Origin of the sequence: Bradyrhizobium sp. 930_D9_N1_4, assembly GCF_052076015.1 — a bacterium.
Classification (GTDB): domain Bacteria; phylum Pseudomonadota; class Alphaproteobacteria; order Rhizobiales; family Xanthobacteraceae; genus Bradyrhizobium.
In genome coordinates, this window is the sequence record NZ_CP197236.1 from 1390591 (window position 1) to 1446739 (window position 56149).

Consider the following 56149-nt stretch of genomic DNA (forward strand, 5'->3'; position numbering starts at 1 on the left):
CGCCAAATATTCAGTGTCGTCCCCGCGAAGGCGGGGACCCATAACCCCAGGGAGGAATCGCGGCGCGAAGCTGCCCACCACGAGCCTTCGTCAAACTTCTCCCTGTGGCTATGGGTCCCGGCCTCCGCCGGGACGACGATGTGGGTATGCCGCGCGCCCCTAATGCTTCTGCCCGTACAGCACCGGCACCGCCGAATCCACGACGACCTCGACGAGGCTCGTGCCCTCGTGCGCCATCCCGCGCTTCAGCGCCTCGCCCAGTTCGCCCGCCTTGCTCACCCGCACCGCATGGCAGCCCATGCCTTCTGCAAGCTTGACGAAATCGATCCCGGGCAGCTCCAGCCCCGGCACGTTCCGCACCTGCATCACCTGGCTGAACGAGCGCATCGCGCCATAGCCGGAATTGTTGATGACGACGATGGTCATCGGCAGCTTGCGCTGCGCCGCGGTCCACAGCGCCTGGATCGAATACATCGCCGAGCCGTCGCCGATCAGGCACACCGTGCGGCTGTTCGGCTTGCCGAGCGCCATGCCGACGGCGGCGGGGAGCGAATAGCCGAGGCCGCCGCTCGCCATGGTGTAGAAACTGTCCTGGCCGCGCATCGGCAGAAACTTCTGCATCGCCGGGCGGTGCGAGGGCACTTCCTCGACCAGCGACGCGCCATCGGGCATCGCCTGTGACAGCGAATGCAGCAGGAATTCGACCGGCAGAGGATCGCCCGCTTGCGGCGCCGGCGGCAGCGTGCGGCCCTTTGGCGTGGCGCGCTTGCTCTCGGGGAGCATGTCGAGCAGCAGGCTCAGCGCCGGCTTCATGGTGGCGACGATGCTGGTGCCGACCGGCGTGACCGCGGCTGCGTCCGGATCGTCCGTGATCTGGAAGATCGTCGCGCCGCCGTCGAAGATCGCGGCGTGGCCCTCGACGTGGAAGGTGAACACCGGCGCGCCGATGACGACGACAACGTCGTGCTCGCGCAGCGCGTCGGAGAGCTGCGCCGGCGAGGCATGCAGGAAGCCTGCGAATTGCGGATGCCGCTCGGGGAACGAGCAGCGCGCCGAGAACGGGCTGACCCAGACGCTGGCCTTGGCCTTCTCGGCGACCCGCACCATCAAATCGACCGCGCCCGCGCGATCGATTCCGGGGCCGACGACGAGGGCAGGGTGTTTTGCAGAGCCGAGCGCGGCAACCAGCGCCTTCATCGCGTCGGCCTCGGGACCGATCTCGCGGCTGACCTTGCGCGCTTCGACCGGCGCACAGGCATGTGCCCAGTCGTCGATCGGGATCGATACGAAGGTCGGCCCGCACGGCGCCTGCATTGCGGTGTAATAGGCGCGCGCGATCGCGGCCGGCACGTCCTCGGGCCGCGCCGGCTCCACGCTGTACTTCACATAAGGCCGCGGGAATTCGGAGGCGCGCTCGGCATAGAGGAATGCCTGCAGCGGCAGGATCGAGCGCGCCTGCTGGCCCGCGGTGATCACCAGCGGCGTCTGGTTGCGATGCGCGGTGTAGATGTTGCCGAGCGCGTTGCCGACGCCGGCCGCCGAATGGAGATTGACGAAGCCCGCATTCCGCGTCGCCTGCGCGTAGCCGTCGGCCATGCCGACGGCGGAGGCTTCCTGCAACGCCAGCACGTAGTCGATGTCGTCGGGCCAGTCGCTCAGGAACGGCAGCTCGGTCGAGCCGGGATTGCCGAACACTTTTTTGATGCCGAACGAGCGCAGCAGGTCGAGCGTCGCCTGCTTCACGGTGACGGATTTGCTGCCGGTCTTGCCGTTCTTGGACATGGTTTCCGTCCCCTGTTGTTTATCGAGGGTAGCAGCCCCACCCCGTCATTGCGAGGAGCGAAGCGACGAAGCAATCCAGACTACCTCCTCGGAGGGATTCTGGATTGCTTCGCTTCGCTCGCAATGACGGTGGCGAGGCAGCGGTGCCTCACCACACCGCCGTGCCCTTCATCGTCGGCTGCCCCTCGGCATTCGCGGTCCACAGCTCCATGCCCACCTCGGTCTCGTTGGCATTGATGGAGAATTCCGTGCCCTCGAACAGCGGCTGCAATCCGCGATAGGTAAACTTCTTCGGCGCCTTGCCGCCGTGCAGCTTCGCGGCCATCTCGATGATCAGCGCGGCCTGCAACGGACCGTGGAAGATCAGGCCCGGATAGCCCTCGACCTTGGTGACGTAGTCGCGGTCGTAGTGGATGCGGTGGCCGTTGAAGGTCAGCGCGGAATAACGAAACAGCAGCACGGGATCGGACACATGGGTCTCGCGATGCTGCGCCTTCGGCGGCGGAGGCGGGGCCTTTGCGCCAGCCGGTGCGTTGCTCGTCATCTCGCGATAGACGATGTCCTGCCGCTCGCGGATGGCGATACCGCGCGGGCTGGAGATGCTGTGCTCGACCGAGACGAAGCACAGCGTGCCGGTCGAGCCGGTCTTGACCTGCACATCGGCGATGCGCGAGGTCCGCGTCGATTCATCGCCGACCTGCAGCGGCTGCAAAAACTCGATCTCGCCGCCGGCCCACATCCGGCGCGGCAGCGGCACCGGCGGCAGGAAACCGCCGCGGGTGGGGTGGCCGTCGGGCCCGAGCATCGACATCGGAAACACCGGCTGCGCCAGGCACCAATGCACCGTGAACGGTGCGGTGTCACCCTTCCTGGGGTCGCCGACCTCCTGGAATAGCGTCGCGCGCAGGCCCATGACGAGCTGCGCCGTGACGATGTCGGTCGCCTCCGTGCTGCGGCCGATCCATTGCCGCAAATGATCGATGTCGAGCTTCTCGGTCATGACGCCTCGCTCCATTACTTCTTCTGGGGCTTTTCGCCGATCGCGGGCACCGCGCCGTAGGCACGGGTTTCGCCGACGATGATCGGCGCCGGTGCGGGATAGCTGACGCGTCCCTGCGGCGTGTCGACCTCGATGCGGCGCAGATGCGGATGGTTGGTGAGGTCGGCCATGGTATTGACCTCGGCGAAGGCGATGTCGGCGTCCGACAGCCGCTTGAGCAGCTCGTCGCGCGTCATCTTGCCGAAGGCGTCCGCCACGGTCGTGTCGGTGAAGTCGCGGTTGCGCACGCGCTCGACCATGTTGGCAACGCGCGCATCGGCAGGCAGCTCGGGCTGATCGATCACTTTCGCGCACAGCGTCTTCCACTCGCGCTCGCTCTGGATCGAGATCAGGATGTCCTTGCCGTCGCTCGAGGTGAACACGCCATAGGGCGCGATCGAGGGATGGCGCAGGCCCATGCGCTTCGGCGGGTTGCCGGCTTCGGAGTTGAGCAGCGGCACGGTGCACCAGTCCGCCATCACGTCGAACATGGAGATGCGGATGTCCGCGCCCTCGCCGGTGCGACCGCGGCCGATCAATGCTTCCAGAATCGCGGCGTGTGCCGTGGCGCCGGTCGCAACGTCCACGATCGACATGCCGACGCGCGAGGCGCCATCGGGGTTGCCGGTGATGGACGCGAGCCCGCTCTCGGCCTGGATTAGCAGGTCATAGGCCTTGCGGTGCGCGTAGGGGCCGTCATCGCCATAGCCGGTGATCGTGCACGAGATTAGCTTCGGATAGTCCTTCAGCAGCCGCTCGCGCGAAAAGCCGAGCTTGTCCATTGAGCCCGGCTTCAAGTTCTGGATCAGCACGTCGGCGCTCGCGATCAGCTTCTCGAGCTCGGCGCATCCTTCCTTGGTCGCGAGATCGACCACGGCGGACTGCTTGCCGCGGTTGAGCCACACGAAATAGCTGCTCTGGCCTTTTGCTGCAGCGTCATAGCCGCGGGCGAAGTCGCCCTCGGGCCGCTCGATCTTGATCACCTCCGCGCCGGCATCCGCCAGACGCGAGGAACAGAACGGCGCCGCGACCGCCTGCTCGACCGCAATCACCCTGATCCCGTCCAATGCTCCCATGGCTGCTGCCTCAATACGAGCGGGGCATGCCGAGCACGTGCTCGGCGACAAAGGAGAGCACGAGGTTGGTCGAGATCGGCGCCACTTGATAGAGCCGCGTCTCGCGGAATTTGCGCTCGACGTCGTATTCCTCGGCGAAGCCGAAGCCGCCATGGGTCTGGATGCAGGCGTTCGCCGCTTCCCAGGACGCGTCCGCCGCCAGCATCTTGGCCATGTTGGCCTCGGCGCCGCAGTCGAGCCCGGCCTCATATTTGCGCGTGGCTTCCTTCACCATCAATTCAGCCGCGCGCATCGCGGCGTAGGCCTTTGCGATCGGGAACTGGATGCCCTGGTTCTGGCCGATCGGCCGGCCGAAAACGCTGCGCTCCTTGGCGTAGTTCGTCGCCTTCGCGATGAACCACTTGGCGTCGCCGACGCATTCGGCGGCGATCAAAATGCGCTCGGCGTTCATGCCGGAGAGGATGTAGCGAAAGCCCTTGCCTTCCTCGCCGATCAGATTCTCGGCCGGCACCTTCATGTCGGTAAAGAACACTTCGGTGGTGGCGTGGTTCATCATGGTGCGGATCGGGCGGATCTCGAGGCCGTTGTTCTTGGCCTCGCGCATGTCGACGATGAACACCGACAGGCCGTCGGTGCGCTTCTTGACCTGATCCTTCGGCGTGGTGCGCGCCAGCAGCACCATCAAATCGGAATGCTCGGCGCGGCTGGTCCAGATTTTCTGGCCGTTGACGATGTAGCTGTCGTTGCCTTCCTTGCGCGCAAAGGTCTTCAGCGAAGAGGTGTCGGTGCCGCTGGTCGGCTCGGTGACGCCGAAGGCCTGAAGCCGCAATTCGCCGCTCGCGATCTTCGGCAGGTACTTCGCCTTCTGCTCGTCATTGCCGTGCCGCAGCACGGTGCCCATCGTGTACATCTGGGCATGACAGCCGCCGCCATTGCAGCCGGCGCGCTGGATCTCTTCGAGGATGGCCGCTGCGGCCGAAAGCTTCAGGCCCGCGCCGCCATATTCCTCGGGGATCAGCACCGAGAGATAGCCGGCCTGCGTCAGTGCGTCGACGAAGGCCTTGGGGTAGGCCATCTCGCGATCGAGCTTGCGCCAGTATTCGCCGGGAAACTGCGCGCAGAGCTTTGCGACGGCTTCGCGGATGTCGGCGTAATCTTCGGTGTGGTGTTCTTCACTCATGGCGTTTCCCGTATTGAGCGTCCGTTAAGATAACGCCGGCCGACCCTCTGGCGTTGTGAAAACATCGCCAGCCCCCTATGCTCATTTGCTATAGCGTATGAAGTAGCCTTCGAGGATTGGCAAGCATGGATTTCCGGCAGCTCAGGACCTTCAGTTGCGTGGCTGAGCTCGGCAGTCTGAGCAAGGCTTCCGACACGTTGCGCGTGGCGCAGCCGGCGCTGAGCCGGCAGATCAAGCTGCTGGAACACGAACTGCGCGTCGAATTGTTCACACGCAACGGCCGCGGCATGGTGCTGACCGAGGCCGGGCACCTGCTGCTGGCGCGCACCTCCGGCATCGTGCGGCAACTCGACCAGATCCGCGACGACATCCAGTCGGCGAAAGGGCCGCCGTCCGGCCAGGTCGTGCTCGGCCTGGTTCCGACCGTGAGCTGCGTGCTGTCGGCGCGTTTCGCGCGGCGGTGCGTCGAAAAATATCCGGGCATCTCGCTGCGCATCGTCGAAAGCTACAGCGGCCATATCGTCGAATGGCTGCATCGCGGCGAGATGGATCTCGCCATCCTTTACGGCCGTTCCGCCGATCTGCATCTCAATGTGCAGAGCCTGGGACGCGACAACATTGTTGCGGTCGGCCCGCGCGGCTGCGGTCTCGCGCGCAAGAAGAACGTCGATATCGGCTGGCTGCTGCGGCAGCGGCTGGTGCTGCCCTCTCATTCCCACGGCCTCCGCGCGCTGATCGAGCATGCGGCAGCCCAACGCAAGATCAAGCTCAACGTCCAGCTCGAGGCGGATTCGTTTCGCGTGCTGACCAGCCTGGTCGAGGAAGGCCTCGGCTTTGCGCTGCTGCCGCCGTCCTCGGTCCACGGCGAGGTCGCGGACGGGCGGCTGGAAACCGCTGTCGTCTCGAAGCCGATGACGCGCGAGCTCATTTTCGCCTCTCCGATCGATCGTCCGGCCTCGACGGCGTCGCTCGCCGTCACGACACTCTTGCGCGAGGAAGTCGCCGCCTGCCGCAAGGAAGGCGTGTGGGACATCAAGTTGAGTTAGATGCAGCCGTGTCGTAGAACAGTCGCGCGCCATCGTGCCTTCGCATCTGGTGCGACCTGTCATGCCGAAATTTTATAGCTGGGGTGGATGAGGTGTGAGGGGCGTGCGCTCTTGGCCTCACGCTAGGTGTCATTGCCCGCGAAAGCGGGCAATCCAGTATTCCAGAGGCCGCAGTGCTTGAGTCGAGAAGCCGCAGCGTACTGGATGCCCCGCCTTCGCGGGGCATGACAGCGGAGCTTGAGGAGGCCGCTTGCTCGTCGCCGCGAATGTGACGCGCACCTGCCGCCAAAACCTCGTCATTGCGAGCGCAGCGAAGCAATCCAGGAATCCCTCCACGGTGACAGTCTGGATTGCTTCGTCGCAAGGGCTCCTCGCAGTGACGGAGGAGAGAGCCTGCGACGGCGGATGGAATCCTACCCCGGAATTCTCACCGGCAGCGATTCATATCCCTTGATGAAGCTCGAATAGATCCGCTTGGGTTCGCCGACCACCTCGATCCGGTCGAACCGCTTCAGCATCTCTTCCCAGACGATCTTCAGTTGCAGCTCGGCCAGGCGCATGCCGACGCAGCGGTGGATGCCGAAGCCGAAGGAGAGATGCGTGCGCGGCCGCGGGCGGTCGATGATGAAATCGTTCGGTTGCTCGAACATCTCGTCGTCGCGGTTGCCCGAGACGTACCACATCACGACGCGGTCGCCCTTCTTGATGTGCTTGCCGCCGATCTCGGTGTCGGCAAGCGCGGTGCGGCGCATATGCGCCAGCGGCGTCTGCCAGCGGATCACTTCCGGCACCATGGAATCGATCAGCTCGGGATTGGCGCGCAGTCTGTCGAACTGGTCCGGATTTTCGCTCAGCGCCAGCACGGAGCCGCTCATGGTGTTGCGCGTGGTGTCGTTGCCGCCGACGATGAGCAGGATGATGTTGCCCATGAGGTTGTCGGGGTCCATGAAGCGCGTGGCGTCGTTGTGCGCCATCAGCGACAACAGATCGTTGCGCGGCGCGGAGTTGACGCGCTCGTTCCACAGCTTCGACATGTAGGCGTAGCACTCGTCCATCTCGCGGCGGCGCTCTTCGGCGGAGGCGACGATGCCGCTCTTGGGCAGCGCGGTCGCGACATCCGACCAGCGCGTCAGCTTGCGCCGCTCCTCCCAGGGGAAATCGAACAGGGTCGCCAGCATCTGCGTCGTCAGCTCGATCGAGACGCGCTCGACGAAATTGAAGGTCTCGTTGCGCGGCAGATTGTCGAGCACGGTCTGCGAGCGCTGGCGGATCAGTTTTGCGAGCTCGTCCAGATGCGCCGGCGTGAACATCGGCGACACCGTCTTGCGCTGCGTGGAGTGCTTGGGCTGGTCCATCGCGATGAAGCTCGGCCAGTCATAGCCCTGCGGCACGTCGCGGATGCCGATGCCGCCGAGCGTCGAGTCCGACGAAAAGACGCCGTGACTGGTGTCGACATGCATGATGTCGTTGTATTTCACCACCGACCAATATGGCTCGATCGGCGCGTTGGTGCAGTAGTGCACCGGCTCTTCCTTGCGCAGCCGCTCGAACCACGGCCACAGCGTGTCGTCCTGGAACAACCGGGGCGCACCGGGGTGGAATTGCGAAAGCGGCGTCGCATAGGCCTCCTCGCGGGCCCTGCGCATGCGTTCGGCCTTGTCCACTTTAACCGGCGCTTGGATGTTCATGGTAATAGCTCCAGTGTTTCTCTATCTTCACCTCGCCCCGCTTGCGGGGAGAGGTCGGAATTCAAGCTTTGCTTGAATTCCGGGTGTGGGGCACTCTCCGCGATTCGGCACTCACCGTGTTCGCGGATAGAGCCCCTCACCCCAACCCTCTCCCCGTAAGAACGGGGCGAGGGAGTTAACTCAGGCCGTGATCTTCACCGGCAAGGTTTCAAGACCCTTTACGAAACTCGAATAGACCCGCTTCGGTTCGCCGACCACCTCAATATGGTCGAAACGCTTGAGAATCTCCTCCCAAATTATCTTGAGCTGGAGTTCAGCAAGCCGCAGGCCGACGCAGCGGTGGATGCCGAAGCCGAACGAGATATGCGTGCGCGGGCGGGCGCGGTCGATGATGAATTCGTAGGGCTTTTCGATCGCGTCTTCGTCGCGGTTGCCCGAGACGTACCACATCACGACTTTGTCACCTTTCTTGATCTGCTTGCCGCGGAACTCGAGATCGGCAAGCGCGGTGCGCCGCATATGCGCGAGCGGCGTCTGCCAGCGGATCACCTCCGGCACGAAGCTGTCGATCAGGGCGGGATTTTCGCGCAGCTTGCGATATTGCTCCGGATGCTGGCTCAGCGCATGGATCGCGCCCGACATGGTGTTGCGGGTGGTGTCGTTGCCGCCGACGATCAAAAGGATGAGATTGCCGAGGAAGTTCCTGGCGTCCATGTCGCGTGTGGCAGGGCCGTGCGCCATCATCGAAAGCAGGTCGCTCTTCGGCGGCTGTTCGATACGTTCCTTCCACAACCGCGCGAAATAGCCGGCGCATTCGGCAAGTTCGGCCTGGCGCTCGTCTTCGGTTGCGACCACGCCGTCAGGACCGGGAATGGTGGTGGCGATATCCGACCAGCGCGTCAGCTTGCGGCGGTCCTCCCATGGGAAGTCGAACAGCACCGCGAGCATCTGCGTGGTGAGCTCGATCGAGACCTGGTCGACCCAGTCGAACACTTCGCCGCGGGGGAGGTTGTCGAGACACTCCGCCGAGCGCTGGCGGATGTTGAGGGCGAGATTGTCCAGATGCGTCGGCGTGAACATCGGCGCCACGGTCTTGCGCTGCGCGGCATGGCGCGGCGGGTCCATCGAGATGAAGCTCTCGCGACGCAAATCCGGATCGATGTCGCGGATGGTGATGCCGCCGAGCGAGGAGGCCGAGGAGAACACCGAATGGTTGGTCTCGATCTCCATGATGTCGTTGTAGCGTGTCACCGACCAGTACGGCCCGAACATCGAGTCCTTGCAATAATGCACGGGATCCTCGCGGCGCAGGCGATCGAAATAGGGCCAGAACGTATCGGTCCTGAACAGCTCAGGGTCGCCCGGATCGAACTGTTCCAGCGGCAATGTCGTTGCGCGCTCGCGCAATGCGTCGAGCTTTGCCGCGCTCTCGATGGTCCCATGCATGACCGCTCTCCCTGACATTCCCCGCGCGCGTTTTTATGAATTCTGCGCTGCGGTATTTGATCTGCAATTACAACCCGTTGTCTGCGCCGGAGCAAGCGACAGTTTTGCCACAAGACAGATGCGTCACCCGGATGGGAGCCAACGGGGCTACGAAACTGTCAGCGTGATCCGCCGCTCCGTCATGGCCGGGCCTGTCCCGGCCATCCACGTTCTTGCCTGCGGCCCCACAGTCCGTGGATGCCCGGGACAAGCCCGGGCATGACGACGGAGACGCCATCGACGCTGCCCCGGATGACGCTTGCGCTCCATCCGGGCTACCAGGCTCGAAGCGTGATCTCCCGCACGTCTTTGCCCCCGGAATCATGCCAGAAATCGCCCGAAATCGAACCCGCCCATCTTGGGGATCGACCAATCTCTGATCTATAGTTTGACCGTAACAGGTCCGCATCCCGAGGTTGCCACCGTGAACGACATGCAATGGACCCCGATCGGGTCTGAACCGCTCCCGCCGCCGCTGCCTCCGACGCGGGTCGATTTCACCGGCAATCGCACCGAATTCCGCAAAATGGTCACCAAGGGTGCCATGCTGGAGCTCGTCACCTTCGGCTTCTACCGGTTCTGGCTGGTCACCGACATCCGCCGTCATCTGTGGTCGAACACCGCGATCGACGGCGACGCCGCCGAATATACCGGCCGGGCCAAGGAGCTGCTGATCGGCTTCCTGTTCGCGCTCGCGATCCTGGTGCCGATCTACCTCGCTTATTTCCTCATCGGTATCGAGTTCGAGCGCTGGCAGGGCTTCGCCTCGACGCCGCTGTTCATCAGCTTCTACGCCTTCGGCCAGTTCGCGATCTTTCGCGCGCGGCGGTATCGGCTGACCCGGACGGTCTGGCGCGGCGTGCGGTTCTGGATGGACGGCTCAGGCTGGGCCTATTCGTTCCGCGCCATGGCGTGGGGGCTGCTGGTGTTCCTGACACTCGGCCTGGCGCTGCCGTGGCGCGAGGCTTCGCTCGAACGCTACAAGATGCGGCACACGCATTACGGCGATTTGCACGGCGATTTCGAAGCCGACGGCTGGACCTTCTTCAAGCGCGGCTGGTGGCTGTGGCTTCTTACGCCGCTCGCGCTGTTGTTCTTCCCGGCTGCTCCGTTCATCTACGCCGAGTTCAAGGCGCGTGAATGGCGCTGGTGGCTCGACGGCATCCGCATCGGCGGCGTCAGCCTGTCCTCGCAACTGCCGCATGACGCATTCTACGGCCTGTACTGGAAGGTGATCGGCTGGTGGATGCTGCTCTCGACCGTCTTCGCCGCCTATATGGGTGGTGCGGCCTTGCTCATCGTCCAGCTCAGTGGCGTTCCGGTTGACGAGGTCTTCGGCCCCGGCAGTGCCGGCAAGAGCATCCCGGTGCTGGTGATGACGGTGATTGGCTATTTCGCTGTGGCCCTTGCCATCAACATCGTGATGCGCGTCTATCTCCAGCGCGATCTCTGGGCCAAGGTGCTGGAAACCGTCGAGGTGCACAATATCGGCGCTGCGGCAGACGTGCGCGGCAGCGGCGAGCTTGCCAGTGCGCTCGGCGAAGGTTTTGCCGATGGGCTTGACGTTGCAGGATTCTGAGTCGTGAGCGAGTTGTCCACCGAGGCCCCGGCGCAGTCCGCAAAGCCGACGATCTTCTTCGACGGCGTGTCGAGCCGCAGGCGGCAGGTGACGCTGACGTTCGGTGATGCGCTCGAGATCCTCGAAGGGGGCGAGGCGCCGGTTCGCTGGACCTGGGCCGACATCCGCCGCGCCGACAGTCCGGCCGGCGTGTTGCGCCTGGCCTCGAAATCCGCGCCGCCTTTGGCGCGGCTCGAAATCCGTGATGCCGTGGTGGCCGCGGACGTGAGCGTCCGCTGCATGCGGCTCGACGAACACCAGACCTCGGGCCGCGGGGTCGCAAAAATCGTCGGATGGTCGGTGGCGGCCGCCGTGTCCATTGTCTGCGTCGTGCTGTTCGGCGTTCCGCTCGCGGCCGACCGGCTCGCGCCGCTGGTGCCCAAGCCGATCGAACGGCGCATCGGCGATGCCTCCGAAGTCCAGGTGAAAACCATCTTCGGCCGCAATGTGTGCGAAGATCCCGCGGGCAAAGCCGCGTTCACAAAGCTCGTCAACCGCCTGCGGGATGCCGCCGGCCTCGACGACGATTCCATGACGGCCGGCGTGCTTCCGACCGCGGTGCCGAATGCGTTCGCGCTGCCCGGCGGCAAGGTCTATTTGCTGAAAGGCCTGCTGGACAAGGCGGAGAATCCGGACGAGATCGCGGGCATCCTCGCCCACGAGCTCGGCCATCTCAAGCATCACGACAACATGCGCGGCCTGATCTACAACGGCGGCACCTCGTTCCTGATCGGCCTGCTGTTCGGCGACGTCACGGGATCCTCCGCCGTGATCTTTGCCTCGCGCAGCGTGGTCGAAGCGTCCTATTCGCGCGAGGCCGAGACCGCCGCCGACACGTTCGCGATCGAGATCATGCACAAGCTTGGCCGCTCGCCGAAGCCCGCGGCCGAGCTGATGTTCCGCATCACCGGCAAGGAAGGCGGCGGCCTCACGTCGATCCTGGCGAGCCATCCGCTCACGGAGGATCGCCTCGCGCGCATGACGAAAGAAGACCGCCCCGCCAGCGGCCCGCCGCTGCTGACGGACAAGGAGTGGCAGTCGCTGAAGCTGATTTGCGGCAGCGGGAAGATCTGAAGGCTCGATCGCGGCGACGACGGAGGTGCGCTCCCTCTCCCGCTTGCGGGGGAGGGCTGGGGTGGGGGTGCTTCCGCAATGGGACACTCCCCCAGAGGAAAGAACCCTCACCCGGCGCTATGCGCCGACCTCTCCCGCAAGCGGGAGAGGTGAGCCACTGCTAGCCGAGCGAACCTAACGGCATCCTGCTCTGAACTACCGCGTCCCGTAGGCGCGGTCGCCGGCGTCGCCAAGGCCCGGGATAATAAAGCCGTTCTCGTCGAGGCCTTCATCGACCGCGGCCGTCCAGATCGGCACATCGGGGTGCAATCCGCGCAACCGCTCCAGTCCCTCAGGCGCTGCGATCAGGCAGGCGAGGCGGATGTCTTTCGCGCCGCGCTCCTTCAGCCGGTCGATCGCAGCGACCGCCGTGTTGGCGGTCGCGACCACGGGGGTCACCACGATCGCGAGGCGCTCGCCGAGATCGGATGGCGATTTGAAGAAATACTCGACCGCCGCAAAACTGTGAGGCTCGCGGTAGAGCCCGATATGCGCGACGCGCGCGGTCGGCACCAGGTCCATCATGCCGTCGACGAAGGTGGTGCCGGCGCGCAGCATCGGCACGAACACCAGCTTCTTGCCGGCGATCTTGGCCGAGTGCATCGTCGCCAGCGGCGTCTCGATCACGGTATCGGTGAGCGGCAGGTCGCGAGTCACCTCGTAGCACAGGAGCATGCCGATCTCCTTGATCAGCTCGCGGAACGACTTTGTCGAGATGGACTTGTCCCGCACCAGCGTCAGCTTGTGCTGCACCAGCGGATGATCGACGATCGTGACGCCTTCCATGATCGGATACTCCTGAAATCTATCGAGCCGTCATTGCGAGCGCAGCGAAGCAATCCAGAGTCCCGACGCGGAAAGATTCTGGATTGCTTCGCTGCGCTCGCAATGACGCGCGTGGTGGCAAATGTCTGCCATACTCTAAAACACAGTACCGTCGCTGATCACCTTGAGCGGCGGCGAACCGTCGGGCCGGCGCGCAAACGCAATGGCGCGGCCGGCGGCCCAGCTGCCGCCTTCCAGAATGCTCGCAAGCGGCAAGGACTCCGGCGTGCGGCCGAGTTTTGCGCGAACCCGTTCGGCGAGCCGATCCAGCAGGGCCACCGTGAGCGCGCGCCACTCCACGACAAGCAGCGAATCCACCGCATGCGCACGCTCGGCATCCGCGGGATCGCGCAGGCGCAAGACGTCATGATCGACGAACAATCCGCCGTTGCGGTATTCGGCAAGCCCGGTCAGGCCGTCGATGTCGGTGACGTCGAAGCCGGCGCGCTGCAGCGGCTCGATCAGCGAGTAGCTCAGCCATTGCGACAGCTTGTGCAGGGGGACGAGGCCGGCCGTTGCGTCATCCGCCTTGATCGCCGGGTGGCGCCAGCAATCGCCGAGCGGAATGCCTGACAGCTCAAGCCGTGATGGCCAGATCGGTCCAAGCTGGTTCAGCACCGCGGACAGAATAGCGGGCGCGGGAAGCACGCCGTCCTTCGCCTGCGCCGCGATGTGGTCGAACAAGCCGCCCGGCCGCTGCGTATCGTGCAAACCGAAAATCTCCGGCCGTTCGGCAACCAGCCTGCCCAGGCGCCGCAGCAGATCGGTGCGCCCCTCGAGCCCGAGCAGCGGGTTGGCATCGCTCACCTGAAACGCGGATGTGAGCGCGGCGAGCGGCAGCTTTGCAAGAACATCTGCGTCCGCTTTGCACGGTGCGCTCGCATCGCGCGAAAACAGCCCGCTTGCGAACATGTCGAGGCTTGCAATCGCAAGCCCCTCCGACCTGCCGATGCTTTCACCCGTCACTGCGTCGCGGTATCGCCACGCGGCGCCTGCGCCGGCATCGAGCAGCACGCTGACGATGGCGAGATCGAATTCCGCCCGCGCGCGCGCCGCACGATCGGTCCACGACGCAGCGCCGGCAAGCCTCGCCCAGCGGTCGACGCCGCCAAGCACAAAGTGCCGCCAGCGCGCGTGGAAAGGGATCTCCAGCGTCGGATAGGCCTTTCGCGTCACCGCGAGCACGGCCTCCGCAACGCCGTCCATGCGATCGAGATCGACCGTGAAGTGGCTCAAGCCGCCGGCAAGACCGAGCTCGAGCATCTTTCCGGCACGCGCACGAACCGCATGTGCGGAGAGCAGCGAGCGCGCCTGTCGTTCCAAAGCGTCCGTCATCAATCGATCAGTATTTTTCCAACGAACGCCCGACCACGCCATCCACGTCCTTCTCGGGCGCGATGTCGGTCGAGTAGTAGCCGGCAGCTTTCTTGGCCGCGATCTCGACATGGGCGTCGGCGGGAATGAGCTCCAGCGGGATCGGCACGCGCTCGACGATGTCGATGCCCTGCGAGGTCAGTGCGTCATGCTTCATGTCGCTCATCGACAGAAAACGGTCGATGCGCTTCAGCCCGAGCCAGTGGATCGTATCCGGCATCAATTGCTGGAAGCGCGCGTCCTGGACGCCGGCGACGCATTCGGTCCGCTCGAAATAGGCCGCGGCGGCATCGCCGTCCTCCTGGCGCTTGCGCGCGTTGTAGACCAGGAATTTCGTGACTTCGCCGAGCGCGCGGCCTTCCTTGCGGTTGTAGATGACGAGCCCGAGCCCGCCCTCCTGCGCGCCGCGCGCGGATTCCTCGATGCCGTGGATGAGATACGGCCGGCAGGTGCAGATGTCGGAGCCGAACACGTCGGAGCCGTTGCACTCGTCATGCACGCGGCAGGTGATCTTGGTGCGATGGTCCGGCAGTTTTGTCACGTCGCCGAACATGTACACGGTGGTGCCGCCGATCGGCGGCAGGAACACCTTCAAGTCCGGCCGCGTCACCAGTTCGGGGAACATGCCGGCGGTCTGCTCGAACAGGGTGCGCCGCAGCTCGGTTTCGTTGGTGGCAAAGCGCTCGGCAAGACCGGGCAAATACCACACCGGATCGATCGCGATCTTCACCACCGAGACGCTGCCATTGGCGTGCACGACCTCGCCGTCGGCGCGCAACCGTTTTGCCGCCAGCGCCTCGCGGATCTCCGGCAGGTCGAGCCGCGCGCGCGTCACGGCGATGCTCGGGCGGATATCGACGCCCTCGGCGATGTCCTTGCCGAAATTCTCGGCGACCAGATGCCCCCAGGGATCGAGCGCGACGATTTTCGCGGGATCGCGCCATTGCTCGAACGGGCCGATGGCTGCCGCCGGAAAGGTGTTGGTGAGGTCAGGGCGCCTGATCGGATCGAGCGCGCCGGCGGAGACCGCGAGCGCGCGGTACATCGCGTAGGAGCCGCCATGGCTGCCGATCACGTTGCGATCCCCGGCGCGCGACACCGTGCCGATGATCGGCCCGCGCGCGCGCGCATCCGCGGCGCCCCAATGGATCGGGAAGGCGGCCTTCCGCCCCGGCTCCGGATGAGAGGTGAGGCGGATGTGGTCGGTACGGTTCGCGCGGCTCATGACCAAACTCCCAAAAAGCCAACGGCCCGCCGCTCGGACGGGCCTGGCTCGGTCGCGCCGCCACCGGCGACGCAAGCTCAATCCAACATATTGTAGCGGTGAGCTGCGACAGACAAGTTAATGGTGCCTGCGCAGGCCTCCGCTGCCGATGCCGTTCAGACAAGCATTCGCCTGCCGGCCCAAATGGCGTGCGGCGTCGCATCGTGAGCTATATGTATGTAATTGTTTGTATTTTTGAAGAGGGGCGCCCCTCGCGCGCCTAGACCAATTCGCGGTCACCCCTGGGCGTCCGGATCACTGCTCGGAACGAGGGCGCGGGATCGTGACTGAAGCGGATCCGTGGATCGTCCAGAAACCCCGTCAGCGATGATCGGATCGTGTCGGCCTCGGGGTGCCGGATCTCGAACGCCACCAGGGAGCAGCCGAGATCGGCCATGCGCGAGGCCGGATGCGGTCCGTCCGGCCACTGGATCATTGTCGGGAACGCACCGTCGAACGGCATCGAGCCATCGGGTGGGACCGAGATCAGCCATTCGAGATGGCCGCGCGTCACCGTGATCGCCGGCTTGGCGGCACGGGGGATCTCAGCAAGCGCGGCTTTGATGTCCGGCGTGTTTGCAACCCACGTCATGAGCCGCGGCGAAGAAGCGAGCATCGCATGCGTGCGCGGATCGTCCATTGCGAACCAGCGCGGCCGATCTGGCGCTGGGGCCTGTGGGTTCGGTGCGATGACTTCGAGGAAACTCGTCTCGCTCAGCCGCAGCAGATGATTATGTGTCCCCATCAACGGATGCGCCCCGCCCGCCGGCGGCGCAATGCCGAGCGCGCGCTCGACATAGGCGACGCCTTCGGCAAGGTCGTTCGCGGCGACGGTGATGTGATCGAGACGAAGCATGGCCAGCGTCTAGCACGCGTCGGCAGCTTCCACGTCCTGCAAACGATAGTCTGGACAGATTGTCTATTTTCAGACATATTGTTCACATCGGCTTTTGTCCCCGGAGTACGTTATGGCCAGCGCCAGCTACATCGATCCCCGCAATGGAAAGCTCTATCCGCTGGACCAGCCGCGCTGGTGCTCGGACGAGCGGACGCCGCTTCTGGTGACGCCCGGGGCGGGGATCTCGCGCGACGACATCGACAGCCGCACGCGATCGCTCTGGCGCTACCGGGCCGCGCTGCCGGTCGACATCAAAAATCCGATCACGCTCGGCGAAGGCTGCACGCCGCTGGTGCAGCAGGGTTGGGGCGATTTGCGGCCGTTCTTCAAGCTCGAATGGTTCAACCCGACCGGCAGCTTCAAGGACCGCGGCTCCGCGGTGATGCTGTCGTTCCTGCGTCAGATCGGTGTCGACGCCATTCTGGAAGACTCCTCCGGCAATGGCGGCTCGTCGATGGCGGGGCTGGGCGCTGCAGGCCGCATGCGCGTGAAAATTCTCGCGCCTGCCGCGACGTCGCCGGCCAAGATCGCGCAAGTGCGCGCCTATGGCGCGACGGTGCAGCTCGTCGAAGGACCCCGCGAAGAGTCCGAAGCGGAAGCGATCCGCCAGTCGAGCCAGACGTTTTACGCCAGCCATAATTGGCAGCCCTTCTTTCTCGAAGGCACCAAATCGCTCGCCTATGAAATCTGGGAAGATTTTGGTTTTCGCGCGCCCGACAACGTCATCGTCCCCGTCGGCGCCGGCAGCAGCCTGCTTGGCTGCGCCTTCGGCTTCCGCGAGCTTTTGAAAGCCGGCCAGATCGCAAAGCTGCCGCGTCTGTTCGCGGCGCAGCCGCTCAACTGCTCGCCGATCGATGCGAGTTTTCAGGCCGGTGTCGATACGCCGGTCGCGCGTGAGGTGAGCAAGACCATCGCCGAGGGCACCGCGATCAAGAACCCGCTGCGCCTGCGCGAGATCATCGCGGCCTTGCGCGAGAGCGGCGGCGGCACCGTTGCACTCACCGAGGATGAGATCGCCGTCGCCCTGCGGCGTCTTGCCCGTCAGGGGTTGTTTGCCGAGCCGACCAGCGCCAGTGCGGCGGCGGCCCTGGAAAAACTCTCGGCTGCGGGTGCCATCAAGGCGAACGAGACCACGGTCGCGGTGCTCACCGGCACGGGCCTCAAGGCGGCCACCACCGTCGCCGATCTCGTGCAGTAGGGGCGGGCGATGAGCCGCAGCAAGGCTGCCGTATCGAGCAAAGCGACTGCGGAGCAAAAGCTGCTGTTCGATCAGTTGCAGCAGATCGCGCAGGGACTGGGCGAGACTTTTGCGCCGTTCTGCGAGGTCGTGCTGCACGATCTCACCGATCCCCGGCAGGCGATCGTCGCCATTCACAACAATCTGTCGGGCCGCAAGGTCGGCCAGGGCGCGACCGAGCTTGGCCTTGCCCGCATCGCCGACCCCGACTACGCGCAGGTGATCTCGAACTACGCCAACAGCTTTGCCGACGGAAGGCAGGCCAAGAGCACGTCGATCGGCATCAAGGGCGCGGACGGTGCTTACGTCGCAGCGCTTTGCCTCAACGTCGACCTCACGCTGTTCCAGGGCTTGCAGAGCGCCATCGGCCAGTTCGTCAGTGTCGATGCGCAAAACACTCCGCGCGAATCGCTCAATCCCGTCGGCGCGGACGTCATCCGCGCCCATATCGACCAGTTCGCCGCGCGCCGCGCCACCACGCCGCGTGCGCTGAACACGGAAGATCGCCGCGTCCTGCTGCGCGAATTGCGCGACGCCGGCTGCATGGAGGTGCGCCGCTCCTCGGACATCATCGCGGCCCATCTCGGGGTGTCGCGCGCCACGGTGTATGCCGATGCCCGCTAACGTCTTGGACCTTGAAACGCCCTGCCTGCTGCTCGACGAGGCGCGATTTCGCGCCAATGTCGCGCGGATGAAGGCGCATCTCAGCGAGCTCGGCGTCGCCTTCCGCCCGCATCTGAAGACCGCGAAATCGCTCGATGTCGCGCGCATCGCGATGACCTCGCCGGCAGGGCCGGCAACCGTCTCGACACTCCGCGAGGCCGAATATTTTGCAGCCGGCGGCGTGCGCGACGTGATCTATGCCGTCGGCATCGCGCCGGCGAAGCTCGCGCGCGTCTCCGCGATCCGCGCCACCGGTTCCGATCTCGCCGTCATTCTCGACAGCATCGAGCAGGCCGATGCCGTCGCCGCGCATGCCGCGCGTACCGGTGATGCCATTCCCGCGCTGATCGAGATCGATGCGAACGGCCACCGCTCCGGCGTCGCGCCTGATGATGCGGCAACGCTGGTCGCGATCGGCCGGCGCCTGGTTGCGGGCGGCGCGAGCTTGCGCGGCGTCCTGCTCCACGCCGGCGACAGCTACGCCCTGAATGATCCGGCGACCATCGCGGATGCGGCCGAGGCCGAACGCGTCGCCGCCGTCACTGCGGCGAACGCCTTGCGCGCTGCGGGCCTGCCATGTCCCGTCGTCAGCGTCGGCTCGACGCCGACCGCGCGTTACGCGCGGGATCTCACCGGCGTCACCGAAGTGCGCGCCGGAGTCTTCATGTTCGGCGATCTGTATCAGGCCGGCGTCAGCTCGGTTGACGTGGGCGACATCGCGCTCTCCGTGCTCGCCACCGTGATCGGACACCAGAAGGCCAAGGGCTGGATCATCGTCGATGCCGGCTGGATGGCGCTCTCGCGCGATCGCGGCACGGCGAAGCAGGCTGTCGATCAGGGCTATGGTCTGGTCTGCGACCTCGCCGGACAGCCCTATCCGGATCTCATCGTCGCCGATGCCAACCAGGAGCACGGCATCGTCGCACTGCGCAAAGGCTCGAACGCCGGGCTGCCGGACCTGCCGATCGGCGCGCGCATCCGCATTCTCACCAACCACGCCTGCGCCACCGGCGCGCAATATGATCGCTATCACGTGCTCGATGGTGCCGGCGCCGTCAGTGCGGTCTGGCCGCGCATCAACGGCTGGGAGAGTCTCATTCCTTCAGATCGTTCACCCGCTTCACCCATGTCCTGACATCGGCGAGCACGGCGGGCAGCACCGCCTTGACCTCGGCCACCGTCATGCCCGGCTTGATGCGGGGATCGTAGAGCAGGTTGAGGATGTACTGGTCGAAGACGTCGAAATAGCCCATCGAGACGTTGTCATTGAACATCGTCCACGGCACGCTCGCGGTGTCGTTGATGGGCCCGAGCGATTGCAGCAGCTCCTCATAGGCGCAGTCGAGGAAGGTGAAGTCGCCATTGTCGACGGTGAGGATGACGTCGGAATGCTCGATCTCGAAATTGTCGTTCTTGCGGAAGCCGGACAGGCATTGCGGATCGAGCGAGGTGCGGATCTCGCGCGCCTTCTCGGCGCCGTAGAAGCTCGAGATGGTGCGGAACAGATCGCGGTCGCGCACCAGCTTCACCCGGACGTTCGCGGCCTCGTTGGTCTCGATCATGGCGATGTCGAGATGCTGCACGCGCCTGGCGATGTCCGCGACGACCCTGGCCAGCTGCGCCTTGCGATCGGCACGGTCGCTCTCGGCGTAGACGCGCACCGGCCCGTCGAATTTGCGGATGCGGTCGACGCGGCCGGCGAGGTGATATTCGGCGCCGAACGCCGTCTTCAGAAAACCCTCGGCGATCTCGCCGTCGGTAAAGCTCTTCTTTTCCGAGCGCTGGCGCGCGGCGACCGCAGGCAATTCGCCTGCAACGGCCATGGGCGCGGTGTCAGGCAGACATGTGAGCGCGGCGAACGCCAGCAGGGCGATGCGGAAGGCAGCCGAGGGCGGGTTCAATGCACTCATCGTTGCGCGACGCTGCCGTATTCGCCTCGCGCGCACAAGTCCGCAAATTCACGCGCCCTGCGGGTTCCCGCCGCGCTCGAGCACAGTGCCGTGACGCGTAGGGTGGGCAAAGGCGCAAAAGCGCTGTGCCCACGATCTGTCTGGATTGGAGAGAGGTGGTGGGCACGCTTCGCTTTGCCCACCCTACGAAAGCCCGCGCGATGCTAGTTGAGCACGACCACGGTGGTGCCGACCCCGACGCGGCCGTAGAGGTCGCTGACGTCGTCATTGGTCATACGGAAGCAGCCGGAGGAGACAGCCTGGCCGATCGTCTCCGGCTCGTTGGAGCCGTGGATGCGGTACAGCGTCGAGCCCAGATACATCGCGCGTGCGCCGAGCGGATTGTCCACGCCGCCCTTCATGTGACGCGGGAGGTCGGGCCGGCGGGCCAGCATCTGCGACGGCGGCGTCCAATCCGGCCATTCCTTCTTGGCGGTGATCTTGTGCACCCCGCCCCAGCGGAAGCCGTCGCGGCCGACACCGATGCCGTAGCGCAGCGCCTGACCGTTCTGGAGCACCAGATACAAGCGGCGCTCGCTGGTGTTCACCACGATCGTGCCGGGGGCGTAATTGCCGTTGTACATGACGGTGCTGCGGGGGACCGGGTTCGCGCCCGAGCGGAAGAAGTTCGGGCCGCCGCCCATGATGTCGCGCGAGTCGAATTCCTCGGCGAGCGCGCCGCTGGCCATGGCCGTCAGCAGTGCGATGGCGGCCATCGGTGCGGCAAAAAACCGGATCATTGTTTCCCCCAGCAAAAAATCGATTCAACGCAAGCCAAAGGCCATATTTGCGGGCATTTCGCAAGCCACGGCCCCGTGAAGCAGGTCATCCTTAACGGACGGCGTTACCAAATCGGCAACACCGCCATTTTGCCGAAAAGCATTAGCCAAACCATCGCGCCGCGGGGCAGGGCAGCGATGCCGGCTATTGCTTTGACGGGGCCAGCGAACAATGATCGACCGGACGGATTATTGGACATTGCCGGTTGCGGGAGCTTTGGAATGAACGGTGCGGAAAGCCTGGTGCGGACGATGGTCAAGGGCGGGGTGGACATCTGCTTCAGCAACCCCGGGACCTCCGAGATGCATTTTGTCGCAGCGCTCGACCGCGTGCCGGGCATGCGCTGTGTGCTCGGCCTGTTCGAGGGTGTGGTGACGGGCGCTGCCGACGGCTATTACCGCATGGCGGGCACGCCGGCCTCGACCCTGCTGCATCTCGGCCCTGGCCTCGCCAACGGCCTTGCCAATCTGCACAACGCCAAGAAGGCCAATTCCGGCATCGTCAACATCGTCGGCCAGCACGCGATCTATCACATCGGCTACAACGCGCCGCTGACCTCCGACATCGAGGGCCTTGCCCGGCCGATGTCGTCCTGGGTCCGCACCTCGCCGGATTCCAAATCGATCGCCGCTGACGGCGCTGCGGCAATCGCCGCCGCCAAGAGCGCGCCGGGTCAGATCGCGACCCTGATCCTGCCCGCAGACACCGCCTGGAACGAGGCCGACGGCATCGCCGAGGTGCCGGCCGAGCAGCAGCGCGCGAGCTATTCGCCGCAGGCGGTCGAGCAGGCCGCCAAGATCCTGCACGGTGACGGCGAGGGCACGCTGCTGCTGATGACCGGCAGCGCGCTGAGCGAGGAGGGGCTGGCGCAGGCCGAGCGCATTGCCGCCAAGACCGGCTGCACCGTGATGGGCCCGACCTTCCGCCCGAAGATGGCGCGCGGCCGCGGCCGCTTCTCGATCGACCGCATTCACTACGTGATCGAGCAGGCGCTGCCGATGCTGGCGAAATTCCGTCACATCGTGCTGGTCGAGTCCGATGATCCCGTCGCGTTCTTCGCCTATCCGAACAAGCCGAGCATGCTCAAGCCGGAGGGCTGCGACGTCCATCGCATGACCTCCTGGGGCGAGAATTCGGTGGCGGCGCTCGAAGCGCTCGCCGGCGCCGTGAAGGCCAGCGCCAGGGACGTCAAGCCGCAGGCCACTCAGGAACTGCTCAAGCCGACCGGCGCGCTGACGCATGCCTCGATCGCGCAGGCGATTGCGTATGCGATCCCCGAGAACGCGATCATGGTCGATGAGTCCCTCACCACCGGCCGCGCCTTCTTCCCGCCGACGGCGGCGGCAGCGCCGCACGACTGGCTGCAGAACATGGGCGGCTCGATCGGCTTCTCGACGCCGCTGTCGATCGGCGCCGCCATCGCCTGTCCGGACCGCAAGGTGATCTGCATGGTCGGCGACGGCAGCGCGATGTACACGATCCAGTCGCTGTGGACGCAGGCGCGCGAAAACCTCAACATCGTCACCATCGTGTTCGCCAACCGCATCTACCAGATCCTGCGCGGCGAGTTCGACAATGTCGGCGCCGGCGAACCCGGCCAGCGCGCCAACGACATGCTGCGCCTCGACCGGCCGACGATGGATTTCGTGGCGCTGGCCAAGGGCATGGGCGTTCCCGGCCGCGCCGTCACCAATGTCGACGAGTTCAACAAGGCGCTGGCCGAAGCCGTCGCCGAGCCCGGACCGCGGCTGATCGAAGTCGTGATGTAGGTTTCTCCCTCGTCGTCCCGGCGAACGCCGGGACCCATAACCCCAGGGAGAGGTTTGACGAAGACTAGAGGTCCGGTACGCGTATCGCGCGCATTCGATAGACCTCGCGGTATGGGTCCCGGCCTCCGCCGGGACGACACTGATGGTGTGGCGCGGGAGGCAAGATGCAGACCGAGCTGAACAAGGTGATCGCGGCGCTCCGGGACTTCTACGCCCACGAGGGATTCCTGTTCGAGAAGGACGTCGGCGAGCGGGCGGTCACGCACCGCTTCGCCGTCTATCTCGAGCGGCAGTTTTCGGGCTGGTCAGTCGACTGCAACTACGACCGGCTCGGCGAGCGCACGCTGCATCTGCCGCGCGGCACCATCATCTCGACCGACGACCATCTGGGCAAGTCGATCTACCCTGACGTCGTGGTGCATCAGCGCGAGATCCCGAACAATCTGCTCACCGTCGAGATCCGCAAGGCGAGCAATCATACCTCGCTCGAGCACGACCAGCACAAGCTGATGGCGCTGACCGATGCGCATGTCTGGTTCGCCTACTGGATCGGCGTGCTGCTGGTGCTGGACAAGCAGCAAGTGACGATGTCGGAGGTCTATGTCAGCGGAATCGTCGATCAGCCGCTGTCGCTCTGGTTTGCGACGCGGCTTGAAGAGACCGGATTGAGTTCTTCGTAGTCCGGATAGAGCGCAGCGAAATCCGGGGCGTCTCTCCAGGCCGATAGATACCCGGATTGCGCTGCGCTCCATCCGGGCTACGGATGTCAGTGCTCGGAGCATCTTGTCGCGGCGCGCGCCACATGCGCACGCCGCAACATCGTCAGTAGCTGCGCTGCTGCGAGTACGCGTAGCGCGGATTGATGCCGCAATAGGCCGACGTGCCGGAGGCGGTGGCCTGGCACTGCTGATAGCTCGCGAACTGGCAGTTGCCGGGATAGCCCCACATGCGGCCTTGCAGGCAATACCTGTCGTTGCCGGCGTGGGCCTGGGCCGCCGGGAAGGTCGCGGCGATCAGAGCTGCGAACGAGGCGAGGGTGAGGATGGTGCGACGCATTTCAATCTCCTTCGAAAGCATTTTGATGAAGAACACCGGTTCAAGTCAGCGTGTTCCGGGACATGTCCGACACTTTGTCGTGCTTGTCTTGGTGTCCGCAGTGGGCGCTGCGTTCGACATGGGTCTATGATGACGCAAGCCGCGGTGAACTATGTGATCTCGGCCACAGTTCGCGACGGGTGTCCGGCCTATCGTGAGCAGACTTGCACGCGCCGATCCCGGAGGCCTACGCTTTGCTTCATCCGGATCGGCTCATTTTGGAGGTTCTGATGCAAAAATCATATTTGCTGGCTGCGACGGCCGCGCTGGCGCTTCTCATGCAAACCCCGCTCGCGTCGGCGCAGACGGCGCCCGCTGCCGGCGGAACCGCGCCTGCGGCGACAACTGCCGCGCCGGCCGCGACCACCACGCCGACAGCCGCCGCGCCGGCCGCGGCCACCGACTCCGGCCAGTCATCCGACTCCAGGAAGAGTGCGTCGAAGAAGCAGCCGAAGAAGAAGATGACCCGGCAGCAGGAGATCGATCACTCGGTCGATAGTGGCACGGTGCCCGCGCGTTATCGCAGCTCGGTGCCCAAGCAGTACCAGCAATACGTTCCGTTCGATAAGCAGTGACGGAGTGTAGCAGCGGCGCGAGGATTCGCGCTGCTGCACCGATCGCTCGTGAGAGGGGCTTCCCTGCGGCACATCCTTCGAGACGCCCGCTTTTGCGGGCTCCTCAGGATGAGGGCAAAGCCCGCGGCAGCAATTTCGGCGAACCGATGCTGCTTAGCCTCATCCTGAGGAGACCGCGGAGCGGTCGTCTCGAAGGACGAGGCGTGCGCGATGTGCGCCCTCAAGGGGTTATGTGCGACATCTTGGATGCCTATGCACGCCCTTGGCCACGCGGGATCTCCCCACATATGTTGGTGTGGTCTGCCGGCGCGGTGCTAGAGTAGGCCAAAGCCGGGGGGAGTAATGAGCGACGACGTGAAGGATGCTGGCCTTGTGGCCATGATCAGCAGCATCCTGGGGGGCAACAAGCGCGCAGACACCGTGACTCCGCCGCCGCTCACCGATGTTCCCCCGACAGCGCCGACACATGGATTCGAGCTGGTTGAGGCGCCCATCCCCGATGAGGCGCCGGCCAAATCCGAAATCAAGACTGAAATCAAGACCGAAACTGCCTCCCATGCGCCGCCGGCCGCGGCCACGCCGGTCGAGCCGCCTCCGAAAATCGCCACCACGGCAGATGGCAAGCAATTGCTGCCCGCGGAAGCGATTGCCAATCTCGTGCTCGGCGAGCTGCGCAAGCTCGAGGACTTTCCGGCGACAGGGGCCTCGGTCACGGTCTACGGTTACCGGCACTGGAACGCGATGATCACCTTTGCGCCGTTCTCGACCAGTTTCCAGAACGCGACGCGGTTCCGCCAGGCCATGCCGGATCTTGTCTTCAAGCTCCGCCGTTTCGTCGAACTTGAGATATAATCTGGCACAATCGGCGGCGCGTTGCGTCGCCACCAAAGTTCGACAGGATTCCTGAATTGAGCGTCGCCTTTACCAAGGAAGAAAGCGCCGAGACCGCCGCCGAGACGTTGCTGCCGGATCGCCCGATCTCGCCGCATCCGAACCTCGTGACGGAGGCTGGCCTCCAGGCGTTGCAGTCGCAGCTTCAGGACGCGCGCGCAGCTTACGAAGCCGCGCAAGCCATCGAGGACGTCAATGAAAAGCGCCGGCAGTCGGCGGTCCCCTTGCGCGACACCCGCTATCTGACCGAACGCTTACGCACTGCACAGGTCGTCGCGAATCCGGCGTCGACCGACATCGTCGCCTTCGGCAGCACGGTGACCTTCAGCCGCACGGACGGCCGCGTGCAGACCTACCGCATTGTCGGCGAGGACGAAGCCGATCCGAAGGCGGGTTCGATCTCGTTCGTCGCGCCGGTCGCGAGGTCCCTGATGGGGAAGGCGGTGGGGGATGTTGTGGGCGCAGGCGCGCAGGAGATCGAGATCTTGTCGATTGCGTAGGATGGTTTCCGCCGTGTCCCCGAAACAAAGCGCGATCGCCGCATGAGACGGTTTCTCTCGGGTGCCTTGCCGTTCTACGCGCTGGCGGGCCTCGCCATGTGCATGTACCTCGTCTTGTACAAGACTGACCTCTTCGACCTGAACGCCATCGTCCGGGGTGCGACCGGTTCGTCATGGTTTCTGGTCTTCATGTTCGTCTGCGTGCTGCTGGAAGCGGTCTTCCCGTATTTCGGTTATTTCCCCGGGACCGCTCTCATCCTGATGTCCGTGGCGCTCAATCCGAGGCCTGCGGATGTCTCCGTTTTCATTGTGGCGTGGCTGGCGATCATCGTGGGCGCTGTCTTGAGTTACGGACAGGCGCGCTTCTTCAGACCGTTCCTGCAGCGAGTCGCATCAAAAGCGGCACTGAGCCGCTGTGAATCCCTCTTCGACGCCTACGGTCCTTACGCGCGCATTGCCCTGTTCGTTCATCCCAACGCCTGCGCGATGTATTTCACGGCGCTCGGACTGCTCGGCCGCAACCTGACGCGAGAGCTCGCTTATCTCAGCGTCGGCGCTGCGGCCGCCGTGGGCATTCTGTTCGTCGTCGTGACCCGACTCGTATCGTCCGTCGGCGCCACCGACGATGGGGAATTGCAGGTGCTGCTGGCGGCGGCGCTGGTCGCCATCGGCACCCTCGTCGGTCTTTACGCGGCCTTGCGGCCGGCTCGGGCCGCCTGAGGCTTGATCCCTGAGAGTACGGAAGCGGTGTTCCGACCGGAGCGCGCCGCGCATTCGCTCGGCGGGCGATGCGGGTGTGACCAACGTCACGGATCAGGTGCTTGCCTTTCGGCAGGGTCTGCATAGGCTGCGCACATATTGTCGGGGCGAGAATGGGCGCTTTTCGCTGGTTTTCATTATTCCTTTTGATCGGGCTGACCTGCGGATCGGCCCATGCGGAGCGTCGCGTCGCGCTCGTCATCGGCAATTCCGCCTATAAGAGCGTGCCCCGTCTCTCCAACCCGACGAACGATGCCACGCTGGTTGGCGGCATGTTCAGGAAGGCCGGCTTCGACAGCATCGACATCAAGCTGGACCTGAACGTCGTCGAGATGCGCAAGGCGCTCCGCGAGTTCGGAGGCAAGACACGCGATGCCGACGTCGCCATCATCTACTACGCCGGTCACGGCATCGAACTTGACGGCAACAACTATTTGATCCCGACCGACGCTACGCTGGAAACTGACACCGACGTGCTCGACGAAACGTTTCCGCTCGACCGGGTGTTGTTCGCCATTGAACCCGCCAAGCAACTTCGCCTCGTGATCCTGGACGCCTGTCGCGACAATCCGTTCGCCAAGACGATGAAGCGCACTGTCGCCTCGCGCGCGATCGGACGTGGCCTCGCCAAGATCGAGCCGACCAGCCCGAACACGATGATCGCGTTCGCCGCGAAGGCGGGCTCGACGGCCTCGGACGGGGATTCGAAGAACAGCCCGTTTGCCGCGGCCGTGGTCGAGCGTCTGCCGACACCGGGGCTCGATCTGCGCAAGGCCTTCGGCTTCGTCCGCGACGACGTCCTCAAGAACACCGGCTACAAGCAGGAGCCCTATGTCTACGGCTCGCTCGGGGGTGACGATGTCCCGTTGATTCCGGCCAAGCCGGTTGCGGTTGGACCTCAGCCGAACCCGCAGGATTCCGTTCGACGGGACTATGAGCTGGCGCTTCAGATCGGCAGCCGGGAGGTCTGGACCGCTTTTCTCACGCAATATCCCGATGGCTTCTATGCGAGCCTCGCCAAGGGGCAATTGAGCAGGATCGCAGCCGAGGAAGCCCGCGCCGTTGCCGTGGACAAGGCCAAACAGGCCGAGGATGAAAAGGCCCGTCTTGCGACCGAGCACGCCAACAAGGTCGAGCAGGACAAGGCGGCCGCCGCAGCCAGGGCCGCCGAGGATGCCCGGCTCGCCGCCGAGAAGGCCAAGCAGGCCGAAGAGGTGAAAGCCGCTGCCGCCGAGCAACGGCGCAAGGATGCCGAGGCCGCCGTTGCCAAGGCGTTGGCCGACAAGCAGGCCGCCGAGAAGGCGCTCGCCGACAGGATTGCCAATGACAAGGCCGCAGCCGAGCTGGTGGCCGGACAGGCAGCCGAGAAGAAGGCGCAGGCAGACGGCGAACAGAAGATCGCAGCCGTCGCTCCGGCTGCATCGGCGCCCAGCCTGTCTCCGCAGGAGACGGCGAAGCTGCTGCAATCGGAGTTGCGCCGGGTCGGATGTCTGGCGAGCGCCGCCGATGGAGACTGGAATGCGTCGTCGCAGCGTTCGCTGACCTTGTTCAACCGGTACGCCGGCACGAAGTTCGACGTGAAGCTCGCCAGCTTCGACGCGCTGGATGCGCTCAAGGTCAAGCCCGGCCGCGTCTGCCCGCTTGTCTGCGATCGCGGCTTCAGGGCCGATGGCGATCAATGTTCGAGGATCACGTGCCGGGCAGGGTCCCGTGTCAACGACGACAACGAATGCGAAAAAATCCCCGACAAGAAGCCCGCCACTGCACGTGAGGATTCCAGGAAACGGGACGAGCAGCGGAAGCAGGTTGAATCGGCACCGGCCAAGCCGCAGTCGTCAGGCCAGATCATTTGCAACAGTGCGGGTTGCCGACCGGTTGCGCGCGGGTGCCACTTGCAATTCCGGGCCGGAATCATAGCCGGTGGCGCCGCCAACAGCGGCAGCAACGTGGAAGTCTGCAATTAGGCGCTCTTGGCTCTTGCGCCGTCATTGCGAGCGCAGCGAAGCAATCCAGAGATGTTTCCGCGGAGAGATTGCTGGATTGCTTCGCTGCGCTCGCAATGACAACTGGAGAGGTCGCGGGGCTGAGCCGGCGGCGTGGCGCATTTTCCAATCATGCCATCATGCTCCTGTTTTGCCCGACGGAGCAAGAAAAATTCGGAAAAATCGTAACCCATTGATCCGACTGACGTCGGCTACTGTGCATGGGGTTGTTTTAGACATTTTTGATTCGGACGGGTAACGGACAGCCGCAAGGCGTCGGTCATCGTCGGCAATCGGTCTTGTTCAGGAAGATGGATGGTGGGCGCACAAGGGATCGAACCTTGGACCTCTCCCGTGTGAAGGGAACGCTCTCCCGCTGAGCTATGCACCCGGGACCATCATGCCAACGGACGGACTTTTGAGGCCGGCCGGCGCATTGGAGCCCGCGATTTAGAAGTGCGGGCCACGGGTGTCAAGTTGAGAGGCGGCCTCGGGGCTCGAAAACCTTCCGCGGATCGGCCATCCGCTGGCCAGACCGCGTTTGGGGCCGCTTACGCGCCCTGCTGGCGGGCGCGGGAGGCGTGGGCCTGGAGCGCCCGGATGCGTTCGGCCAGCGTTCCGCCGCCCTCGGGCAGGCTGACCGTGGCCGTGCCGTTGGTCGCGGTGCCGTTGGCCGGGCGGGTGGCCTGCTTCGGCGGCTGGCCGGCTTCGGCTGCCAGCAGCGCCTCGATCGGCGAGTTCGGGCCTTCGAGCTGCATCGCGAGTTTTGCCACTTCGGCGGCGATATCGTTGATGCGCTCGCGCAGCAGCGCGTTCTCCATGCGCTCGGTCGCCCAGGAGCTTTCCGCCTGCTGCTGGATCGCGTTGATGTCGCGCTGGAGTTTCGCGCGCTCGTCGCGGGCCGTGCCGAGCTGTTGCTCCAGCGCGGCCTTTTCCGCGCGGATCGTTTCGAATGCGGCTGAGGATTTGCCGCCGCTCAAGCCGGCGATCTCGACGCGCAACTCCTTGATGGTGCGCTCGCCGGTCTCGCTCGCCTGGCGCAGCTGGTTGTTCTCGTAGTCGCGCTCGGCCAGCAGCTTGCCTTGCGTGGCGAGGCGTCCCTCGAGGTCGGCGACGCGGCCCGACAGCATCTCGGCCTCTTTCACCTGCACGATGAGCTGGCGGTCGAGGTCGGTGACGCGCTGGCTCAGATTCTCGACGCGGCCGCGGGCGTCGCCCAACTCGCGCGAGGCAACTTCGGAGTCCGAACGTTCCTGCGTCAGCCGCGCCTGTGTCGCGGCAAATTCCTTCTCGGCATCGCCGACGCGATTCTTCAATTCGTCGATCTGCGCGCGCACCGCGACCAACTCGACCTGACGGCTCTCCGCCATCATCGAGCGGTCGGACAGTTCGGAGTTGATCTTGGCGAGCTCGCCCTGCTTGTCGCTCAGCGCAATCTCGGCTTCGCGCAAGGATGCGGTCTTGGTGTTGAATTCCTCTTCGGTGGCGCGGAGCTGCTCCTTCACCGCCTTCTCGCGTGCCTCCAGCGCGAAGATGGTGGCGTTCTTCTCGCCGAGCTCGATCTTCATGCGGTTGATGGCGTCGCTCTTCTTGCCGAGCTCGGCGAGCTGGCTCGTGGTCTTGTTCTTGAGCTGGTCGACGCTCATTTCCAGCCGGCGCGCCGACATGGCGAATTCGGCCCGGAGCTGGTCCTTGTCGGCCTGGATCTCGGCCATCGACAGCGGCGTGGCCGCCTCGAGCCGACGCGTGGTCAGGCGGACCGCGCGGTTATGCACCAGCGGCACGATGGCAAGCCCGCACAGCATCGACAGCAGGAAACCGATCGCCAGGTACATGATCGGTTCGACCATGGGCCAGAACTCCAGAACTAAGGAAAAATTTACCAAGGACAATGCATGGCGGGCCGGCAAAAAGCCAGCCCCGCCCTGTCGTTAACGTGAATCCGGAACTTGTTCGGGGGGAAGCCCTAGAAGGGGTTCCAGGTCGCGCGCGGCGTGAACTTGAGGTAGCCGATATTGGCTCCCAGCCGCAGGCCGAGGCCCGAGCGGATCGGCACCAGCACGATGTTGTTGGCGGTGAGCGCCGTCATGCCGAAGCCGCCGATGATATAGGCCGAGCCGTCGATGCCGGCGAAGCGCTGGTAGATCGCGTTGGTGGCGGGCAGGTTGTAGACCAGCGTCATGGTGCGCGCGCCGTCGCCGCCCCAGTCGAAGCCGAGCGAGGGGCCCTGCCAGTAGACGCGGAGGTCGCCGGCGTTCTTGGTGTAGAGCGTGCCTTCGCCGTAACGAAGCCCGGCGACGAAGGCGCCGGAGCCTTCCTCACCGAGGATGTAGCCGTTCGGCAGGCCCCATTGGCTGACCGCCTTCTCGATGATCGAGGCGAGCCCGCGCGAGACGTTGCCGAAGAAACGGTGACCCGCGGTCACGAGCTCGTCCGGCCCATAGGTCTGGGGCGTCGGGGTCCGCTGCGGCGGCGGCAGATTGGGCGGCGGCGCCTGCTGGGCGGAGGCCGGGACGATCCAGCCGACCAGCGCGGCAAGCGCGAGGGCAGCAAGACGTGATGCGAAAGTCATAAAAGAACCCCTGGTATCGATTCCGGTCGCTTCCTTAACCTGACGCCAACAGGCACGGTCCTAGGTTGCGGCGGATGTCCCCTCGACTCGGATGTTATCCGCAGCAACTATGACGGCACAACGGCAGGAAGATAGCCCTTTGCGCCCCGGAATTGCCTTGATCGGCTTCCTCGTGTGCCTGCTGGCGGGCATTTGGATCGCCTGCTCGGGGGTACCGGCCGAGGCGGCCACCACCGAGCGTGTCGTCGTCAACCGCTTCAGCGGCGTCGCGATCGAGGGCTTCGACCCCGTGGCCTATTTCGTCGATGGCGATGCCCTGCGGGGCACGGCCGAGTTCGAGGCGAACCTCTGGGGCGCGGTCTGGCGCTTCCGCAACGAGGGCAACCGGGCCTCCTTCCTGGCCCATCCCGAGATCTATGGACCGCAGTTCGGCGGGTACGATCCTGCCGACATCGCCCGGGGAATAGCCGTCGCCGCCAACCCCCGCTTCTACGTGATTTCGGCCCAGCGGCTCTATCTGTTCAGCCGCGAAGCCAATCGCGACGCCTTCGCCGCCAACCCGGAGCGCTTCCTTTATGAGGTGCGCAAGCGGTGGCCGGCGCTCCAGGAACAGCTTGGTCAGTAGCCTTTGACCGCCTGCGGATCGCCCCAGGCGATGAACTCCGGAATGATGAAACCGGTGTCGCCGCGCTGGCCGAACAGTAGCTCGCCACCCTTGCCGTCGGTGACCTTGCCGCCGGCCGCGGTCACGACCGCGCAGCCCGCCCCGACATCCCATTCGCACGTGGGTCCGAAGCGCGGATAGATGTCTGCGCTGCCCTCCGCGATCCGGCCGAATTTCACCGCCGAGCCGACGGTCTTCCTGACGGCATGAGGCCTGTTGTCGATGAAGGCTTCGCTCCGGGGATCGCCATGCGAGCGGCTCACCGCGGCGATCCAGGGTTCGCCCTGTGCAGGCAGCTTGCGGGCGCGGATCGGCTCGGCAGCCCCGATGGTCGTAGCGTCGAACCTGACGCGTTCGGCGCCGCGGCCGACGATGCCCCGCCAGAGCAGACCGAGCGCGGGTGCGCTGACGATGCCCAGCAGTGGCACGCCTTCAGTGACGAGGGCGAGGTTGACGGTGAACTCGTCACGGCCGGCGACGAACTCCTTGGTGCCGTCGAGCGGGTCGATCAGGAAGAAGCTGCCATGAAATGGCGGCGCGGCGAGCTGGGTCCGCTCTTCCGAGAGCGTCGGTACGTCGCTGGCCACCTGCGCCAGGCCGTCGGCGATGATGCGGTCGGCCGCGAGATCAGCCTCGGTCACGGGCGAGCCGTCCTGCTTGCCGTCGACCCGCATGACCGCGCGGTTGACGGCAAGGATGGCTTCGCCGGCCTTCACCACCAGCGCGGTGAGCGGCTCCATCAGGCCGATAGCGGCCGCGCCGTCGATGATCCGCTTCACCTGCATGCCTCATTCATCGGCAATTCCATCCCCACGCAACTGATTCGCCCGCGGCTTTACGGCCGCTTCGAATCGATCGCAAGCTAGCTGCCCCGGGCTTGCGAATGTTAGAACCCGCGGAATTCGCCAAGCATGTGTGATTCGCCGCGTCCGTGCCGTGCAATTCCAGGAACCCTTTATGTCTGACGCTTCGTCACCCGGTACCGCCACCGCTCCAGATGCGCTCGAACTCGCCGCGCTGCTGTGTTCGCGGGTCTGCCACGATCTCATCAGCCCTGTCGGCGCCATCGTCAATGGGCTCGAAGTGCTCGACGACGATCCCAAGCCCGAGGACCGCGAGTTCGCGCTCGACCTGATTCGCAAGAGCGCCAAAACCGCCTCCGCCCGGCTCCAGTTCTGCCGCCTGGCCTTCGGCGCGGCCGGCTCCTCCGGCGCCCAGATCGACGTCGGCGACGCCCAGACCATGGCGCGCGGCCACATCGAGGACGGCAAGTGCACGATCACGTGGAATCTGCCGCGGCTGCTACTGCCGAAGAATCGCGTCAAGCTGCTGCTCAACATGCTCGTCGTCTCCCAGCACACGATCCCGCGTGGCGGCATGCTGACGATCGATCCGATCGGTGAGGGCGAGACGATGAGCTTTCGCATCACCGCGACCGGACATAATGCGCGCCTGCCGCAGAACATCTCCGAGCTGCTGAGCGGCGAACGCGGACCTGCCGCGGATGCGCACGCGATCCAGCCTTATTATACGCGGCTGCTGGCGCAGGCCTGCGGGCTCACCGTGACGCTCAAGCTGGAGGGCGAAGCGGTCATCATTACCGCTTCGTAAACGAAGCGCGTCGCGCGCAATCGTTAATTGAGTCTTTACGAGGCGCTTCGGCTTGTCCGGAGCGCCTTATCTCTTTGTTGGTTCCGTTCTTTTGCACATACTCAACCATTATTAAACGCTTTGCGGTGAAGCTGGCCCCATTCCGAAATGGCGCTCACAATTCGTGTGCGTCCTCCCTGTATGAAGGCCTGTTTTCATGGATGATCTGTTGCGGGAGTTTTTGACGGAGACCAGCGAGAGCCTGGATACCGTCGACAATCAGCTGGTGAAGTTCGAGCAGGAGCCGAACAACGCCAAGATCCTGGATAACATCTTCCGCCTGGTCCACACCATCAAGGGTACGTGCGGCTTCCTCGGGTTGCCGCGTCTCGAAGCGCTGGCGCATGCCGGCGAGACCTTGATGAGCAAATTCCGCGACGGCATGCCGGTGACGGCTGGAGCCGTGACGGTGATCCTGGCTTCGATCGACCGCATCAAGGAAATTCTCGCAGGCCTCGAAGCGACCGAAGCCGAGCCCGAGGGCAACGACCGCGATCTCATCGACAAGCTGGAAGCGATGGTCGAGCAGGGCATGGCCGCCATGTCAGGCTCGGCGCAGCCGATGCCGGCGGCTGGAGCTTCTGCTCCGGTGACCGAGGCTCCGCCGCTGGCGCCCGAAGCGCCCGCTCCCGTTGAAGCCAAGGCTCCTGCGAAAGACATGACCCAGGGTTCGCTGATCGACCAGACGCTGGAGCGTCCGCTCCGTCCGGGCGAGGTCTCGCTCGATGATCTCGAGCGCGCCTTCCGCGAGACCGCGATCGAAGCGCCGGTGCCGGTTGCGCAGGCCGAAGCCAAGGCCGAGCCCGCGCCCGCCGCTGAAGCCCCGGCGCCTGTCGCCAAGGAGGCTGCGAAGGAAGCAAAGCCTGCCAAGGAGAAGGTCGCTATCAAGAAGTCGGCAGCAGATGAGAACGCCGGCGAGGGCGCCAGCATCGCCAACCAGTCGATCCGCGTCAACGTGGATACGCTGGAGCATCTGATGACCATGGTTTCCGAGCTGGTGCTGACCCGCAACCAGCTGCTGGAGATCTCCCGCCGCAACGAGGACACCGAGTTCAAGGTGCCGCTGCAGCGCCTCTCCAACGTCACCGCCGAGCTGCAGGAAGGCGTCATGAAGACGCGCATGCAGCCGATCGGCAATGCCTGGCAGAAGCTGCCCCGCATCGTCCGCGACCTCTCGGGCGAACTCGGCAAGCAGATCGAGCTGGAGATGCACGGTGCCGACACCGAGCTCGACCGCCAGGTGCTCGATCTGATCAAGGACCCGCTCACCCACATGGTGCGCAACTCCGCCGATCACGGCCTGGAGACCCCCGCCGAGCGTACCGCCAACGGCAAGGGCGAGCAGGGCACCATCCGCCTCTCCGCCTATCACGAGGGCGGCCACATCATCATCTGCATCGCCGACAACGGCCGTGGCCTCAACACCGACAAGATCAAGGCCAAGGCGATCTCCTCCGGTCTCGCCACCGAGGCCGAACTCGAGAAGATGTCGGAAGCCCAGATCCACAAGTTCATCTTCGCGCCGGGCTTCTCGACCGCGGCCGCCATCACCTCGGTCTCCGGCCGCGGCGTCGGCATGGACGTGGTGCGCACCAATATCGACCAGATCGGCGGCACCATCGACATCAAGTCGGTGGCCGGCGAGGGCTCCTCCGTCACCATCAAGATCCCGCTGACGCTCGCCATCGTCTCGGCGCTGATCGTCGAAGCCGCCGGCGACCGCTTTGCGATCCCGCAGCTCTCGGTGGTCGAGCTGGTGCGTGCCCGCGCCAACTCGGAGCACCGCATCGAGCGCATCAAGGACACGGCTGTCCTTCGCCTGCGCAACAAGCTGCTGCCGCTGATCCACCTGAAGAAGCTGCTGAAGATCGACGACGGCGCGGCCTCCGATCCCGAGAACGGCTTCATCGTGGTGACACAGGTCGGCAGCCAGACCTTCGGCATCGTCGTCGACGGCGTGTTCCACACCGAAGAAATCGTGGTCAAGCCGATGTCGACCAAACTGCGCCACATCGACATGTTCTCCGGCAACACCATCCTCGGCGATGGCGCGGTCATCATGATCATCGACCCCAACGGCATCGCCAAGGCGCTCGGCGCCGCCGGCTCCTCGGCCCATGACATGAACGACGAGAACGGTGCCCACCACATCGGTTCGGGCGAGCAGACCACTTCGCTGCTGGTGTTCCGCGCCGGCTCGTCCCAGCCCAAGGCGGTCCCGCTCGGGCTGGTCACGCGCCTGGAAGAGCTCCCGGCCGACAAGATCGAGTTCAGCAACGGCCGCTACATGGTGCAGTACCGCGAGCAGCTGATGCCGCTCGTCGCCATGGAGAGCGTCACCATCGCCAGCCAGGGCGCGCAGCCGATCCTGGTGTTCGCCGATGACGGCCGCTCCATGGGCCTCGTCGTCGACGAGATCATCGACATCGTCGAGGAACGGCTCAACATCGAGGTCGGCGGCTCCGCTTCCGGCATTCTCGGCTCGGCCGTGATCAAGGGCCAGGCCACCGAGGTGATCGACGTCGGCCACTTCCTGCCGATGGCGTTCTCCGACTGGTTCACCCGCAAGGAGATGAAGCCGTCGATGCACTCGCAGTCGGTGCTGCTGGTCGACGACTCGGCCTTCTTCCGCAACATGCTGGCTCCGGTGCTCAAGGCCGCGGGCTACCGCGTCCGCACCGCGCCGACCGCGCAGGAGGGCCTCGCGGCGCTCCGTGCCCAGACCTTCGACGTGGTCCTGACCGACATCGAGATGCCTGACATGAACGGGTTCGAGTTCGCCGAGACCATCCGTTCGGACAACAATCTGGGCTCGATGCCGATCATCGGCCTCTCGGCGCTGGTGTCGCCGGCGGCGATCGAGCGCGGCCGTCAGGCCGGCTTCCACGACTATGTCGCCAAGTTCGACCGTCCCGGTCTGATCGCGGCGCTGAAGGAACAGACCGCGGGCGCCGCCGGTGCCTCCGAGCTGAACCGGGCGGCGGCGTAAGAGCAGGACAGGGATCAGGAGATACCGATATGAGCAACAAGAAGACGCAGATTGGCGAAGGCGCCATGGTCGAATACGTCACCGCGATGATCGGCGGCCAGCTGTTCGGCCTGCCGATCTCCCGCGTCCAGGACGTGTTCATGCCCGAGCGCGTCACCCGCGTTCCCCTGTCCTCGCGCGAGATCGCGGGCGTCCTGAATCTGCGCGGCCGCATCGTCACCGTGGTCGACATGCGCGCCCGTCTCGGCCTGCCGGCCGAGGACGGCAAGACTCCGATGGCGGTCGGCGTCGACCTCCGCGGTGAATCCTATGGCCTGCTGATCGACCAGATCGGCGAAGTGCTGCGCCTGCCCGAGGCCGGCATGGAAGAGAACCCCGTCAACCTCGATCCCCGCATGGCCAAGCTCGCCGGCGGTGTCCACCGGCTCGACGGACAGCTCATGGTCGTCCTCGACGTCGATCGCGTCCTCGAGCTCGCCCCTGACATGATGGCGGCCTGATCCTGATCCGGCGGCATGGCCGCCGGCGGACTTGCAATTGGAAGTGCCCCGCAAAGGGGAGGAAGCAGAGGTTCACATGCGAACTTGTCTCGTCGTTGATGATTCCAGCGTCATCCGCAAGGTTGCGCGCCGGATCCTGGAGGGTCTCGACTTCCAGATCCTCGAAGCCGAGGACGGTGAGAAGGCGCTGGAAGCCTGCAAGCGCGGGCTGCCCGATGCGGTGCTGCTCGACTGGAACATGCCGGTGATGGACGGCTACGAGTTTCTCGGCCATCTCCGCCGCATGCCCGGCGGCGACCAGCCCAAGGTGGTGTTCTGCACCACCGAGAACGACGTCGCGCATATTGCACGCGCGCTGCACGCCGGTGCCAACGAATACATCATGAAGCCCTTCGACAAGGACATCGTGACGGCGAAATTCCAGGAAGTCGGACTTATCTGAGCGGACTCCCGGAGGCTGAACGGATCCTTCGGCGTTTGTTTTCAACTGTACCGTTTCAGTCTGAGTTGGTGAGTAATGAGTGTTGCGTTCGCAGGGAATTCGACCACGAGCCCGTCGCGCGAAGCCGGCCCATTGCGGGTGATGGTCGTCGACGACTCCGTCGTCATCCGCGGTCTGATCTCGCGCTGGATCGGTGCCGAGCACGACATGGAGGTCGCGGCTTCGCTGCGCACCGGTCTTGAGGCGGTCAACCAGATCGAACGCATCAACCCCGATGTGGCCGTGCTCGACATCGAAATGCCCGAACTCGATGGTATCTCGGCGCTGCCGCAATTGCTGGCGAAGAAGCGCGATCTCATCATCATCATGGCCTCGACGCTGACCCGCCGCAACGCGGAGATCAGCTTCAAGGCGCTGTCGCTCGGCGCAGCCGACTACATTCCGAAGCCGGAATCGACGCGCGAAGCGTCGGCCGCGGACATCTTTCATCATGACCTGATCCAGAAGATCCGCCATCTCGGTGCGCGGCTGCGCCGCAAGCCCGCGGTTGCGAGCCCGCCGCTGGCGCCCGCGAGCCCTGCTGCTCCGGCTGCACGTGCACCCGCCATCGTGCGGCCCGCTGCGCCCACACCGACCCCGGCTCTGCATGCTCCGTCATCGGGGGCGCTGTCCACGCGTCCGTTCTCGTCCCAGGCCCCGAAGGTGCTGCTGATCGGCTCCTCGACCGGCGGTCCGCAGGCGCTGATGACGCTCGTCACCGAGCTCGGTCCTGTCATCGACCGCTTCCCGGTGCTGATCACCCAGCACATGCCGCCGACCTTCACCACCATTCTCGCCGAGCATTTGGCGCGGGCGAGCCGCAAGCCGGCGGCCGAGGCCGTTGACGGCGAGCCGGTGAAGCCGGGACGTATTTATCTGGCGCCCGGCGGCAAGCACATGCGCGTCGTGCGCCATGGTGCAGACGTTGCGATCGCACTCGACGACGGCCCCGCCGTCAATTTCTGCAAGCCCGCGGTCGATCCGCTCTTCACCTCGGCCATCGATATCTGGCACGGCAACATCCTCTCGGTGATCCTGACGGGCATGGGCTCTGACGGCATGCGCGGCGGCAAGGACATCGTCGCAGCCGGCGGCAGCGTGATCGCACAGGACGAGGCCTCCAGCGTGGTCTGGGGCATGCCTGGTGCTGCTGCGAATGCCGGCATCTGCGCGGCGATCCTGCCGCTCAACCAGATCGGCGCCAAGGTCAACCGCCTGTTCGCGGGAGACCGCGCGTGACGCCGACGGACTATGAGTATCTGCGCAAGTTCCTGAAAGAACGTTCCGGTCTCGATCTCTCGCCCGAGAAGCAATATCTGGTCGAGAGCAGGCTGCTGCCGCTCGCGCGCAAGGCAAGTCTTCCCGGTATTCCCGATCTCGTGCTGAAGATCAGGAACGGCGATGGCCGGCTTGCGACCGACGTGGTCGAAGCGATGACCACGAACGAGACCTTCTTCTACCGCGACAAGATCCCGTTTGATCATTTGCGCGAAACGATCCTGCCGGGCCTGCATCAGGCGCGCGCGGCGCGCAAGTCGCTGCGGATCTGGTCGGCGGCGTCCTCGACGGGGCAGGAGCCCTATTCGATCGCGATGTGCGTGAAGGAGATGGGCGCGGCCTTTGCCGGCTGGCGCATCGAGATCGTCGCCACCGATTTGTCGCAGGAGGTGCTGGAGAAATCCAAGGCTGGCCTCTACAGCCAGTTCGAGGTGCAGCGCGGCCTGCCGATCCAGCACCTGATGAAGTATTTTACGCAAGCTGGCGAACTCTGGCAGCTCAATGCCGACATTCGCGCGATGGTGCAATTCCGCCAGCTCAACCTGTTGCAGGATTTCTCCCATCTCGGCACGTTCGATGTGATCTTCTGCCGCAACGTGCTGATCTATTTCGATCAGGACACCAAGGCCGTGATCTTCGAGCGGATGGCGAAGGGGTTGGAGGCCGACGGCACACTGCTGCTCGGCGCCGCCGAATCCGTCGTCGGCATCACCGATGCGTTCCGTCCGATCACCGAGCGCCGCGGTCTCTATCAGCTCAACCCCGCGCGCTCCGGCCGCCCGATGGGCGGTTTGATGCCGCCATCGTTGAAGGTTGCCGCGGCGAGGTGAATCTCTCCTCGTCATTCCGGGGCCGCGCGTAAGCGCGGAGCCCGGAATCCATAACCACAGGCCATCGTAAAAGGCAGGCGGTTAGCGAGGGGCCGTTCGATCTGCTTGCGGTTATGGATTCCGGGCTCGCGACTGCGTCGCGCCCCGGAATGACGGGAGCCTCACAAAATCGCATGCGGCAGAAAGCGCGAGCGGTTGCCCGTGATCGGACTTGCGTCTTCGCGGATGGATAACCCGCACGGCTCGTGATTGACCAGCCAGCTTCCCACCACCACGTAGCAGCCCGAAAAATTCGGCAGCGGCGACAGCGCCTGCCGCACGAAGCCTTCCGCGCCGTACGGGCCCGCCTGCTCGTCGAGCGGCGTGCCGCCCGACACCAGCGTGACATTGGCGCCTTCGCGCGAGAGCAGCGGCTTGCGCACATAGGATGATCCGAGTTCAGCAGCGCGTGGATCATCCTCGAAGAAGGCGGGCAGCAGATTGGGATGGTTCGGAAACATCTCCCAGAGCAACGGCAAAATGCCCTTGTTGGAGAGCACCGCCTTCCACGGCGGCTCGATCCAGCGCGTCGGCGCGCTCACAAGCTTGGCGCCGAAGGCGTCGTGAAACATCCATTCCCAGGGGTAGAGCTTGAAGACGAGCTCCATGTCGTTCTCGCCGAGATCGACGAAGCAGCCACCCTCGTCGCGCCAGCCGACCTGCTCGATGTCGAGCAGCGTGGTCGAGAGCCCGGCCTGGCGTGCGGTGTCTTCGAGATAAGCGAGCGTGCCGGCGTCTTCCTCATTGCCGGTGGCGCCGGCGAGATGGACATGGCGGCCGGCTGCAATCTCCTTCCACGCCGCGATCAGCCGCTCGTGGATGGAGTTGAACTGATCGGCGCGCGCCGGGATGACGCGGCGTTCTATCGCCTGTTCGAGCCAGGTCCATTGAAACACCGCGGCCTCGAACAGCGAGGTCGGCGTATCGGCGTTGTATTCGAGCAGCTTCGCCGGCGACTTGCCGTCGAACTTCAGGTCGAGCCGGCCATAGAGGCTGCGGTCGCCGCGCTTCCAGCTCTCGGCGATGAAGCCCCAGAACGCTTCCGGAATCTTGAGGCGCCGCAGATGACGCTCGTCGCCGATGACGCGGCCCGCAAGCTCCAGGCACATCGCGTCGATCTCGCCGGTCGGCGTTTCGATGCCGCGTTCGATCTCGTCGAGCGTGAAGCCGTAATAGGCGCGCTCGTCCCAATAGCGGTCGCCGCCGATGGTGTGGAAGACGAAACCGCATTGCGCGGCGGTCTCCCGCCAGTCGTCGCGCTCGAGACAGGTGATGCGCTGCATGTCATTTCCTGCGCATGATCTTGCCGGAAAACCGGTGGCCACTTTTCCGGATCATGCGCTAGCCGCCGCCCGAGAAGCCATGGCCGAACGAGCCGAAGCCGCCGCGGCTCACGCTGCTGTGGCCCGAATCCGATGACGTTCCCGACGAGGAATGGCTCGAGGAATCACTGCTGAAGAAGCTCGATCGCGACGACGAGCCCGAACCGCCGCTGCCGCTGCTGGAGGAGCTGCGGCTGCTGCTGCACGCGGTGCTCGTCTGCACGGCTGGATCCGTTCCGGCAGGAGCCGGCTCGCAGTGCTGGCGCGGCATCAGCGTGTACGCGGTGGTGCCGACCGCGAGCGTGCCCATCACCAGCAACGCGACGTGGCCGGAGCGCTTCACCGGCGGCCGCGGAGGCGGCGGCTCGGCCGGCGGCCGGCGCTTGCCGAATTCCTTTTTGGAGGGTTTGTCCGCCATGTCAGTAGATCATGCAGGCGGCGTTCAGCAGGCCTGCGGCGAGCGAGGAGAGGCCGAGCCAGATCGCCGGGGCGAGCTCGCCTGCGGCAATCCGCGCTGACAGGTTCGGCACCGGCACCCGCACCAGAAACAGCACGATGATCTGCACGATCAGCGCGATGATCGCCCAGACCATGCAGTCCAGCACGTTGGCCGAATGGGCGATGGCGCTGACCAGCGGCGCCACGAAGCCGAGCAGGCTGAGGCCGAGCGCGATCGCGGCCGCCGGCTCGTTGTCGCGGATCAGCTCGAACTCGTTGTGCGGGGTGATGCGGGTGTAGACCAGCAGATACGCCACGATCGCGATCAGGCCGGTGCAGAAATAGACCAGGAAGGCGGGCAGGCCGGCCAGCGATTGCAGGATCATCGTTCCCCCATCATGCAGCGACCATTCGTCGGCGGGGGAAGGGTAGCGGTTCAATGGCGCAAGGACGATGGGGCGGCGTTCGCGTCCCCAAAAAACAAAACCCCGCCATTTGCGGCGGGGTCCAGGCTGGGAGGAGCAAGCCCCGAAGGGCTCGCGACGTAAACCGGATCAGGCGGGAATGCGCTCTTCCTGCTCGTGCGGCTCGCGCAGCACGTAGCCGCGGCCCCACACGGTCTCGATGAAGTTGCGTCCCTCGGAAGCGTTGGCCAGCTTCTTGCGGAGCTTGCAGATGAAGACGTCGATGATCTTCAGCTCGGGCTCGTCCATGCCGCCATAGAGATGGTTGAGGAACATTTCCTTGGTGAGGGTGGTACCCTTGCGGAGCGAGAGCAGCTCCAGCATCTGGTATTCCTTACCGGTCAGATGCACGCGCTGGCCACCGACTTCGACGGTCTTGGTGTCGAGGTTGACGACGAGGTCGCCGGTCTGGATGACCGACTGGGCGTGACCCTTAGAGCGGCGCACGATCGCGTGGATGCGGGCAACCAGCTCGTCCTTGTGGAAAGGCTTGGTCATGTAGTCGTCGGCGCCGACGCCGAGACCCTTGACCTTGTCCTCGATGCCGGCGAGGCCGGAGAGGATCAGAATTGGTGTCTTGATCTTGGAGACCCGGAGCTGCTTGAGCACGTCGTAGCCGGACATGTCGGGCAGGTTGAGGTCGAGAAGAATGATGTCGTAATCGTATAATTTACCGAGATCGACGCCCTCTTCCCCCAAATCGGTCGTGTAGACGTTGAAGCTCTCAGACTTCAGCATCAGCTCGATCGACTGCGCGACGGCGCTGTCATCTTCAATCAGCAAAACGCGCATGCCAGTTCCCCATAGTCGCCGCTCCTGGGCGTCAGGTCGGCCGCATTCGCGGCACTCAACAAAACGCCTTTGAACAACTGATTCGGATCCTGACAACAGATGGTTAACAAATCCTGATTCTGGAACGCAAGTCCCTCGGTGCAATTTTTCTCGAATCGCCCTAAGGTCTTGCGCGTGAAGCAGGTTTCGTCACCCGGTTCCGTTCAAGTTCCACTTTAAGAGACGGGCCTAACCGACTCCCGCGACTCAGCCTTCTTCTGAAGGGGAGTCACGCTCAGTCACAAAGACAGTGACGCAATGATTAACGATGCGGGTAAACACGAAGTTAAGCGCCGTTCAGAAATATGGCGAAATTTAAGGTTTTCCCCGTGAAGCCCCGGATCACAAAGGCGATCACCTTAATGACGGCCCTCTCATGAAGGCGCTTGCCGAACAGATCGGCGATATCGACGGCGTCAATATTTACGGTCGCGTCGTTGGCGTTCGCGGCCTGATGGTCGAGGTGGCCGGACCCATTCACGCGATGTCGGTCGGTGCGCGGCTCGTGATCGAGACCGGCGCCAACCGCGACATTCCCTGCGAGGTGATCGGCTTTTCCGGCAACAACGCCATCGTGATGCCGTTCGCGGGCCTCGACGGCGTCCGCCGCGGCTGCAAGGCGGTCATCGCCAACGCCGCCAATCAGGTGCGTCCGTCGATGGCCTGGCTCGGCCGCGTCATCAACGCGCTGGGCGAGCCGATCGACGGCAAGGGGCCGCTGCCGCAAGGGCCCGCGCCGATGCCGTACCGCAACTCGCCGCCGCCGGCGCATTCGCGCAAGCGTGTCGGCGCGCCGCTCGATCTCGGCGTGCGCGCGATGAACACCTTCCTCACCTGCTGCCGCGGCCAGCGCATGGGCATCTTCGCAGGGTCCGGTGTCGGCAAATCCGTGCTGCTCTCGATGCTCGCGCGCAACGTCGATGCCGCGGTCAGCGTGATCGGGCTGATCGGCGAACGCGGCCGCGAGGTGCAGGAGTTCCTCCAGGACGACCTCGGCGAGGAAGGCCTGGCGCGCTCCGTCGTCGTGGTCGCAACCTCGGACGAGCCGGCGCTGATGCGCCGCCAGGCAGCGTATCTGACACTCGCCGTCGCCGAGTATTTTCGCGACGAAGAGAAGGACGTGCTCTGCCTGATGGACTCGGTGACGCGCTTTGCCATGGCCCAGCGCGAGATCGGCCTGTCCGCCGGCGAGCCGCCCACCGCCAAGGGCTACACGCCGACCGTGTTCACCGAGCTGCCGAAGCTGCTGGAGCGGGCCGGGCCGGGCCTGGGCGAGGGCGCCATCACCGCGATCTTCACCGTGCTGGTCGACGGCGACGATCACAACGAGCCCATCGCCGACGCCGTCCGCGGCATCCTCGACGGCCATATCGTGATGCAGCGCTCGATCGCCGAGCGCGGCCGCTACCCCGCCATCAACATCCTCAAATCGGTCTCCCGCACCATGCCGAAATCGGCCGACCCGCAGTTCTGGCCCACCATCCAGAAGGCGCGGGCGGTGATGGCGACCTATGCCGACATGGAGGAATTGATCCGGCTCGGCGCCTACCGGGCGGGCTCCAGCCCGGAAGTGGACGAGGCGATCCGCCTGCACGAGCCGCTGGAAGCGTTCCTGAAGCAGCGGAAGGATGAAAATGCGTCACTGGCGGACGGCTACCGCCAATTGGCGCAAATCCTCGGCAATTTGGAAACGGAACGCTAACTTTGTCCCGTCATCATCCCATCCCACAGAGTAGCAGAGCCGGTCTTGGCCCCCGTCGGGCCAGTGGGGAGACCGGTGACGTCCCAATGTGTGTACGTCTTGCAGCCAAGGGACTTCTGGGGAGTATGAGTCGATGAAGTCACGTGATACCCTCATCCGCCTGAAGAAATTTCAGGTCGACGAGAAGCGCCGCCGGGTCACCCAGATCGAGACCATGATCGCCGACTTCCAGCGGATGTCGACCGATCTCGAGCGCGAGATCTCGACCGAGCAAGACCGTGCCGGGATCAACGATCCCTCGCATTTCGCCTATCCGACCTATGCCAAGGCCGCGATCCAGCGCCGCGAGAACCTGACCCGCTCGGCCGACGAGCTGAAGGGCCAGCTCGACGAAGCCAAGGGCGCTTTGGCCGAAGCCTTCGAGGAACTCAAGAAGGTCGAGCTCCTCGACGAGCGCGACCAGGCCCGCGAGCGCGCCGAAGAGAACGCCCGCGAGCAGGCTGATCTCGACAGCATCGGCCTCATGCGCGCCCGCATCGGCGCCGTCGCCTGAAGACACAGCCAGCGGTCAAACCGCCGAGAATTTGGAGAACCCGGACCCGCAAGGTCCGGGTTTTCGCGTTTGCTATCCACAGTTTGGCGCCCCGCCCCTTGGTGATGGGCTTTGCCGCGCGCTATGGTAGCGGAGTGCCAGGGTCCGCGCGAAACGCGACGGGCCCGCGTGTGGGGGGCTGAATGCTGACGCCAGCAGAGCTGGTCGGACTGATTGGGGAGGTCGCCAAGGGCGATCAGCCCGCGTTCGAGCGTCTCTACGTTGCCACGCGTGCGAAACTCTATGGCGTCGTCCTCCGTATCTTGCGCCGACAGGATCTCGCAGAGGAGGTCATTCAGGAGACTTACGTCAAGATCTGGAACAGCGCGGGGCAGTTCAATCCGGCCTTGTCGTCGCCGATCACGTGGATGGCGTCGATCGCGCGCAACCGCGCCATCGACATCGTGCGCAAGAAGACGGAAGTCTCCATCGAGGAGGAGCCGCAGGCGATGGAGGTCGCAAGCGACAGCCCCGATCCGCTGGCGCGGAGGGAAATGACCGAGGAGTTGAAGCGGCTCCTGGAATGCATCGGCCGGCTCGAGCCGGACCGTCAGAGGCTCGTGCTTCTCGCCTATTACAACGGCTGGAGCCGCGAGCAATTGGCGGAAAAATTCGCCGCGCCCGTCAACACGGTGAAGACGTGGCTCCGGCGCAGCATGTTGGATATCCGCGAGTGCCTCGGACTATGAGGGTTTTGTTGTGAAGGTGGTTCTGGACTGCATGTGATGGCCTACACGGAGGACCATATCGCGCTCGCCGCGGAATATGCGCTCGGCACCCTCGATGCCGGCGAGCGCGCGCAGGTCGAGGCCATGATGGCGGTGGACAAGGTGTTCGCCGATGTCGTGCAGTCCTGGGCCTACCGGATTGGCGTCCTCAACCAGATGGTCGGTTCGGTCGAGCCGCGTCCGATCGTGTGGGAGAACATCAAATCCGAGCTCGTGCGGACGAACTTTGCGCAGGAGATGCCTGCGATGTCCGAAATTGTGCCGCCGCTGCCCGCGCCGGAGGTTTCCTCGCTCGACACGGCGCCGCCGGAATTGCCATCCGAGGAGACGAAACAACCGGAGCCGCAGTCTCCCGAAGCCGAGCAGCCCGGCATCGTGCCGCCGGCCCCCAACGCGCTTCCCAGCGGCACGCCGATCTTCATGCCGCAGGTCCATGCGCCCGATCCCGAGGTCGTGCGCGCACCACCGGCGCCGGTCGCCGACAACGGCAATGTGATCCGGCTCGAGAGCCGCGTGAAGCGCTGGCGCACCGTCGCGTCCGCCGTGGGCGCTCTCGCGGCCGCGCTGCTGGTGACGCTGTCGCTCCAGATTTTCCAGCCCGATGCGTTGCCGGCCGCCTTGCGTCCGACACCGCTGATCCAGACTGTCGAGGTCAAGACGCCGCTCACGGCATCGTCGCAATACGTCGCGCTGTTGCAGGGCCAGGGCGGCGGCCCCGCTTTCATTCTCACGGTCGACGGCACGACCAAGAACTTCACCGTGCGCAAGGTCGGCGCGACGCCGGAGCCCGGCAAGAGCTTCGAGCTCTGGCTGATCTCCGACAAGCTGCAGCGTCCGCGTTCGCTCGGCGTGATCGACGGGGGTGATTTCACCGCGCGCACGTTGCTCGGCTCCTACGATCCCGATGTCGTCAACGGCGCCACCTACGCGGTCACGCTCGAGCAGGCTGGCGGTTCGCCCAATGGCCAGCCGACCTCGGCGCCGGTGTTTTCCGGCAAGCTGATCGAGACCGTGCCGCCGGGGCAGCCGCAGGTTCCGGCCAGGAAGTAAGTGCCGTAGCCCGGATGGAGCGCAGCGCAATCCGGGACATCCGTGCCACCAGGTGAGACCCCCGGCTTTCGCTGCGCTCCATCCGGGCTACGACCCCGCGTTCCTGTCGCCACGGTCCATTTCCCCGTCGTGCCGCGACAAGTCCCGCCAAATCGGCCCCGGATTTGAACCTTCGTCCATTTCCCCGCGTCAAATCCCCGGAATTTGCAGTCGGCGCCGCCGATCATGGTGCCGGAGAGGGGCTTTGAAATCAGATGGATGCAGCAAAGACGCCGGGCATCTTCGTCCACCAATATGCGGGTCTGCCGCAGGGTCCGGCTTTCGAACATTGGCGCGAGCGGACCTTCGGCTCCTGTGGCCTCGACATCGGGCCGAGCCATGGCGACAGCATCGATTGCCGGCTCCAGGTCAGCGTGGTCGACAACATCGCGCTCGCCATTCCCGAAGGCGCCTCGGCGCAATATTCACGCACGCAAAGCCATCTTGCCGACGGTAGCGACGATCTCGTGCTGATATCGGCACATGCGGGTCTCGTCCGCGTCAGGCAGAACGGTCATACCGTCGAGCTTGCCCCCGCGCAGATGGTGCTCGTCGACATGGGCGTCACCGGCTCCGTCGGCCACACCGAGGACGAACGCTTCACGTCCATCCGCATGCCGCGCCGCGCGCTGCTCGAGATCAATCCACGCGCCGAAGAGAAGCTCTCGCAAGTGCTCTCCGACGGCGCGGTCGCGGAGACGATCTTCCGCTACCACGCGCTCGCCGCCAATCACGCGCCGCATCTGGACGCCGTCGGCCAGCGCCTGACCGCGCAGCACATGGTCGATCTCGTCGGCCTGCTGCTCGGCACCGATGCCGAGCATGCGAGCCTTGCGCGCGGCCGCGGCCATGCGGCGGCCCGTCTCGATCTGATGCGCGCCGACGTGATGTCCGCGCTCGGCCGCAACGATCTGTGCCTGTCCGAGATCGCGACGCGCTCGGGCTTGAGCCCGCGCCAGGCGCAGCGCCTGTTCGAGCAGGCCGGCACCACCTTCACGGAATTCGTGCTGGAGCAGCGGTTGCTGCTGGCGCGAAAACTGCTCGGCGATCCCCGCGCGCGGGCGCGCAAGATCAGCGACATCGCGCATTCCTCGGGCTTTTCCGATTTGTCCTATTTCAACCGCGCCTTCCGCAAGCGCTTCGGCGCGACGCCGTCGGAGCTGCGCGAGGCGTAAGCCGCGCCGCGATTTTGTGCAGCGGCGCGCCGCTGCCGCAGTTGGTCGATCCAGGGAAATGCGCTAATCTGCCGGCACGAGACAGATCGCCGGATTCCCTGAAACAACGAAGTCAACGGACATGGCACGTATCGTCGTGCTCGGCGCCGGGTTTGCAGGTCTGTGGGCGGCGATCGGCGCCGCGCGCAAGCGCGACGAGATCGGTGCCGGCAGCGACATCGAGATCCGTCTCGTCGACCGCAATCCCTATCACAACATTCGCGTGCGCAATTACGAGGCCGATCTCAGTGAGGTCGCACTTCCGTTGCCGCAATTGCTCGATCCGATTGGCGTCACGCATGGCATCGGCGAGGTCGAGGCCATCGATCCCGTGCGGCGCGAGATCTCGCTGGTCACGAGCCGCGGCGACGAGACGCTGGGCTACGACCGCCTGGTGCTGGCGCTCGGCAGCGAAGTGATGCGTCCCGACATCCCCGGCCTTGCCGAGCATGCGTTCGACGTCGATACCTATGCCGCCGCGCTCCACCTCGAAAATCATCTCGCCTCGCTCGGACGCAACGCGCCGTCCCCGGGGCGTTCGACGGTCGTCGTGGTCGGCGCCGGTTTCACCGGCATCGAGGTCGCGGCCGAAATGCCCGACAGGCTGGCGCGCGCCGGCATCACCGGCAGCCGCCGCATCATCCTGGTCGATCCCAATCAGGCGGGCGGCGCCACCATCGGCGCGCATGCGCGTCCCGTCATCGCGACGGCATTGGCTTCGCTCGACGTCGAGACGCGGCTCGGCGTGCGTGTCGCATCACTCGAGGCGGCCGGCATGCGCCTGAGCTCGGGCGAATTCATCCCGACGCAGACGGTGATCTGGTGCGCCGGGATGCGCGCAAGCGGGCTCGCCGCGAGCTTCGCCGGTGCGCGTGATCGCCTTGGACGCCTGCTGGTCGATCCCTTCATGAAGGTTGCGGATGTCGCGGGCGTATTCGCGGCCGGCGACGTCGCCTCCAGCGTCATCGACGGATTGCATCCGACCGTGATGTCCTGCCAGTTCGCCCGCCCCATGGGCCGCTTCGCCGGCCACAACGTCGTCGCCGATCTCGCAGGCTTGCCGATGCTGCCGCTGCGGATCGACTGGTACGTGACCGTGCTCGATCTCGGCGCCTGGGGTGCCCTCTACACGGAAGGGTGGGACCGCGAGGTGCGGGCGACAGGCGCGGCCGCGAAGGCCACCAAGGAGACGATCAACCGCAAGCGCATTTATCCGCCGCTGTCGGGCAGCAAGGAAGAGCTGTTCGCAGCGGCAGCGCCAGATGTGCAAGCCCCGCCACCGACATATGGGACACCGCGTCGCTGAGCTATGCGTCCATCGGCCAAACGACGGCAAATGACGCGAAGCAGACGTTCAGCGGCGCGAGCTATTGAGCTTCAACGTATCGGATGATGCTCTGGTTCTGGACGTTTGCGACCAGTTCATCCGCGCGGGACAAAAGACGACGGAGCAGGGGCGACGGATTTGCGCGATTGTATCCCAGCGCCAGATCGACCGTTGGCGTGCCGCCCTCGAGCGCTCTGGCCACGACGTTCGGTGCAAGCATGTTCTGCGCATAGAGGGGTACGAGGCTGATTCCGCCTGTGGACGCCACGAGCGACATGGCCGATGAGATGTTCTCGCCTTCGTACTTCGCCTTGAGGGTAATGCCGGCCCGGGTTGCGTAGTTCTGTATGACTTCCTGCAAGACCGGGGACGTTCTTGCCGAACTGACATAGATCTCGCGGGCGAGATCCTGGGGACGAATCTTCTTGCGCGACGCGAGACGATGTTGGGCCGGCAGCACGGCAATCAAGGGCTCCTTCACCAACATCTTGAAGACGACGCCCTCGTTGTCTTTCTCCGGGCGAAGGAAAGCGATGTCCAGCTTTCCCCGCATCAATGCCAGCGCGAGCTCCGGTGAAGATTGGGTGCTGAGCGTGACGTCAACGTCGGGTGCTTCCTCGCGGAGTATCCGCAGCAGCTGGGGGAGCCACATCACCTCCAGCCCGACGAGAAAACCCATCGAGAGAACGGGCCGTTGCGGTTGCGCCGTCTGCCGGGCCCCCTCCGTTGCGGCCTCAACCTGCAGCAGCGCCAGCCGCGCATGATCGAGAAACACGCGCCCGGCGGCTGTCAGCGTCACGCCGCGCGCCTGGCGCTCCAATAATTGTACGCCGATCTCGGCTTCGAGATCGCGGATCTGCCGGCTCAGCGACGGCTGCGAGGTGTGCAGTCGCCGCTCGGCGGCGGTGAGCAGGCTGCCTTCTTCGGCGACGGCAACAAAATAGCGCAGGTGCCGGAGCTCCATGGTCCCTCGTATATCTTCCAGGCATAGCTCGAAGCGTACAAGGTCTTGGTCAGCGGCCAAAGAGGGATTTACCGTTTCGCACTCCAACCAAGAACGGACAGCAAGGTCTCGCTGGGCCTTTATTCGAAAACGCCCGAAAATCGAGTCACGCGTGGCTCAATGGATCAATTGACCGCTATCTTCAATAAAATGTCTAACAGCGCAGATGGAGCCACGCGATGGCCACGATCACGACGACAGACGGCGTAAACATTTTCTACAAGGATTGGGGCTCGGGTCAGCCAATCGTTTTCAGCCACGGTTGGCCGCTGACAGCGGACGACTGGGATGCCCAGATGACGTTCTTCCTTCGCCAGGGCTACCGGGTGATCGCTCACGACCGTCGCGGCCACGGCCGATCCGACCAGCCCGGCACCGGCAACGACATGGACCATTGGGTTGCCGACCTCGCGGCCCTGACTGAACACCTCAACCTGCGCGACGCGATCCACATCGGCCACTCAACAGGTGGCGGTGAGGTGGCTCGCTATGTCGCCCGCCATCAGGAGCGCGTCGCGAAAGCGGCGCTGGTCGCTTCACTGACGCCGAACATGTACCGGAGCGAGGACAACCCGTCGGGTCAACCGCCGGAGTGGTTCGAAGCGATCCGCGCGGGCGTGCTGGGCAACCGGTCGGAGTTCTACCGTTTCGTCCCTGAGAATCCGTTCTACGGCTACAACCGAGATGGGGCGAAGCCTTCGGAGGCGGTCATTGCGAACTGGTGGCGCCAGGGCATGGCCGGTGGTGCCCTCGCTCATTACGCAACCGTCGACTCCTGGCTTGAGGATTATACCGAAGACCTCAGGAAGATCACCGTGCCGGTGCTGGTGATGCATGGCGAGGCTGATCAAGTCGTCCCGTTCGCAAGTTCAGTGCCGCGTGCGGTCGACCTGCTCAAGAACGGGTCGCTGAAGACTTATCCCGGCTACCCCCACGGCATGCTCACCACACATGCGGATGTCCTCAACCCCGATCTGCTCTCGTTCATCAGGTCGTGATGACTTCCCTCCTCCGTCATCCCCCATGTGTATGGGGTTGTAGATGGAGGAGGGGTCGGGTTTCGTCGTCGTGACTGCCCGTAGCTGACCTTGCAGTGCGGTCCGTTGACGGGTCAGCTTTGATTCCAATTCTGGAAATTTGACATGGAGACGGGTGACTGGGACTTGTTCGGCGGTGCCTAGCCACAAGCCTTTGCGTTGCCGACGGGAAAAAACCCAGCAGGTCAATCCGCGTCGGGTTCTGGCCCATCGGCGACCTCATGCATGCCTTCCGCGAAGGACCGCTTGTGACCCAAAGCGGGACAGGTCCGATGAGCGGCGAGGCAGAAGCCTGCTCTCGTTCACCACATTTAAACCTTAAGATTTTACGAAGGAGGCTGACCACAGGCCCCTGGAAACATGCGAACCCCCTTCGTACAGCAGCCATCCGTGGACTTCGGGCCATGAAGGTTTGGCAGACCAGCTGCGTCGTGGGTGTCATCGCATCCGTGGGACTCTATCTGGCCGCCGGAAACAGATCGGCTGCGACGGCGCCGGATGTCATGCGGGAAGCGGCAGCGAACTTTGCAGCATCTGCGAACGTGGCGGCTCCCGCCAACATTGTGCCTCCTGCGAACGTAGTGACGCCCGCGCTGTACGCGGAGGCATCCGCCAGGCTCGCGGCAGCGCTTCGGGCAGAACGAGCAGAGCTTGACGCAGTCACGTCAGCAAGCTCCGCGCCGTTGAGCACCGGAGCCGACATCGCCGATCATCCCGCCGGGCCGAAATTGGCGTCGTTGGGAGATGACATCGTCCAGTCGCTGCCGCCAGCGCGCGATGTGTCCGATGGGGCTCCGAAAGCGGCGTCGACGCAGGATTTCCGTTATCTCATCTACTACATCTGGTCCGAACTGCCGCCCGCCGAGAAACCGGCGGAGATCGTCTTGCGTGCGTTGAAGGACATTCCGATCGGAACGCCCGCCGAAGAGATCAAACGCGCGTCCGACGCGTTTGGTCTCGATTTCAATTTCATGATGGCGGTCGCCAAGATCGAATCCGGTTTCAACCCCAATCAACGCACCGGGTCGTATATCGGACTGTTTCAGCTGAGCCATTATGAGTTCGGGAAGTTCGGCTTCGGGCAGATTCGCAATCCGCGGGACAACGCCGTTGCAGCCGCCTACAAGATCATTACCGAAGGCGTCCAGTTCGAGTGGATCACGCACCGGACGCCGGACATGAGCGATCTCTACCTGATCCATCAGCAGGGCTGGGAAGGCGCCGCTCAGCACATCAGCCAGCCCGCCCGCACCGCCTGGAAATCAATGTGTGCCACCAGCGAAGGCAAGGAGAAGGGTGAGAGGTGGTGCAAACGCGCGATCTGGGGCAATGCACTTCCGGCGTTCAAGCGCGCCTGGAAATCGGTGGACAACGTGACGTCGGAGGCGTTCGTCGGCATGTGGCGCGGCCGGGTCGCCGAGTTCTACACGAAATATGTGGCGACTGCGGCTGCGGCAAGCCAATAACTCCGTTGTCGCCCAGGCCCTGCCACGCTTTGATTCCAGTTGCAGAAATTTGACATGGAGGCGGCTGATCGAGACCTGTTCGGCGGGGCAGCCACAAGCCCTTGCGTTGCCTGACGGGCAAAACACCCAGCCTCTCGGTCAACCCGCGCCGGCAAAAATATTCCACTTTACCGAAATTCGGAAACGGCGTATCCATGGCGTTAACCCGGCCCAAGGAAGAGGGGCGTATCGCGATCGTCACGAACGCGGGCCGGGCGGCGGTGGACGCGGGTCACATCGGCGCGAAGGGCTTTTGCAGGGCGGGCAACCGTGAGCGAAGGCGTCGCGCGCACGACCGGGGTGATCTCGCGTACGGCAAAATCGTGTGGTCCTGGCGCCCGGGGTCTGTGCGCCAAGTCTTGCGGTGATGCGTGCGGCCCAACCGGGCCCTCGCGTCGATCATCCGCAAGGCGACGGGGGCAATAGTGCAACGCTCCCCGGGGAGAGCACGACATAAGCCGTAAGCCCACTGCGCAGGGAAGGCCGGATGCCCGGCTCCACCTGTATGCCGCTGTGCAGCTTCTCGTTGCCACCTTTCGCACAGTGGACCGTGGGTGCCCGGCCGGCACCCGGTCTTCCCTGCGCCCTCTTTCAATTGAGGGTGAAACGACAAGCAAAGCTCGGGCGAACAAGCCGCGAGAATGCGATCTCATGTCAGTCGTTCCACAACAGTCTCGTGCCCCGGACGCAGCGCAGCGCTCCTTTAGCGGTGCGCTGCAGAGCCGGGGCCCATGCATCAGCGGAGTCCAGCGGCTTCCTGGGTCCCGGCTCTGCGGAGCGTCACTTCGTGCCGCACCGCGTCCGGGACACGCGAGGGACGGATGCTGTTACTCCGTCATTGCGAGCGCAGCGAAGCAATCCAGAGTCTTTCCGCGGAGGATTCTGGATTGCTTCGCTGCGCTCGCAATGACGGGGGCCAGACATGAGAAAGCGCCCGTGGGGGGCGGGCGCTTTCTGTAGTCGACTTGGGGTTGGGGTCGTCTACATATCCACGTGGCGACTTTGGGGGGCTGGTAAAGAGCCGCGTGAATTCCTGAAACTCAAAATCTCCTTAGCGAACGAGGGACGCGTTCGAGCTGGTGATAACGACCGGCTTGCCGGCCTTGATGACGCGGGCGGTCTGGGTCAGGCCTTCATCCGAACCTGTGGTGCGGGCCGTGATGCCGAAGCCAGCGACCGCGATCCCTGCGACGAGGGCGACGACCACGATTTTCAAGTGGGTCGAGCGATCTGCGCTGTAAATCGAGTGGTTCATGGAAGGCTCCTGCCGCCATCTACCCGAAGTAGTCGCCTGCGTGTTTGGGCAGGTTCATGCTTCCGGTGCCCAACAACCTAGTGTTGGGGGGATTCGTTCCCAAGAGGCCATCACAAGAGCGTGACAGGACGTGAAAAGTCGCGATCAAAAACGATGGCGGATCGTGCGATAATATAATTATTTCAATGCTGTAATGTGCCTTTAGGACGCCTTGCCGGCATTTGGTCGACAAGGCGCCAGGAACTCAAAAACCATTTGCCTGTGGCTGAAAAACACACGGCTTCTTAAGGCAAATCAGACGCTTCCGACCGTTTTCAATCGCGCGCGGGGGTGGATTTCGGCCTGCGACAGCACCGTCGTCTGGGCGCGGAACCGCTCGACCAGGGACCGCACGAAAGGACGAATTGCCGCAGAGGTGACCAGCACCGGCGCCTCGCCCTCGCGGGCGGCGCGCTCGAAGGCTTCGCGGACGGCGGTCATGAACTCCGACAGTTTCGAGGGCTGCATCGCGAGGCTGCGCTCTTCGCCCTGGCCGATGATGGATTCGGCAAAGGCCTGCTCCCAGCGCGCCGACAGCGCGATCAGCGGCAGATAGCCGTTGTAGGAGGTGTTCTGGGCGCAGATCTGCCGTGCGAGGCGGGCACGGACATGCTCGACCATGCTGGCGGGATTGCGCGAGAAGGCCAGCGAATCCGCGATGCCTTCGAGAATGGTCGAGAGGTCGCGGATCGAGATGCGCTCGGCGAGCAGTAGTTGCAGCACGCGCTGGATGCCCGACACCGTGACCTGGCCGGGGACGATGTCCTTGACCAGCTCGCTCTGCTCCTTCGGCAGCTCCTTGAGCAGCTTCTGCACCTCGCCATAGGAGAGCAGGTCCGACATGTTGGCCTTGAGCAGCTCGGTGAGGTGGGTCGAGAGCACGGTCGCGGCGTCGACGACGGTGTAGCCCTTGAGGGAGGCTTCTTCCTTGAGGCTGGCATCGACCCAGGTCGCGGGCAGGCCGAAGGTCGGCTCGGTGGTGTGGATGCCGGGCACCTGCACCTGGCTACCGCCGGGGTCCATGACCATGAACTGGTTCGGCCAGATCTTGCCGGTGCCGGCGTCGACCTCCTTGATCTTGATGATGTAGGTGTTGGCTTCGAGCTGGACGTTGTCGAGGATGCGGACGGCCGGCATCACGAAACCCATCTCGATCGCGAGCGAACGGCGCAGCGCCTTGATCTGCTCGGTGAGGCGGTCGGTGCCGTCGGGTCCGTTGACCAGCGGCAGCAGCGCGTAGCCGAGCTCGATCTTGAGATCGTCGATCTTGAGCGCGGCGGAGATCGGCTCCTCGGCAGCGGCGGCGCCCGGTGCGCCGGGCTGACCGGCAGCAGGCGCGGCCTTGGCGGCTTCCTCGGCCTTGGCCGTCACCCGGTTGCGGTTGCGGGCGTTCCAGGCAAGCGCGCCGGCGCCGGCGCCGAGCGCCAGGAAGGGGAGGGTCGGAATGCCCGGCAGGGCTGCCAGCACCAGCATCACCGCCGAGGACATCGCGAGCGCCTGCGGATAGCCGGAGAACTGCTTCATCAGCGCCTTGTCGGCGGCGCCGGAGACGCCGGCCTTGGAGACGAGCAGGCCGGCCGCGGTCGAGACGATCAGCGCCGGCACCTGGGTGACGAGGCCGTCACCGACGGTCAGCAGCGTGTAGCTGCGTCCGGCGTCGGCGAAGGACATGCCCTGCTGCGCCACGCCGATGATCATGCCGCCGACGACGTTGATGAAGACGATCAGAAGGCCGGCGATGGCGTCGCCGCGAACGAATTTGGAGGCACCGTCCATGGCGCCGAAGAAGCCGCTTTCGTCCTCCAGCTCCTTGCGCCGGTGCTTGGCGACCGCCTCGTCGATCAGGCCGGCGGAGAGATCGGCGTCAATCGCCATCTGCTTGCCGGGCATGGCGTCCAGGTGGAAGCGCGCGGCGACTTCGGCGATACGGCCCGAACCCTTGGTGATGACGATGAAGTTGACGATGATCAGGATGGCGAAGACGATGATGCCGATGACGAAATTGCCTCCCA

General features: G+C 64.7%; 51 protein-coding genes and 1 tRNA gene (1 of these 52 cut by a window edge). 28 read left to right on the forward strand and 24 right to left on the reverse strand.

Features of this window, described 5'->3' with window-relative positions; translation table 11 throughout:
* Window positions 1–159 precede the first annotated feature (159 nt).
* The 4 genes from mdlC to AB7532_RS06475 form a co-directional block, all read right to left on the reverse strand.
* Entirely contained in the window at window positions 160–1782 is a 1623-nt protein-coding gene (gene mdlC, locus AB7532_RS06460) for a benzoylformate decarboxylase (protein WP_441233977.1), read from the reverse strand.
* A gap of 148 nt (window positions 1783–1930) precedes the next feature.
* Entirely contained in the window at window positions 1931–2782 is an 852-nt protein-coding gene (locus AB7532_RS06465) for an FAS1-like dehydratase domain-containing protein (RefSeq protein WP_441233978.1), read from the reverse strand.
* Between the two features lie 14 nt (window positions 2783–2796).
* Window positions 2797–3897, reverse strand: a complete 1101-nt coding sequence (locus AB7532_RS06470) for a CaiB/BaiF CoA transferase family protein (protein ID WP_441233979.1) — start codon at window positions 3895–3897, stop codon at window positions 2797–2799.
* Window positions 3898–3907: 10 nt separating this feature from the next.
* Window positions 3908–5077 carry an acyl-CoA dehydrogenase family protein gene (locus AB7532_RS06475; protein WP_441233980.1) on the reverse strand — a complete coding sequence of 390 codons (1170 nt, stop codon included), beginning with the start codon at window positions 5075–5077 and terminating at the stop codon, window positions 3908–3910.
* Window positions 5078–5202: 125 nt separating this feature from the next.
* On the opposite strand from AB7532_RS06475, the gene AB7532_RS06480 reads away from it, so the two are divergent.
* Window positions 5203–6123 (forward strand): LysR substrate-binding domain-containing protein, encoded by a 921-nt coding sequence (locus AB7532_RS06480; RefSeq protein ID WP_247503677.1) that lies wholly within the window; start codon window positions 5203–5205, stop codon window positions 6121–6123.
* A 413-nt stretch (window positions 6124–6536) separates the two neighbouring features.
* Here the strand turns inward: AB7532_RS06480 and AB7532_RS06485 are convergent, their stop codons facing one another.
* Both AB7532_RS06485 and AB7532_RS06490 read right to left on the reverse strand, forming a co-directional pair.
* Entirely contained in the window at window positions 6537–7811 is a 1275-nt protein-coding gene (locus AB7532_RS06485; RefSeq protein WP_441233981.1) for a cytochrome P450, read from the reverse strand.
* Between the two features lie 180 nt (window positions 7812–7991).
* Window positions 7992–9257 (reverse strand): cytochrome P450, encoded by a 1266-nt coding sequence (locus AB7532_RS06490; protein ID WP_441233982.1) that lies wholly within the window; start codon window positions 9255–9257, stop codon window positions 7992–7994.
* A 472-nt stretch (window positions 9258–9729) separates the two neighbouring features.
* Here AB7532_RS06490 and AB7532_RS06495 point away from each other — a divergent pair, with 472 nt between their 5' ends.
* Both AB7532_RS06495 and AB7532_RS06500 read left to right on the forward strand, forming a co-directional pair.
* The gene (locus tag AB7532_RS06495) at window positions 9730–10875 is read left to right on the forward strand and encodes a YjgN family protein (protein ID WP_441239200.1); all 1146 of its coding nucleotides are present in this window, start codon (window positions 9730–9732) and stop codon (window positions 10873–10875) included.
* Window positions 10876–10878: 3 nt separating this feature from the next.
* On the forward strand, window positions 10879–11988 hold the full coding sequence (locus AB7532_RS06500; RefSeq protein WP_441233983.1) for a M48 family metallopeptidase: 1110 nt from the start codon (window positions 10879–10881) through the stop codon (window positions 11986–11988).
* 195 nt (window positions 11989–12183) lie between these two features.
* Here the strand turns inward: AB7532_RS06500 and upp are convergent, their stop codons facing one another.
* The 4 genes from upp to AB7532_RS06520 all read right to left on the reverse strand — a co-directional run bounded on the left by upp (window position 12184) and on the right by AB7532_RS06520 (window position 16346).
* Window positions 12184–12813, reverse strand: coding sequence for a uracil phosphoribosyltransferase (gene upp / locus AB7532_RS06505; protein WP_441233984.1), 630 nt, complete (start codon window positions 12811–12813; stop codon window positions 12184–12186).
* A gap of 135 nt (window positions 12814–12948) precedes the next feature.
* Window positions 12949–14187, reverse strand: coding sequence for a URC4/urg3 family protein (locus tag AB7532_RS06510; protein ID WP_441233985.1), 1239 nt, complete (start codon window positions 14185–14187; stop codon window positions 12949–12951).
* Between the two features lie 7 nt (window positions 14188–14194).
* Window positions 14195–15451, reverse strand: a complete 1257-nt coding sequence (locus AB7532_RS06515) for a GTP cyclohydrolase II (protein ID WP_441233986.1) — start codon at window positions 15449–15451, stop codon at window positions 14195–14197.
* A 259-nt stretch (window positions 15452–15710) separates the two neighbouring features.
* Window positions 15711–16346, reverse strand: coding sequence for a VOC family protein (locus tag AB7532_RS06520; RefSeq protein ID WP_441233987.1), 636 nt, complete (start codon window positions 16344–16346; stop codon window positions 15711–15713).
* Window positions 16347–16458: 112 nt separating this feature from the next.
* Between AB7532_RS06520 and AB7532_RS06525 the strand changes: the two genes are divergently transcribed.
* The 3 genes from AB7532_RS06525 to AB7532_RS06535 are packed head-to-tail and all read left to right on the forward strand — an operon-like array spanning window position 16459 to window position 19423.
* A complete protein-coding gene (locus AB7532_RS06525) occupies window positions 16459–17586 on the forward strand; it encodes a threonine synthase (protein WP_441233988.1) in 1128 nt (375 codons plus the stop codon).
* A 9-nt stretch (window positions 17587–17595) separates the two neighbouring features.
* Complete coding sequence (locus AB7532_RS06530; protein WP_441233989.1) at window positions 17596–18249, forward strand: helix-turn-helix transcriptional regulator; 654 nt, start codon at window positions 17596–17598, stop codon at window positions 18247–18249.
* Complete coding sequence (locus AB7532_RS06535) at window positions 18239–19423, forward strand: DSD1 family PLP-dependent enzyme (RefSeq protein WP_441233990.1); 1185 nt, start codon at window positions 18239–18241, stop codon at window positions 19421–19423. Before AB7532_RS06530 ends, AB7532_RS06535 begins: the two co-directional genes overlap by 11 nt.
* Here AB7532_RS06535 and AB7532_RS06540 read toward each other — a convergent pair.
* Together AB7532_RS06540 and AB7532_RS06545 are read right to left on the reverse strand one after the other, a co-directional pair.
* Window positions 19383–20198, reverse strand: a complete 816-nt coding sequence (locus tag AB7532_RS06540; protein WP_441233991.1) for a DUF2927 domain-containing protein — start codon at window positions 20196–20198, stop codon at window positions 19383–19385. The two genes, AB7532_RS06535 and AB7532_RS06540, sit on opposite strands and share 41 nt — an antisense overlap.
* 203 nt (window positions 20199–20401) lie before the next feature.
* Window positions 20402–20977, reverse strand: a complete 576-nt coding sequence (locus AB7532_RS06545) for a L,D-transpeptidase (protein ID WP_441233992.1) — start codon at window positions 20975–20977, stop codon at window positions 20402–20404.
* 261 nt (window positions 20978–21238) lie between these two features.
* Between AB7532_RS06545 and AB7532_RS06550 the strand changes: the two genes are divergently transcribed.
* Both AB7532_RS06550 and AB7532_RS06555 read left to right on the forward strand, forming a co-directional pair.
* Window positions 21239–22786 (forward strand): acetolactate synthase large subunit, encoded by a 1548-nt coding sequence (locus AB7532_RS06550; RefSeq protein ID WP_441233993.1) that lies wholly within the window; start codon window positions 21239–21241, stop codon window positions 22784–22786.
* A 164-nt stretch (window positions 22787–22950) separates the two neighbouring features.
* On the forward strand, window positions 22951–23466 hold the full coding sequence (locus AB7532_RS06555; protein ID WP_441233994.1) for a hypothetical protein: 516 nt from the start codon (window positions 22951–22953) through the stop codon (window positions 23464–23466).
* Window positions 23467–23608: 142 nt separating this feature from the next.
* Here AB7532_RS06555 and AB7532_RS06560 read toward each other — a convergent pair whose 3' ends face one another.
* Window positions 23609–23842 carry a DUF3551 domain-containing protein gene (locus AB7532_RS06560; RefSeq protein WP_441233995.1) on the reverse strand — a complete coding sequence of 78 codons (234 nt, stop codon included), beginning with the start codon at window positions 23840–23842 and terminating at the stop codon, window positions 23609–23611.
* Window positions 23843–24111: 269 nt separating this feature from the next.
* On the opposite strand from AB7532_RS06560, the gene AB7532_RS06565 reads away from it, so the two are divergent.
* The 5 genes from AB7532_RS06565 to AB7532_RS06585 all read left to right on the forward strand — a co-directional run bounded on the left by AB7532_RS06565 (window position 24112) and on the right by AB7532_RS06585 (window position 28570).
* Window positions 24112–24456, forward strand: coding sequence for a hypothetical protein (locus AB7532_RS06565; protein WP_441233996.1), 345 nt, complete (start codon window positions 24112–24114; stop codon window positions 24454–24456).
* A gap of 342 nt (window positions 24457–24798) precedes the next feature.
* Complete coding sequence (locus AB7532_RS06570) at window positions 24799–25308, forward strand: hypothetical protein (RefSeq protein ID WP_441233997.1); 510 nt, start codon at window positions 24799–24801, stop codon at window positions 25306–25308.
* Between the two features lie 56 nt (window positions 25309–25364).
* On the forward strand, window positions 25365–25847 hold the full coding sequence (gene greA, locus AB7532_RS06575; protein ID WP_441233998.1) for a transcription elongation factor GreA: 483 nt from the start codon (window positions 25365–25367) through the stop codon (window positions 25845–25847).
* Window positions 25848–25889: 42 nt separating this feature from the next.
* Window positions 25890–26567 carry a hypothetical protein gene (locus AB7532_RS06580; RefSeq protein ID WP_441233999.1) on the forward strand — a complete coding sequence of 226 codons (678 nt, stop codon included), beginning with the start codon at window positions 25890–25892 and terminating at the stop codon, window positions 26565–26567.
* Window positions 26568–26719: 152 nt separating this feature from the next.
* Window positions 26720–28570 (forward strand): caspase family protein, encoded by a 1851-nt coding sequence (locus tag AB7532_RS06585; RefSeq protein ID WP_441234000.1) that lies wholly within the window; start codon window positions 26720–26722, stop codon window positions 28568–28570.
* Between the two features lie 334 nt (window positions 28571–28904).
* On the opposite strand, the gene AB7532_RS06590 is transcribed toward AB7532_RS06585, so the two are convergent.
* The 3 genes from AB7532_RS06590 to AB7532_RS06600 all read right to left on the reverse strand — a co-directional run bounded on the left by AB7532_RS06590 (window position 28905) and on the right by AB7532_RS06600 (window position 31160).
* A tRNA-Val gene (locus AB7532_RS06590) sits at window positions 28905–28979 on the reverse strand.
* A 160-nt stretch (window positions 28980–29139) separates the two neighbouring features.
* Window positions 29140–30438 (reverse strand): hypothetical protein, encoded by a 1299-nt coding sequence (locus AB7532_RS06595; protein WP_441234001.1) that lies wholly within the window; start codon window positions 30436–30438, stop codon window positions 29140–29142.
* 116 nt (window positions 30439–30554) lie between these two features.
* Entirely contained in the window at window positions 30555–31160 is a 606-nt protein-coding gene (locus AB7532_RS06600) for a DUF1134 domain-containing protein (RefSeq protein ID WP_441234002.1), read from the reverse strand.
* Between the two features lie 139 nt (window positions 31161–31299).
* On the opposite strand from AB7532_RS06600, the gene AB7532_RS06605 reads away from it, so the two are divergent.
* A complete protein-coding gene (locus tag AB7532_RS06605; RefSeq protein ID WP_441239201.1) occupies window positions 31300–31785 on the forward strand; it encodes a YHS domain-containing (seleno)protein in 486 nt (161 codons plus the stop codon).
* On the opposite strand, the gene AB7532_RS06610 is transcribed toward AB7532_RS06605, so the two are convergent.
* Window positions 31779–32609, reverse strand: a complete 831-nt coding sequence (locus AB7532_RS06610) for a 3'(2'),5'-bisphosphate nucleotidase CysQ family protein (protein WP_441234003.1) — start codon at window positions 32607–32609, stop codon at window positions 31779–31781. The genes AB7532_RS06605 and AB7532_RS06610 overlap by 7 nt on opposite strands.
* 172 nt (window positions 32610–32781) lie before the next feature.
* Here AB7532_RS06610 and chpT point away from each other — a divergent pair, with 172 nt between their 5' ends.
* The 6 genes from chpT (at window position 32782) to AB7532_RS06640 (ending at window position 39552) form a co-directional block, all read left to right on the forward strand.
* On the forward strand, window positions 32782–33435 hold the full coding sequence (gene chpT / locus AB7532_RS06615; protein ID WP_441234004.1) for a histidine phosphotransferase ChpT: 654 nt from the start codon (window positions 32782–32784) through the stop codon (window positions 33433–33435).
* A 196-nt stretch (window positions 33436–33631) separates the two neighbouring features.
* Window positions 33632–36463 (forward strand): hybrid sensor histidine kinase/response regulator, encoded by a 2832-nt coding sequence (locus tag AB7532_RS06620; protein ID WP_441234005.1) that lies wholly within the window; start codon window positions 33632–33634, stop codon window positions 36461–36463.
* Between the two features lie 29 nt (window positions 36464–36492).
* Complete coding sequence (locus AB7532_RS06625) at window positions 36493–36963, forward strand: chemotaxis protein CheW (RefSeq protein ID WP_441234006.1); 471 nt, start codon at window positions 36493–36495, stop codon at window positions 36961–36963.
* A 76-nt stretch (window positions 36964–37039) separates the two neighbouring features.
* On the forward strand, window positions 37040–37405 hold the full coding sequence (locus AB7532_RS06630) for a response regulator (protein WP_007600538.1): 366 nt from the start codon (window positions 37040–37042) through the stop codon (window positions 37403–37405).
* Between the two features lie 75 nt (window positions 37406–37480).
* Window positions 37481–38683, forward strand: coding sequence for a protein-glutamate methylesterase/protein-glutamine glutaminase (locus AB7532_RS06635; RefSeq protein ID WP_441234007.1), 1203 nt, complete (start codon window positions 37481–37483; stop codon window positions 38681–38683).
* Window positions 38680–39552 (forward strand): CheR family methyltransferase, encoded by an 873-nt coding sequence (locus AB7532_RS06640; protein ID WP_441234008.1) that lies wholly within the window; start codon window positions 38680–38682, stop codon window positions 39550–39552. Before AB7532_RS06635 ends, AB7532_RS06640 begins: the two co-directional genes overlap by 4 nt.
* A 161-nt stretch (window positions 39553–39713) precedes the next feature.
* Here the strand turns inward: AB7532_RS06640 and AB7532_RS06645 are convergent, their stop codons facing one another.
* From AB7532_RS06645 to ctrA, 4 genes are all read right to left on the reverse strand, one after another.
* Window positions 39714–40874, reverse strand: coding sequence for a glutathionylspermidine synthase family protein (locus AB7532_RS06645; protein ID WP_441234009.1), 1161 nt, complete (start codon window positions 40872–40874; stop codon window positions 39714–39716).
* Window positions 40875–40932: 58 nt separating this feature from the next.
* Window positions 40933–41331, reverse strand: coding sequence for a hypothetical protein (locus AB7532_RS06650; RefSeq protein WP_441234010.1), 399 nt, complete (start codon window positions 41329–41331; stop codon window positions 40933–40935).
* 1 nt (window position 41332) lies between these two features.
* On the reverse strand, window positions 41333–41737 hold the full coding sequence (locus AB7532_RS06655; RefSeq protein ID WP_441234011.1) for a DUF350 domain-containing protein: 405 nt from the start codon (window positions 41735–41737) through the stop codon (window positions 41333–41335).
* A 168-nt stretch (window positions 41738–41905) separates the two neighbouring features.
* Window positions 41906–42607 carry a response regulator transcription factor CtrA gene (gene ctrA / locus AB7532_RS06660; protein WP_015688285.1) on the reverse strand — a complete coding sequence of 234 codons (702 nt, stop codon included), beginning with the start codon at window positions 42605–42607 and terminating at the stop codon, window positions 41906–41908.
* 415 nt (window positions 42608–43022) lie between these two features.
* Here ctrA and fliI point away from each other — a divergent pair, with 415 nt between their 5' ends.
* The 6 genes from fliI (at window position 43023) to AB7532_RS06690 (ending at window position 49277) form a co-directional block, all read left to right on the forward strand.
* Window positions 43023–44348, forward strand: coding sequence for a flagellar protein export ATPase FliI (gene fliI, locus AB7532_RS06665; RefSeq protein WP_441234012.1), 1326 nt, complete (start codon window positions 43023–43025; stop codon window positions 44346–44348).
* 133 nt (window positions 44349–44481) lie between these two features.
* The gene (gene fliJ / locus AB7532_RS06670) at window positions 44482–44901 is read left to right on the forward strand and encodes a flagellar export protein FliJ (protein WP_441234013.1); all 420 of its coding nucleotides are present in this window, start codon (window positions 44482–44484) and stop codon (window positions 44899–44901) included.
* A gap of 182 nt (window positions 44902–45083) precedes the next feature.
* Window positions 45084–45629 (forward strand): sigma-70 family RNA polymerase sigma factor, encoded by a 546-nt coding sequence (locus AB7532_RS06675; RefSeq protein ID WP_441234014.1) that lies wholly within the window; start codon window positions 45084–45086, stop codon window positions 45627–45629.
* A 36-nt stretch (window positions 45630–45665) separates the two neighbouring features.
* Window positions 45666–46718, forward strand: coding sequence for an anti-sigma factor domain-containing protein (locus AB7532_RS06680; protein ID WP_441234015.1), 1053 nt, complete (start codon window positions 45666–45668; stop codon window positions 46716–46718).
* 254 nt (window positions 46719–46972) lie between these two features.
* A complete protein-coding gene (locus AB7532_RS06685; protein ID WP_441234016.1) occupies window positions 46973–47932 on the forward strand; it encodes an AraC family transcriptional regulator in 960 nt (319 codons plus the stop codon).
* A 121-nt stretch (window positions 47933–48053) separates the two neighbouring features.
* Entirely contained in the window at window positions 48054–49277 is a 1224-nt protein-coding gene (locus AB7532_RS06690) for an NAD(P)/FAD-dependent oxidoreductase (RefSeq protein WP_441234017.1), read from the forward strand.
* 61 nt (window positions 49278–49338) lie between these two features.
* Here the strand turns inward: AB7532_RS06690 and AB7532_RS06695 are convergent, their stop codons facing one another.
* Window positions 49339–50262: a LysR substrate-binding domain-containing protein gene (locus tag AB7532_RS06695; RefSeq protein ID WP_441234018.1), complete on the reverse strand. Its 924-nt coding sequence runs from the start codon at window positions 50260–50262 to the stop codon at window positions 49339–49341.
* Between the two features lie 218 nt (window positions 50263–50480).
* On the opposite strand from AB7532_RS06695, the gene AB7532_RS06700 reads away from it, so the two are divergent.
* Window positions 50481–51299 (forward strand): alpha/beta fold hydrolase, encoded by an 819-nt coding sequence (locus AB7532_RS06700; RefSeq protein ID WP_441234019.1) that lies wholly within the window; start codon window positions 50481–50483, stop codon window positions 51297–51299.
* 443 nt (window positions 51300–51742) lie between these two features.
* A complete protein-coding gene (locus AB7532_RS06705) occupies window positions 51743–52804 on the forward strand; it encodes a transglycosylase SLT domain-containing protein (protein ID WP_441234020.1) in 1062 nt (353 codons plus the stop codon).
* Between the two features lie 1090 nt (window positions 52805–53894).
* Here AB7532_RS06705 and AB7532_RS06710 read toward each other — a convergent pair.
* Together AB7532_RS06710 and flhA are read right to left on the reverse strand one after the other, a co-directional pair.
* Complete coding sequence (locus tag AB7532_RS06710; RefSeq protein ID WP_441234021.1) at window positions 53895–54098, reverse strand: hypothetical protein; 204 nt, start codon at window positions 54096–54098, stop codon at window positions 53895–53897.
* A gap of 294 nt (window positions 54099–54392) precedes the next feature.
* Window positions 54393–56149 carry the 3' portion of a flagellar biosynthesis protein FlhA gene (gene flhA / locus AB7532_RS06715; RefSeq protein ID WP_441234022.1) on the reverse strand. 385 nt of this gene lie beyond the right edge of the window, so the window shows 1757 of its 2142 coding nt (coding positions 386–2142); its start codon lies off the right edge, out of view; its stop codon occupies window positions 54393–54395.

Bases quoted from the DNA above. Each gene is read 5' to 3' on its own strand.
- mdlC (WP_441233977.1), bottom strand. From the start codon at position 1,782: ATGTCCAAGAACGGCAAGACCGGCAGCAAATCCGTCACCGTGAAGCAG.
- AB7532_RS06465 (WP_441233978.1), bottom strand. From the start codon at position 2,782: ATGACCGAGAAGCTCGACATCGATCATTTGCGGCAATGGATCGGCCGC.
- AB7532_RS06470 (WP_441233979.1), bottom strand. From the start codon at position 3,897: ATGGGAGCATTGGACGGGATCAGGGTGATTGCGGTCGAGCAGGCGGTC.
- AB7532_RS06475 (WP_441233980.1), bottom strand. From the start codon at position 5,077: ATGAGTGAAGAACACCACACCGAAGATTACGCCGACATCCGCGAAGCC.
- AB7532_RS06480 (WP_247503677.1), top strand. From the start codon at position 5,203: ATGGATTTCCGGCAGCTCAGGACCTTCAGTTGCGTGGCTGAGCTCGGC.
- AB7532_RS06485 (WP_441233981.1), bottom strand. From the start codon at position 7,811: ATGAACATCCAAGCGCCGGTTAAAGTGGACAAGGCCGAACGCATGCGC.
- AB7532_RS06490 (WP_441233982.1), bottom strand. From the start codon at position 9,257: ATGCATGGGACCATCGAGAGCGCGGCAAAGCTCGACGCATTGCGCGAG.
- AB7532_RS06495 (WP_441239200.1), top strand. From the start codon at position 9,730: ATGCAATGGACCCCGATCGGGTCTGAACCGCTCCCGCCGCCGCTGCCT.
- upp (WP_441233984.1), bottom strand. From the start codon at position 12,813: ATGGAAGGCGTCACGATCGTCGATCATCCGCTGGTGCAGCACAAGCTG.
- AB7532_RS06510 (WP_441233985.1), bottom strand. From the start codon at position 14,187: ATGACGGACGCTTTGGAACGACAGGCGCGCTCGCTGCTCTCCGCACAT.
- AB7532_RS06515 (WP_441233986.1), bottom strand. From the start codon at position 15,451: ATGAGCCGCGCGAACCGTACCGACCACATCCGCCTCACCTCTCATCCG.
- AB7532_RS06520 (WP_441233987.1), bottom strand. From the start codon at position 16,346: ATGCTTCGTCTCGATCACATCACCGTCGCCGCGAACGACCTTGCCGAA.
- AB7532_RS06525 (WP_441233988.1), top strand. From the start codon at position 16,459: ATGGCCAGCGCCAGCTACATCGATCCCCGCAATGGAAAGCTCTATCCG.
- AB7532_RS06530 (WP_441233989.1), top strand. From the start codon at position 17,596: ATGAGCCGCAGCAAGGCTGCCGTATCGAGCAAAGCGACTGCGGAGCAA.
- AB7532_RS06535 (WP_441233990.1), top strand. From the start codon at position 18,239: ATGCCCGCTAACGTCTTGGACCTTGAAACGCCCTGCCTGCTGCTCGAC.
- AB7532_RS06540 (WP_441233991.1), bottom strand. From the start codon at position 20,198: ATGAGTGCATTGAACCCGCCCTCGGCTGCCTTCCGCATCGCCCTGCTG.
- AB7532_RS06545 (WP_441233992.1), bottom strand. From the start codon at position 20,977: ATGATCCGGTTTTTTGCCGCACCGATGGCCGCCATCGCACTGCTGACG.
- AB7532_RS06550 (WP_441233993.1), top strand. From the start codon at position 21,239: ATGAACGGTGCGGAAAGCCTGGTGCGGACGATGGTCAAGGGCGGGGTG.
- AB7532_RS06555 (WP_441233994.1), top strand. From the start codon at position 22,951: ATGCAGACCGAGCTGAACAAGGTGATCGCGGCGCTCCGGGACTTCTAC.
- AB7532_RS06560 (WP_441233995.1), bottom strand. From the start codon at position 23,842: ATGCGTCGCACCATCCTCACCCTCGCCTCGTTCGCAGCTCTGATCGCC.
- AB7532_RS06565 (WP_441233996.1), top strand. From the start codon at position 24,112: ATGCAAAAATCATATTTGCTGGCTGCGACGGCCGCGCTGGCGCTTCTC.
- AB7532_RS06570 (WP_441233997.1), top strand. From the start codon at position 24,799: ATGAGCGACGACGTGAAGGATGCTGGCCTTGTGGCCATGATCAGCAGC.
- AB7532_RS06580 (WP_441233999.1), top strand. From the start codon at position 25,890: ATGAGACGGTTTCTCTCGGGTGCCTTGCCGTTCTACGCGCTGGCGGGC.
- AB7532_RS06585 (WP_441234000.1), top strand. From the start codon at position 26,720: ATGGGCGCTTTTCGCTGGTTTTCATTATTCCTTTTGATCGGGCTGACC.
- AB7532_RS06595 (WP_441234001.1), bottom strand. From the start codon at position 30,438: ATGGTCGAACCGATCATGTACCTGGCGATCGGTTTCCTGCTGTCGATG.
- AB7532_RS06600 (WP_441234002.1), bottom strand. From the start codon at position 31,160: ATGACTTTCGCATCACGTCTTGCTGCCCTCGCGCTTGCCGCGCTGGTC.
- AB7532_RS06610 (WP_441234003.1), bottom strand. From the start codon at position 32,609: ATGCAGGTGAAGCGGATCATCGACGGCGCGGCCGCTATCGGCCTGATG.
- chpT (WP_441234004.1), top strand. From the start codon at position 32,782: ATGTCTGACGCTTCGTCACCCGGTACCGCCACCGCTCCAGATGCGCTC.
- AB7532_RS06620 (WP_441234005.1), top strand. From the start codon at position 33,632: ATGGATGATCTGTTGCGGGAGTTTTTGACGGAGACCAGCGAGAGCCTG.
- AB7532_RS06625 (WP_441234006.1), top strand. From the start codon at position 36,493: ATGAGCAACAAGAAGACGCAGATTGGCGAAGGCGCCATGGTCGAATAC.
- AB7532_RS06630 (WP_007600538.1), top strand. From the start codon at position 37,040: ATGCGAACTTGTCTCGTCGTTGATGATTCCAGCGTCATCCGCAAGGTT.
- AB7532_RS06635 (WP_441234007.1), top strand. From the start codon at position 37,481: ATGAGTGTTGCGTTCGCAGGGAATTCGACCACGAGCCCGTCGCGCGAA.
- AB7532_RS06645 (WP_441234009.1), bottom strand. From the start codon at position 40,874: ATGCAGCGCATCACCTGTCTCGAGCGCGACGACTGGCGGGAGACCGCC.
- AB7532_RS06650 (WP_441234010.1), bottom strand. From the start codon at position 41,331: ATGGCGGACAAACCCTCCAAAAAGGAATTCGGCAAGCGCCGGCCGCCG.
- AB7532_RS06655 (WP_441234011.1), bottom strand. From the start codon at position 41,737: ATGATCCTGCAATCGCTGGCCGGCCTGCCCGCCTTCCTGGTCTATTTC.
- ctrA (WP_015688285.1), bottom strand. From the start codon at position 42,607: ATGCGCGTTTTGCTGATTGAAGATGACAGCGCCGTCGCGCAGTCGATC.
- fliI (WP_441234012.1), top strand. From the start codon at position 43,023: ATGAAGGCGCTTGCCGAACAGATCGGCGATATCGACGGCGTCAATATT.
- fliJ (WP_441234013.1), top strand. From the start codon at position 44,482: ATGAAGTCACGTGATACCCTCATCCGCCTGAAGAAATTTCAGGTCGAC.
- AB7532_RS06675 (WP_441234014.1), top strand. From the start codon at position 45,084: ATGCTGACGCCAGCAGAGCTGGTCGGACTGATTGGGGAGGTCGCCAAG.
- AB7532_RS06680 (WP_441234015.1), top strand. From the start codon at position 45,666: ATGGCCTACACGGAGGACCATATCGCGCTCGCCGCGGAATATGCGCTC.
- AB7532_RS06685 (WP_441234016.1), top strand. From the start codon at position 46,973: ATGGATGCAGCAAAGACGCCGGGCATCTTCGTCCACCAATATGCGGGT.
- AB7532_RS06690 (WP_441234017.1), top strand. From the start codon at position 48,054: ATGGCACGTATCGTCGTGCTCGGCGCCGGGTTTGCAGGTCTGTGGGCG.
- AB7532_RS06695 (WP_441234018.1), bottom strand. From the start codon at position 50,262: ATGGAGCTCCGGCACCTGCGCTATTTTGTTGCCGTCGCCGAAGAAGGC.
- AB7532_RS06700 (WP_441234019.1), top strand. From the start codon at position 50,481: ATGGCCACGATCACGACGACAGACGGCGTAAACATTTTCTACAAGGAT.
- AB7532_RS06705 (WP_441234020.1), top strand. From the start codon at position 51,743: ATGAAGGTTTGGCAGACCAGCTGCGTCGTGGGTGTCATCGCATCCGTG.
- AB7532_RS06710 (WP_441234021.1), bottom strand. From the start codon at position 54,098: ATGAACCACTCGATTTACAGCGCAGATCGCTCGACCCACTTGAAAATC.